The organism is Streptomyces sp. NPDC085866, assembly GCF_044541035.1.
In the GTDB taxonomy this organism is placed as follows: Bacteria; Actinomycetota; Actinomycetes; order Streptomycetales; family Streptomycetaceae; genus Streptomyces.
Window position 1 is genome coordinate 1 of record NZ_JBITSQ010000016.1, and the last position, 56,791, is coordinate 56,791.

General features: G+C 71.4%; 50 protein-coding genes and 1 pseudogene (1 of these 51 cut by a window edge). 29 read left to right on the forward strand and 22 right to left on the reverse strand.

What is annotated here, in order from left to right:
* Window positions 1-298 precede the first annotated feature (298 nt).
* Window positions 299-2,827, forward strand: coding sequence for an ABC transporter permease (locus tag ACIF83_RS34235; protein WP_399732751.1), 2,529 nt, complete (start codon window positions 299-301; stop codon window positions 2,825-2,827).
* A gap of 42 nt (window positions 2,828-2,869) precedes the next feature.
* Here the strand turns inward: ACIF83_RS34235 and ACIF83_RS34240 are convergent, their stop codons facing one another.
* The 8 genes from ACIF83_RS34240 to ACIF83_RS34275 all read right to left on the reverse strand — a co-directional run bounded on the left by ACIF83_RS34240 (window position 2,870) and on the right by ACIF83_RS34275 (window position 9,183).
* Complete coding sequence (locus ACIF83_RS34240) at window positions 2,870-3,283, reverse strand: rhodanese-like domain-containing protein (protein ID WP_399732754.1); 414 nt, start codon at window positions 3,281-3,283, stop codon at window positions 2,870-2,872.
* The gene (locus tag ACIF83_RS34245; RefSeq protein ID WP_399732756.1) at window positions 3,280-3,825 is read right to left on the reverse strand and encodes a cysteine dioxygenase; all 546 of its coding nucleotides are present in this window, start codon (window positions 3,823-3,825) and stop codon (window positions 3,280-3,282) included. Before ACIF83_RS34245 ends, ACIF83_RS34240 begins: the two co-directional genes overlap by 4 nt.
* A 72-nt stretch (window positions 3,826-3,897) precedes the next feature.
* On the reverse strand, window positions 3,898-4,059 hold the full coding sequence (locus tag ACIF83_RS34250; protein ID WP_399732759.1) for a putative leader peptide: 162 nt from the start codon (window positions 4,057-4,059) through the stop codon (window positions 3,898-3,900).
* A gap of 2 nt (window positions 4,060-4,061) precedes the next feature.
* Window positions 4,062-5,675, reverse strand: a complete 1,614-nt coding sequence (locus ACIF83_RS34255; protein ID WP_399732762.1) for an FAD-dependent monooxygenase — start codon at window positions 5,673-5,675, stop codon at window positions 4,062-4,064.
* Between the two features lie 177 nt (window positions 5,676-5,852).
* A complete protein-coding gene (locus tag ACIF83_RS34260; protein WP_393480870.1) occupies window positions 5,853-6,746 on the reverse strand; it encodes an amino acid ABC transporter permease in 894 nt (297 codons plus the stop codon).
* On the reverse strand, window positions 6,743-7,408 hold the full coding sequence (locus ACIF83_RS34265; RefSeq protein ID WP_393480872.1) for an amino acid ABC transporter permease: 666 nt from the start codon (window positions 7,406-7,408) through the stop codon (window positions 6,743-6,745). The genes ACIF83_RS34260 and ACIF83_RS34265 overlap by 4 nt, the downstream gene beginning before the upstream one ends.
* 75 nt (window positions 7,409-7,483) lie before the next feature.
* Complete coding sequence (locus tag ACIF83_RS34270) at window positions 7,484-8,320, reverse strand: glutamate ABC transporter substrate-binding protein (RefSeq protein ID WP_393480874.1); 837 nt, start codon at window positions 8,318-8,320, stop codon at window positions 7,484-7,486.
* A gap of 86 nt (window positions 8,321-8,406) precedes the next feature.
* Entirely contained in the window at window positions 8,407-9,183 is a 777-nt protein-coding gene (locus tag ACIF83_RS34275) for an amino acid ABC transporter ATP-binding protein (RefSeq protein WP_393480876.1), read from the reverse strand.
* A gap of 295 nt (window positions 9,184-9,478) precedes the next feature.
* On the opposite strand from ACIF83_RS34275, the gene ACIF83_RS34280 reads away from it, so the two are divergent.
* Window positions 9,479-10,165, forward strand: a complete 687-nt coding sequence (locus ACIF83_RS34280) for a response regulator transcription factor (RefSeq protein ID WP_393481221.1) — start codon at window positions 9,479-9,481, stop codon at window positions 10,163-10,165.
* A 9-nt stretch (window positions 10,166-10,174) separates the two neighbouring features.
* A complete protein-coding gene (locus tag ACIF83_RS34285; protein WP_393480879.1) occupies window positions 10,175-11,581 on the forward strand; it encodes an ATP-binding protein in 1,407 nt (468 codons plus the stop codon).
* 40 nt (window positions 11,582-11,621) lie between these two features.
* Here ACIF83_RS34285 and ACIF83_RS34290 read toward each other — a convergent pair whose 3' ends face one another.
* Window positions 11,622-12,620, reverse strand: coding sequence for a TAXI family TRAP transporter solute-binding subunit (locus tag ACIF83_RS34290; protein ID WP_393480881.1), 999 nt, complete (start codon window positions 12,618-12,620; stop codon window positions 11,622-11,624).
* Window positions 12,621-12,727: 107 nt separating this feature from the next.
* Between ACIF83_RS34290 and ACIF83_RS34295 the strand changes: the two genes are divergently transcribed.
* Complete coding sequence (locus tag ACIF83_RS34295) at window positions 12,728-13,135, forward strand: MazG nucleotide pyrophosphohydrolase domain-containing protein (RefSeq protein ID WP_393480884.1); 408 nt, start codon at window positions 12,728-12,730, stop codon at window positions 13,133-13,135.
* A gap of 213 nt (window positions 13,136-13,348) precedes the next feature.
* Here ACIF83_RS34295 and ACIF83_RS34300 read toward each other — a convergent pair whose 3' ends face one another.
* From ACIF83_RS34300 to ACIF83_RS34310, 3 genes are all read right to left on the reverse strand, one after another.
* Window positions 13,349-14,779: a hypothetical protein gene (locus tag ACIF83_RS34300; RefSeq protein ID WP_399732769.1), complete on the reverse strand. Its 1,431-nt coding sequence runs from the start codon at window positions 14,777-14,779 to the stop codon at window positions 13,349-13,351.
* Window positions 14,780-15,020: 241 nt separating this feature from the next.
* The gene (locus tag ACIF83_RS34305; protein ID WP_393480889.1) at window positions 15,021-15,461 is read right to left on the reverse strand and encodes a MarR family winged helix-turn-helix transcriptional regulator; all 441 of its coding nucleotides are present in this window, start codon (window positions 15,459-15,461) and stop codon (window positions 15,021-15,023) included.
* 61 nt (window positions 15,462-15,522) lie between these two features.
* The gene (locus ACIF83_RS34310; RefSeq protein ID WP_393480891.1) at window positions 15,523-15,882 is read right to left on the reverse strand and encodes a DUF6204 family protein; all 360 of its coding nucleotides are present in this window, start codon (window positions 15,880-15,882) and stop codon (window positions 15,523-15,525) included.
* 86 nt (window positions 15,883-15,968) lie between these two features.
* On the opposite strand from ACIF83_RS34310, the gene ACIF83_RS34315 reads away from it, so the two are divergent.
* Window positions 15,969-16,718, forward strand: a complete 750-nt coding sequence (locus tag ACIF83_RS34315) for a PP2C family protein-serine/threonine phosphatase (RefSeq protein WP_398141312.1) — start codon at window positions 15,969-15,971, stop codon at window positions 16,716-16,718.
* Here ACIF83_RS34315 and ACIF83_RS34320 read toward each other — a convergent pair.
* A pseudogene (locus ACIF83_RS34320) lies at window positions 16,684-17,599 on the reverse strand (CHAT domain-containing protein); the annotation flags it as partial. The gene ACIF83_RS34315 and the pseudogene ACIF83_RS34320 overlap by 35 nt on opposite strands.
* Before the next feature lie 268 nt (window positions 17,600-17,867).
* On the opposite strand from ACIF83_RS34320, the gene ACIF83_RS34325 reads away from it, so the two are divergent.
* The 5 genes from ACIF83_RS34325 to ACIF83_RS34345 all read left to right on the forward strand — a co-directional run bounded on the left by ACIF83_RS34325 (window position 17,868) and on the right by ACIF83_RS34345 (window position 24,605).
* Complete coding sequence (locus ACIF83_RS34325) at window positions 17,868-18,410, forward strand: hypothetical protein (RefSeq protein ID WP_399732774.1); 543 nt, start codon at window positions 17,868-17,870, stop codon at window positions 18,408-18,410.
* A gap of 100 nt (window positions 18,411-18,510) precedes the next feature.
* The gene (locus ACIF83_RS34330) at window positions 18,511-22,032 is read left to right on the forward strand and encodes a CHAT domain-containing protein (RefSeq protein WP_399732777.1); all 3,522 of its coding nucleotides are present in this window, start codon (window positions 18,511-18,513) and stop codon (window positions 22,030-22,032) included.
* Complete coding sequence (locus ACIF83_RS34335) at window positions 22,029-22,730, forward strand: hypothetical protein (protein WP_399732780.1); 702 nt, start codon at window positions 22,029-22,031, stop codon at window positions 22,728-22,730. Before ACIF83_RS34330 ends, ACIF83_RS34335 begins: the two co-directional genes overlap by 4 nt.
* The gene (locus tag ACIF83_RS34340) at window positions 22,730-23,401 is read left to right on the forward strand and encodes an RES family NAD+ phosphorylase (RefSeq protein WP_393480907.1); all 672 of its coding nucleotides are present in this window, start codon (window positions 22,730-22,732) and stop codon (window positions 23,399-23,401) included. The genes ACIF83_RS34335 and ACIF83_RS34340 overlap by 1 nt, the downstream gene beginning before the upstream one ends.
* A gap of 58 nt (window positions 23,402-23,459) precedes the next feature.
* Complete coding sequence (locus ACIF83_RS34345; protein WP_399732783.1) at window positions 23,460-24,605, forward strand: hypothetical protein; 1,146 nt, start codon at window positions 23,460-23,462, stop codon at window positions 24,603-24,605.
* A gap of 163 nt (window positions 24,606-24,768) precedes the next feature.
* On the opposite strand, the gene ACIF83_RS34350 is transcribed toward ACIF83_RS34345, so the two are convergent.
* Both ACIF83_RS34350 and ACIF83_RS34355 read right to left on the reverse strand, forming a co-directional pair.
* On the reverse strand, window positions 24,769-25,188 hold the full coding sequence (locus tag ACIF83_RS34350) for a hypothetical protein (RefSeq protein ID WP_398141307.1): 420 nt from the start codon (window positions 25,186-25,188) through the stop codon (window positions 24,769-24,771).
* Between the two features lie 207 nt (window positions 25,189-25,395).
* Window positions 25,396-26,025 carry a protein-L-isoaspartate O-methyltransferase gene (locus ACIF83_RS34355; protein ID WP_399732787.1) on the reverse strand — a complete coding sequence of 210 codons (630 nt, stop codon included), beginning with the start codon at window positions 26,023-26,025 and terminating at the stop codon, window positions 25,396-25,398.
* Between the two features lie 122 nt (window positions 26,026-26,147).
* Between ACIF83_RS34355 and miaB the strand changes: the two genes are divergently transcribed.
* From miaB to ACIF83_RS34370, 3 genes are all read left to right on the forward strand, one after another.
* Entirely contained in the window at window positions 26,148-27,674 is a 1,527-nt protein-coding gene (gene miaB, locus ACIF83_RS34360; RefSeq protein WP_399732790.1) for a tRNA (N6-isopentenyl adenosine(37)-C2)-methylthiotransferase MiaB, read from the forward strand.
* Between the two features lie 32 nt (window positions 27,675-27,706).
* The gene (locus ACIF83_RS34365; protein WP_399732792.1) at window positions 27,707-27,868 is read left to right on the forward strand and encodes a hypothetical protein; all 162 of its coding nucleotides are present in this window, start codon (window positions 27,707-27,709) and stop codon (window positions 27,866-27,868) included.
* 140 nt (window positions 27,869-28,008) lie between these two features.
* Window positions 28,009-28,722 carry a class III extradiol dioxygenase subunit B-like domain-containing protein gene (locus tag ACIF83_RS34370; protein ID WP_399732795.1) on the forward strand — a complete coding sequence of 238 codons (714 nt, stop codon included), beginning with the start codon at window positions 28,009-28,011 and terminating at the stop codon, window positions 28,720-28,722.
* A 165-nt stretch (window positions 28,723-28,887) separates the two neighbouring features.
* Here the strand turns inward: ACIF83_RS34370 and ACIF83_RS34375 are convergent, their stop codons facing one another.
* A complete protein-coding gene (locus ACIF83_RS34375) occupies window positions 28,888-29,160 on the reverse strand; it encodes an antitoxin (protein ID WP_393480923.1) in 273 nt (90 codons plus the stop codon).
* Between the two features lie 25 nt (window positions 29,161-29,185).
* Complete coding sequence (locus ACIF83_RS34380; protein ID WP_393480925.1) at window positions 29,186-29,476, reverse strand: hypothetical protein; 291 nt, start codon at window positions 29,474-29,476, stop codon at window positions 29,186-29,188.
* Between the two features lie 175 nt (window positions 29,477-29,651).
* Here ACIF83_RS34380 and miaA point away from each other — a divergent pair, with 175 nt between their 5' ends.
* The 6 genes from miaA (at window position 29,652) to hflX (ending at window position 38,045) form a co-directional block, all read left to right on the forward strand.
* The gene (miaA, locus tag ACIF83_RS34385) at window positions 29,652-30,590 is read left to right on the forward strand and encodes a tRNA (adenosine(37)-N6)-dimethylallyltransferase MiaA (RefSeq protein WP_399732800.1); all 939 of its coding nucleotides are present in this window, start codon (window positions 29,652-29,654) and stop codon (window positions 30,588-30,590) included.
* 108 nt (window positions 30,591-30,698) lie between these two features.
* Window positions 30,699-31,220 (forward strand): hypothetical protein, encoded by a 522-nt coding sequence (locus ACIF83_RS34390; RefSeq protein ID WP_398141332.1) that lies wholly within the window; start codon window positions 30,699-30,701, stop codon window positions 31,218-31,220.
* Between the two features lie 157 nt (window positions 31,221-31,377).
* Entirely contained in the window at window positions 31,378-32,253 is an 876-nt protein-coding gene (dapF, locus tag ACIF83_RS34395) for a diaminopimelate epimerase (protein WP_398141303.1), read from the forward strand.
* Window positions 32,254-32,535: 282 nt separating this feature from the next.
* A complete protein-coding gene (locus ACIF83_RS34400) occupies window positions 32,536-34,764 on the forward strand; it encodes a RelA/SpoT family protein (protein WP_399732803.1) in 2,229 nt (742 codons plus the stop codon).
* A 128-nt stretch (window positions 34,765-34,892) separates the two neighbouring features.
* A complete protein-coding gene (locus ACIF83_RS34405; RefSeq protein ID WP_399732806.1) occupies window positions 34,893-36,422 on the forward strand; it encodes a M1 family metallopeptidase in 1,530 nt (509 codons plus the stop codon).
* Between the two features lie 132 nt (window positions 36,423-36,554).
* The gene (gene hflX, locus ACIF83_RS34410; RefSeq protein WP_393480938.1) at window positions 36,555-38,045 is read left to right on the forward strand and encodes a GTPase HflX; all 1,491 of its coding nucleotides are present in this window, start codon (window positions 36,555-36,557) and stop codon (window positions 38,043-38,045) included.
* 67 nt (window positions 38,046-38,112) lie between these two features.
* Here hflX and ACIF83_RS34415 read toward each other — a convergent pair whose 3' ends face one another.
* Complete coding sequence (locus ACIF83_RS34415) at window positions 38,113-39,312, reverse strand: trypsin-like serine peptidase (RefSeq protein WP_399732810.1); 1,200 nt, start codon at window positions 39,310-39,312, stop codon at window positions 38,113-38,115.
* A 135-nt stretch (window positions 39,313-39,447) separates the two neighbouring features.
* Window positions 39,448-40,680 carry a trypsin-like serine peptidase gene (locus ACIF83_RS34420; protein WP_398141299.1) on the reverse strand — a complete coding sequence of 411 codons (1,233 nt, stop codon included), beginning with the start codon at window positions 40,678-40,680 and terminating at the stop codon, window positions 39,448-39,450.
* A 290-nt stretch (window positions 40,681-40,970) separates the two neighbouring features.
* On the opposite strand from ACIF83_RS34420, the gene ACIF83_RS34425 reads away from it, so the two are divergent.
* The 4 genes from ACIF83_RS34425 to ACIF83_RS34440 all read left to right on the forward strand — a co-directional run bounded on the left by ACIF83_RS34425 (window position 40,971) and on the right by ACIF83_RS34440 (window position 47,618).
* Window positions 40,971-42,443, forward strand: coding sequence for a diaminobutyrate--2-oxoglutarate transaminase family protein (locus ACIF83_RS34425; RefSeq protein ID WP_399732814.1), 1,473 nt, complete (start codon window positions 40,971-40,973; stop codon window positions 42,441-42,443).
* 166 nt (window positions 42,444-42,609) lie between these two features.
* Entirely contained in the window at window positions 42,610-44,556 is a 1,947-nt protein-coding gene (locus ACIF83_RS34430; RefSeq protein ID WP_393480949.1) for an IucA/IucC family protein, read from the forward strand.
* Window positions 44,557-44,624: 68 nt separating this feature from the next.
* Window positions 44,625-45,419 carry a GNAT family N-acetyltransferase gene (locus tag ACIF83_RS34435; protein WP_399732817.1) on the forward strand — a complete coding sequence of 265 codons (795 nt, stop codon included), beginning with the start codon at window positions 44,625-44,627 and terminating at the stop codon, window positions 45,417-45,419.
* A 222-nt stretch (window positions 45,420-45,641) separates the two neighbouring features.
* Window positions 45,642-47,618 (forward strand): ATP-dependent DNA helicase, encoded by a 1,977-nt coding sequence (locus tag ACIF83_RS34440; RefSeq protein ID WP_398141296.1) that lies wholly within the window; start codon window positions 45,642-45,644, stop codon window positions 47,616-47,618.
* A 141-nt stretch (window positions 47,619-47,759) separates the two neighbouring features.
* Here the strand turns inward: ACIF83_RS34440 and lexA are convergent, their stop codons facing one another.
* Window positions 47,760-48,539: a transcriptional repressor LexA gene (gene lexA, locus ACIF83_RS34445; RefSeq protein ID WP_094216449.1), complete on the reverse strand. Its 780-nt coding sequence runs from the start codon at window positions 48,537-48,539 to the stop codon at window positions 47,760-47,762.
* A gap of 564 nt (window positions 48,540-49,103) precedes the next feature.
* On the opposite strand from lexA, the gene nrdR reads away from it, so the two are divergent.
* The 3 genes from nrdR (at window position 49,104) to ACIF83_RS34460 (ending at window position 53,610) form a co-directional block, all read left to right on the forward strand.
* Window positions 49,104-49,655: a transcriptional regulator NrdR gene (gene nrdR, locus ACIF83_RS34450; protein ID WP_393480957.1), complete on the forward strand. Its 552-nt coding sequence runs from the start codon at window positions 49,104-49,106 to the stop codon at window positions 49,653-49,655.
* A gap of 162 nt (window positions 49,656-49,817) precedes the next feature.
* Window positions 49,818-52,718 carry a vitamin B12-dependent ribonucleotide reductase gene (locus ACIF83_RS34455; RefSeq protein WP_393480960.1) on the forward strand — a complete coding sequence of 967 codons (2,901 nt, stop codon included), beginning with the start codon at window positions 49,818-49,820 and terminating at the stop codon, window positions 52,716-52,718.
* A gap of 103 nt (window positions 52,719-52,821) precedes the next feature.
* Window positions 52,822-53,610 carry a DUF2785 domain-containing protein gene (locus ACIF83_RS34460; protein WP_399732822.1) on the forward strand — a complete coding sequence of 263 codons (789 nt, stop codon included), beginning with the start codon at window positions 52,822-52,824 and terminating at the stop codon, window positions 53,608-53,610.
* A 3-nt stretch (window positions 53,611-53,613) separates the two neighbouring features.
* Here ACIF83_RS34460 and ACIF83_RS34465 read toward each other — a convergent pair whose 3' ends face one another.
* Window positions 53,614-54,186: a TerD family protein gene (locus ACIF83_RS34465; protein WP_399732825.1), complete on the reverse strand. Its 573-nt coding sequence runs from the start codon at window positions 54,184-54,186 to the stop codon at window positions 53,614-53,616.
* 114 nt (window positions 54,187-54,300) lie between these two features.
* Here ACIF83_RS34465 and ACIF83_RS34470 point away from each other — a divergent pair, with 114 nt between their 5' ends.
* The 3 genes from ACIF83_RS34470 to ACIF83_RS34480 all read left to right on the forward strand — a co-directional run bounded on the left by ACIF83_RS34470 (window position 54,301) and on the right by ACIF83_RS34480 (window position 56,612).
* On the forward strand, window positions 54,301-54,906 hold the full coding sequence (locus tag ACIF83_RS34470; protein ID WP_393480968.1) for a YdbC family protein: 606 nt from the start codon (window positions 54,301-54,303) through the stop codon (window positions 54,904-54,906).
* Window positions 54,907-55,034: 128 nt separating this feature from the next.
* Entirely contained in the window at window positions 55,035-55,694 is a 660-nt protein-coding gene (locus tag ACIF83_RS34475) for a histidine phosphatase family protein (protein WP_399732828.1), read from the forward strand.
* A 12-nt stretch (window positions 55,695-55,706) separates the two neighbouring features.
* Window positions 55,707-56,612, forward strand: a complete 906-nt coding sequence (locus ACIF83_RS34480) for an ADP-ribosylglycohydrolase family protein (RefSeq protein WP_399732831.1) — start codon at window positions 55,707-55,709, stop codon at window positions 56,610-56,612.
* Window positions 56,613-56,782: 170 nt separating this feature from the next.
* Here ACIF83_RS34480 and ACIF83_RS34485 read toward each other — a convergent pair whose 3' ends face one another.
* On the reverse strand, window positions 56,783-56,791 hold the end of the coding sequence (locus ACIF83_RS34485; protein ID WP_399732834.1) for an MFS transporter. 1,539 nt of this gene lie beyond the right edge of the window; only the last 9 of its 1,548 coding nucleotides appear in the window; its start codon lies beyond the right edge, outside the window; its stop codon occupies window positions 56,783-56,785.

Below are 56,791 nucleotides of genomic sequence, written 5' to 3' on the forward strand. Positions count from 1 at the left end.
CGGTGCAGTCCTAGACAGCTCCACCACACCGGAGGTCTTCGCCATGATCAAGCCCGGCAAGCGTCAACAACGCTCGTGATCAATACAGCTAGGGCCTGTCAGACACGCCCTGAGGCCTTCTGACAGCCGGGCGCCCGGCGTGGCGGTGGGGTTAACCCCCGCCCAAGACGCCGGGTCACCGCAGTGCTTCCGGACCCGTGCACGCGCGAGTGTGTATCCATGCCCCGGACCACGGCTCATGCCGAGGCCGGCCGGCGCACGGACCCCCGAGACGCGCAACAGAAGAGAGCCCGCCCCGATGATGCTGCGTTACGCCCTCCAGACCGTCCGCGCCCGAAAGGCGGGCTTTCTCGGCGCCTTCCTCGCCCTGATGTGCGCGGCCGCTCTGATCACCGCCTGCGGCACCCTCCTCGACACCGGCCTGCGCGGCACGATCCGCACCGAGCGCTATGCCGCCGCTCCCGTCGTGGTCTCCGCCGACCAGTACGTCCACCAGACCACCGTGAAGCACAAGAAGGGCAAGACCAAGGTCAAGCACAAGGCGAAACCCGTCGCCGAACGCGCCTGGCTCTCAGCGGACCTGCGCGAGACCCTCGCCCGCACCCCCGGCGTCGCCCGTGTCGTCCCCGAGCTGACCTTCCTCGCCCAGCCGTTGACCCCGGCCGGCACCGGCGGCCGTACCGCCTACGGGCATGCCTGGGACTCCGCTGCGCTGACGCCGTACCGGCTGACCACGGGCAGCGCGCCCAAGGCCGCCGGCGACCTCGTCATCGACGACGACCTCGCGGCACGCGCACACCTCCGCCCCGGCGACCGCCTCACCGTGCAGTCGACGCAGTCCCCGCGCAGCTACCGGATCACCGGTATCGCCACACCGGCCACCGCCGTTCGCCACCAGACGTCGCTGTTCTTCGCCACGGCGGAGGCCGAGCGACTGGCCGCGCACCCCGGACAGGTCACCGCGTTCGGCGTGCTTCCGGCCCGGGGCGCCGACCCGGAGGCGGTGCGGCAGGCCGTGGTGCGGTCACTGCACGGCACCACCGCGCAGGTCAGCGCCGGCGACGCCCGCGGGCCCGTCGAGTTCCTGGACGCGGCCGCCGCCCGCACCCGGCTGGTGAGCATGGGCGGCGCGATGGGCGGCACCTCGCTGCTGGTGGCGGTACTCGTGGTCGTCGGCACCTTCGCGCTCTCCGTCCAGCAACGCCATCGCGAACTCGCCCTGCTCCGCGCCATCGCCGCCACGCCCGGACAGATCCGCACACTGCTGGGCCGGGAGGCATTGATCGTCGGCGCGGCGGCGGGCAGCGTGGGCGCCCTGCTCGGGCTGCCGCTGGGCGGCTGGCTGCACTCCAGGTTCGTCGCCCTGGGCGCCGTACCCGTCACGCTCCAGCACACCGTCAGCATCTTCCCGCCGCTCGCCGCCCTCGCCGCCACCCTGCTCGGCGCCTGGGCAGCGGCCCGGATCGCTTCCCGCAGGATCGCCGGGATCCGCCCGGCGGAAGCCCTGGCGGAGGCCAGGACCGAGCGCACCCGCCCGGCCTGGGGGCGTATCGCCGCCGGTCTGCTGCTCCTCGCCGGCGGAGTCGTCCTCGTCGCCGTCCTCGCCTCCCTGCGCACCGAGCCCGCCTCGACTCCCGTGACCTTCCTCGCCGTCGTCGTCCTGTCCACCTCCGTGGCCCTGCTCGGCCCGCTGCTCGTCAAGGCGGCCGCGCTGCTGCTGGCCGGCCCCTTGCGGCTCACCGGTCACGGCGGCCGCCTCGCCACCGCCAACCTGCGCGGCAACGCCACCCGGATGGCCTCCGTCGTCACCCCCCTCACCCTGCTCGTCGGCATGACCTGCACCGTCCTGTTCGTCCAGTCGACCCTCGGTGACGCCGCCCGGAGTCAGGCGCGCGAGGGTGTCACCGCCGACTGGGTCGTCGCCGCCCAGGGGCCCGGCGTCCCGGGCGAGGCCGCACGGCGGCTGCGCGCACAGCACGACACCGTCACCGAGGTGGTCCGCACGACCGTCCGTATCGGCCTCGACAAATACCCGGCCCAGGGCGTGACGCCGACCGGTCTGACCCGCACCTGGGACCCGAAGGTCACCGCCGGCTCCCTCCGCGATCTCGCCCCCGGCACCGTCGCGGTCAGTGAACTGGCCGCGGACCAGCACCACTTGAAGCCCGGGAGCGCTCTGAAGCTCACGCTCGGCGACGGCACTCCCGCCACGCTCACCGTCGCCGCCGTCTACGACCGGGGTCTCGGCTTCGGCGACCTCACTCTTGCCCACGACCTCGTGGCCCGGCACATCGACAACCCGCTCGCCTCCTCCGTCCTCGTCAGCACGACCCGTACACAGACACAACTCGCGACTACGCTGCGTGAGTTCCCGGGTCTGCGGATTCTTTCGTCGGCCGCCGCGGATTCCCTCCAGGCCGACCGACAGCAGGCGAACGCCGAGGTCAACTACCTGGCCATGGGGCTCGTGCTGGCCTTCACCGCCATCGCCGTCGTCAACACCCTCGCCATGTCGGTCGCCGAGCGTGTCCGGGAGTTCGCCCTGCTCCGCCTCGCCGGAGCGACCCGACGCCAGGTCCTGCGCGTGCTGCGCACCGAGGTACTGTCCGTGCTGTTCCTCGCCACCGCGCTCGGCAGCGGCATCGCGCTCGCCGTACTCACCGCGTTCAGCGTCGGTATGACCGGCCGGGCGGCCCCCACGGTCACACCTCTGCTCTACGTCGGCGTGATCGCGGTCGCCGCCCTGCTCGCACTCGTCTCCAGCGCTCTTCCGGGACGCGCGGCGCTGCGCGTCCCGGCGGTGACGGTGGCCACGGCGAAGGAGTGAGGAGGAGGGACAAGCCCTGGCCACGGCCCCGCTGAGCCCGGGTCAGCCGGTCACCGGCTCCACCGGCAGCCCCTGCGCCCGCCATGCCTGGAAGCCGCCCACCAGGTCCGTCGCCCGGTGCAGGCCCAGCTGGTGGAGGGAGGCGGCTGCCAGACTGGAGGCGTAGCCCTCGTTGCAGATGACGACGACGCGCAGGTCGTGGCCGGTGGCCTCGGGGACCCGGTGGCTGCCCCGGGGGTCGAGGCGCCACTCCAGTTCGTTGCGCTCGATGACGAGCGCGCCGGGGATCACGCCGTCCCGCTCGCGCAGGGCCGCGTACCGGATGTCGACCAGCAGGGCCTCACGGCGGCCTGCCGCCTCGTGCGCCTCCCGTGCCTCGATGCGCCGATAGCCCGCACGGACCCGCTCCAGCAGGTCGTCGATGCCGACCGGCCGTGTCTCCGTACCGCCGCTCACTGCCAGTCCTCCGGGCGCTCGACCTGCTCCAGGCGCAGCACCTGACCCGTGCGACTGTAGCGACGGATCCGCGGCAGCGGCGGGTAGTAGGCGTGGACGGAGACCGCATGCCGGTCCGGGGACTCGTTCAGCACCTCGTGCACGTGGTGGTGGCCGAAGGAGCGGCCCTGTCCGGCGGGCAGTCGGCGCTCGCGATCGACGTCCTCGGTGAGTTCCAGGGTCTTCCAGCCGTCGGTGGGCAGCCGCGCGGCCAGCGAGTACTCCTTGAGTTCACCGGCCGCGGTGACGAAGGCGCCGACCGAGTCGGCGTGGTCGTGCCAGCCGGTGCCGCTGCCGGGCGGCCAGCCGATCAGCCAGGCCTCGCTGCCGCCGGGGCCCTCGAGGCGCACCCAGGTGCGGCCCTCCGGGTCGAGCGGCAGCGAGGCGATCAGCTCGGTGTCGGCGGCCGTGCGCCGCGCGAAGTCGAGGAGGTCCGCCTGAGTCGGCGCCGGGTCGGCGGTGCCGCCGGTGGCAGCGGGGGAGACGGAGGGGGATACGGACACGTGCACCGTCCTGAAGAGGGTTCGCCGAACGGGCGCACACCGGCGCCCGGAGGAAGAAGAGGGAGAGCGAATTCAGCAGGACGGGCGACACACGCAGCCCGCATAGCGGACGAGGTCCATATGGACCCTCCGCCACAGGCGCACACAGGTGTCGGTCACGATCCGGAGTACAGCACGCTGCTGCACTCCGGTCAACTCACCGTCACCATGTGGACAGAGGGTGACCAGGCGCACGTTCAGCGCGCGCCGGAGCCGGCTTCCGCCTCCTCCTTCTCCTCCTGCACGGCGCCGCCGAGCGTCGCCTCGGCCGCCGCGTACAGGTCGGCCGGACGCACCCCGTTCAGCGCGGTGACCAGGTGGCCGTCGGGGCGCACGAGCAGCACGCTGTGCGCCGGCGCACCCGGGTAGTCCTCGGCGACCAGCAGCTCGGCCGGGTGCGGAAGCGCCGTCACCGCGGCGGCGAGGCGGGGCATGACCCCGGCGGACACCCAGTGCTTGCGGTCCCACACTCCCGTGCCCGGGGCGATCAGCACGACGAGCAGCGCGCCACGGCCCAGCCGGTCGCGCAGCTGTACGAAGGAACCGTCCTCCGCCGTGACCCGCACATCGGCGACCGGTGAGCCGAACGGGGTGTCGACCGGGATCTCCGCCTCCAGGTGCCGGGGCGCCAGCGGCGAGTCGGCGTACCCTCCCGGCGCACCCACCGGGCCGCGCCCCAGATGACCGTCCGTGAGCAGCGCGTCGTGGCCCCGGGCCGCGCCGGGGACGTAGTGCCGCAGCCCGCCACCGCCGCGGAGCACCGGCAGCAGCTGGTCGGCGGCGCGCAGCCGGGCGGCGACCACCGCGCGCCGCTCGGTCTGGTAACTGTCGAGCAGTGCCTCGTGGTGCCCGTGGTGCCAGGCCGGGGCCAGCTTCCAGGCCAGGTTGTCGGCGTCCCGGAGACCCTCGTCGAGCCCCTGGGTGCCGAGCGCGCCGAGCAGGTGGGCCGCGTCACCGGCGAGGAAGACCCGGCCGGCGCGCCAGCGCCGGGCCAGCCGGTGGTGCACCGTGTGGACGCCGGTGTCGAGGAGGTCGTACGCCGGTGTGGTGCCGTCCGTCCAGCCCGCGAGGGTCTCGCGGATCCGGGCCACCAGGATGTCGGGCGTGACCAGGTCCTTGCCCGGCGGCAGCAGCCAGTCCAGACGCCACACGCCGTCCGGGAGGGGGCGGGCGGTCACCTCCCCGGCCGAGGGCCCGGACGACCGCCACGGCGGCATCCGATGGAGCAACGCCTGGCCCTCCCACGGAAGTTCCACGCGCAGGGCCGCGACCGCGTGCCGTTCCACCGCCGTACGGCCCGGGAAGCGGATGTCCTGCAGCTTGCGCACGGTCGAGCGGGGCCCGTCGCAGCCGACCAGGTAACTGCCGCGCCACCAGGTTCCCTTGGGGCCGCGGGTGTGGGCGGAGACGCCGGAACGCTCCTGCTCGATCGAGTCGAGCCGGCTGTCCGCGGCGACCTCGACCAGCGGCTCGTGCGCTACGGCCGCACGCAGGGCACCCGTCAGGACGTGCTGGGCGAGGTGCAGCGGGGCCGCGGGATCGCCCTCGTCGAAGGTGATCTCGTTCAGCACCTGCCGGCGCCTGACCGACCGCCATCCGGTCCATCTCACGCCGTGGCCGCCGAAGCCGACTCCGGTCAGCCGCTCCAGCAGGGCGGCCGTGTCCTCACGCAGCACGACGGTGCGCGCCGGGCGCGGTTCGTCCTTGCCGGGGCCCTCGTCCAGGACGACGGAGGGCACCTCCTGACGGGCCAGCGCCAGGGCGAGCGTGAGCCCGACGGGCCCCGCTCCGACGATGATCACCGGGTCCACGGTGCGGCGCCCCCTGTCCGCAGCGGTGCCCTGGCGGACATGGGGGAACAGGAAGGTGAAGCGGGGTGCACGATCACAGAACGTATGCAACCCATTGGCAGAGTTTGCGTCAAGTGACCAGAGGCAGTGGCGATCATGCCACTGCCTCCGGGTGACGCATTCGGGTTCGACCTGACGTCAGGCCGCGGTTCCCGTTCCCGCGGCGCCCGCGATGTTGACGGTGTCGTCGACGCCGAGCACCGCGCCGGTCGACTTCTTGCGCCGCCGCAGCCGCCCCTCCAGCCAGCTCGCGAACGAGGTCAGGGAGAAGTTGATGATCACGTAGATGGCGGACACGATGGTGAGGGACGCGATGATGTTGGCGCCGTAGTAGCCGCTCATCGTGTTGGCCGAGGCGAGCAGTTCGGGGAAGGTGAGGACCGCGCCGCCGAGCGCTGTGTCCTTCACGATCACGACGAGCTGGCTGACGATCGCCGGAAGCATCGTGGTGACCGACTGCGGCAGCAGGATGAGCCGCATCACCTGGTTCTTGCGCAGCCCGATCGCCATGGCCGCCTCGGACTGGCCCTTCGGCAGGGCGAGGATGCCCGCGCGGACGATCTCCGCCAGCACCGACGCGTTGTACAGCACCAGACCGGTCACGACTGCGTAGAACGGACGGTCGTCGGAGGGGACGTTGGTGTACTGGGCGAACAGGGCGAGCCCGAAGATCATCAGGACCAGCACCGGGATCGCGCGGAAGAACTCCACGACCATCGCGACCGGGACACGAATCCACGCGTGGTCCGAGAGGCGGGCGATGCCGAGCACGGCGCCGAGCGGGAGCGCGATGACCATCGACAGGGCCGCGGCCTTCAGGGTGTTCTGCAGACCCGGCCAGATGTACGTCGAGTAGGCCTCGGTGCCGCTGAAGAACGGCTTCCAGAGCGCCCACTCCAACTGGCCCTTGTCGTCGAGCCCCTTGTACACCCACCACAGGACGGCCGCGAGGACGACGAGGAAGCCCGCCGTGTAGAGGATGTTGCGCCGCTTGGCCCGGGGGCCCTGGGCGTCGTAGAGGACCGAACTCATCGCTTCACCGCCACCTTCTTGCCCACCCAGCCGAGGATCAGACCGGTCGGCAGGGTCAGGCAGCAGAATCCGAAGGCGATGAACGCGGAGATCAGCAGCAGCTGTGCTTCGTTCTCCACCATCTCCTTCATCAGGAGTGCCGCTTCCGCCACGCCGATCGCGGCCGCCACGGTCGTGTTCTTCGTCAACGCGATCAACACGTTGGTCAGCGGTCCGACGGCCGCGCGGAACGCCTGCGGCAGCACGATCAGGCCGAGAACCTGCGTGAAGCTCAGGCCGATGGCCCGGGCCGCCTCCGCCTGGCCGACCGGAACCGTGTTGATGCCGGCGCGGATCGCCTCGCAGACGAAGGCCGACGTGTAGACGGTCAGCCCGAGCACCGCCAGCCGGAAGCTGCTCGTGTCGACCTGGTCCGACCCCAGGGTGATGTTCAGCGTGTCCTTCAGGCCGAGCGAGGCGAACAGGATGATCACCGTGAGCGGGATGTTCCGCACGATGTTCACGTACGCGGTGCCGAAACCGCGCATCAGCGGCACCGGGCCCACCCGCATGCCGGCCAGCAGGGTGCCCCAGATCAGGGAGCCCACGGCCGACAGCAGCGTGAGCTGCACTGTCGTCCAGAAGGCGCCCAGCACGTCGTACTTGTCAAGAAAGTCGAACACGATCTCCCGCGCTTCCGCGTGTAGGGATGCCCGGGTGCGCCGCCGTCAGGAGCGGCGCACCCGTCGGGCGTTGCCTCAGCTCTTGATGTCGCCGATCTTCGGAGCGGGCTCGTTCTTGTAGCCGGCCGGGCCGAAGTTCTTGTCCACGGCCTTCTGCCAGGAACCGTCGGAGACCATCTCCTCCAGGGCCTTGTTGATCTTGGCCTTGAGGTCGCTGCCCTTCTTGACGCCGATGCCGTAGTTCTCGTTGGTCATCTTGAAGCCGCCGAGCTTGAACTTGCCCTTGAACTGGGACTGGGCGGCGTAACCGGCGAGGATCGAGTCGTCCGTGGTCAGCGCGTCGATCGCCTTGCTCTGCAGGCCGGTCAGGCAGGCCGAGTACGTCGGGTACTGCTGAAGCTGCGCCTTGGGGGCCAGCCTGTCCTTGACGTTCTGCGCCGACGTGGAACCGGTCACCGAGCACAGCTTCTTCTTGTTCAGGTCCGCCGGCGACTTGATGGTGTTGTCGTCCGCGCGGATCAGCACGTCCTGGTGGGCCAGCAGGTACGGGCCGGCGAAGTCGACCTTCTGCTGACGCTCCGGGGTGATCGAGTAGGAGGCCGCGATGAAGTCGACGTCACCGCGCTGCAGCATGGTCTCGCGGTCGGCGCTCTTCGATTCCTTCCACTCGATCTGGTCGGGCTTGTAGCCGAGCTTGCCGGCCACGTAGGTCGCCACGTCGACGTCGAAGCCCGCGTAACCCTGCGGGGTCTTCTGGCCGATGCCGGGCTGGTCGAACTTGATGCCGACGGTGATCTTCTTGCCGCCGCCGGAGGAGCCGTTGTCGTCCTTCTTGTCGCCGCCGCACGCGGTGGCGGACAGGGTGAGGGCGAGTACGACGGCGGAGGCGGCGGTGACCTTGCGGAGCTTCATCGTGAACATCCTTTGAGTGGTGAGGAACGCGGTCCGTGAGGGACGGGTGGCCCCGGGGTCGTCCGGGGCGCGCGGGCTCGGTGCCGTCAGTGGTGCAGGATCTTCGACAGGAAGTCCTTGGCCCGGTCACTGCGCGGATTGCTGAAGAACTGGTCGGGCGCAGCCTCTTCGACGATGCGACCGTCCGCCATGAAGACCACCCGGTTTGCAGCCGATCGTGCGAAACCCATCTCATGGGTGACGACGATCATGGTCATGCCCTCCCGGGCGAGCTGTTGCATGACCTCGAGGACCTCGTTGATCATCTCGGGGTCGAGGGCCGAGGTCGGCTCGTCGAAGAGCATGACCTTCGGGTCCATCGCCAGCGCCCGGGCGATGGCGACGCGCTGCTGCTGGCCGCCGGACAGCTGGGCCGGGTACTTGTCGGCCTGGGCGCCGACACCGACCCGGTCGAGCAGGGCACGGGCCTTCTCCTCGGCCTGCTTCTTGTCCGCCTTGCGGACCTTGACCTGCCCGAGCATCACGTTCTCGAGCACGGTCTTGTGCGCGAAGAGGTTGAAGGACTGGAAGACCATCCCGACGTCGGCGCGCAGCCGGGCCAGCTCCCTGCCCTCGTCGGGCAGCGGCTTTCCGTCGATCGTGATGGTGCCGGAGTCGATCGTCTCCAGGCGGTTGATGGTGCGGCACAGGGTCGACTTTCCGGACCCGGAGGGCCCGATGACCACGACGACCTCACCGCGGGCGATCGTCAGGTCGATGTCCTGGAGAACGTGCAACGCGCCGAAGTGCTTGTTGACGCTCTTCAGGACGACCAGTTCGCCGGACGCGGCCACGTCTTCCTTGGCCACCGATACTTTGGTCATCGCTCTCAGGCTCCGTCCTCCTCGGTTTCGGTGGACAGTAGTGATGGCCGGTGACCAGCGTCATCACATCTGAGGGGAATCTGAGCATCACGATCCGATAGCAATCGGACACGTGTCGTAGCACTTGAGGTCCGTGCTCATATCGGGGGGATAACGGAAGGGGCAGGCAACCGGAACCCTCTTGACGCCGTCCTTGTCCATCGGCGTGACTTCCATGGTGCACTCGCGCGTGCGCGCGATCTACAAGCCGAACGAGAACCATGACCGTATGACCGCTGAACCGGAGGGGGCCGGGATGAGACTGCTGCTGGTCGAGGACGACAACCATGTCGCGGCCGCACTGTCCGCGGTCCTCGCACGGCACGGATTCGACGTCACCCACGCGCGCAGCGGCGAGGAGGCCCTCCAGGCACTCGTCCCCGAGGGCGCCGGGTTCGGCGTGGTCCTGCTCGACCTGGGCCTGCCCGACCAGGACGGCTACGAGGTCTGCGGCAAGATCCGCAAGCGCACCAGCACCCCGGTGATCATGGTCACCGCGCGCTCCGACGTCCGCTCCCGCATCCACGGGCTCAACCTGGGTGCCGACGACTACGTGGTGAAGCCGTACGACACCGGGGAACTGCTCGCCCGGATCCACGCCGTCAGCCGGCGGACCGCGCACGAGGACGCGGTACCGGGCGTCGAGACCTCGCTCCGTCTGGGACCCGTGCTCATCGAGCTGCCCAACCGCCGGGTCAGCGTCGACGGTTCGGTGATCCAACTGACCCGCAAGGAGTTCGACCTGCTCGCGCTGCTCGCCCAGCGGCCGGGAGTCGTCTTCCGGCGGGAGCAGATCATCAGCGAGGTCTGGCGCACCAGCTGGGAGGGCACGGGCCGCACCCTGGAGGTGCACGTCGCCTCACTGCGCGCCAAGCTGCGCATGCCCGCGCTGATCGAGACCGTACGCGGCGTCGGCTACCGGCTCGTCGCGCCGGCCGCCTAGCGGGGCCGGGTGCGCACACGGCTCCTGCCGCTGCTCATCGTCCTGATGGCGGCCGTACTCCTCGCCCTCGGCCTCCCGCTCGCCGTCAGCGTGGCCGCAGCCCAGCAGCAGAAGGTGGTCGTCGACCGGATCGACGACACCGCACGCTTCGCCGCGCTCGCGCAGTTCGTCACCGACGCGCCGAGCGGATCCCGCCGTACCGTCCCGGACGAGCGCCAGGCGACGCTCCGCCGCGAACTGGACAGCTACTACGGCGTCTACGGCATCCGGGTGGGCGTCTTCTACGGCAACGGTTCGGTCATGGCCAACGCCCCGGACGACTGGGTCGTGCCGCAGACGGGGGAGGTCCGGGAGGCTTTCGGCGAGGCGCTGCTGAGCCGCCGCAGCCACGACCCCCGGCAGGTGTGGCCCTGGCAGCGCAGCCGGCTGATCGTCGCCTCGCCGGTGATCCGGGACGGGGACGTCGTGGCGGTCGTCGTCACCGACTCGCCCACCGGGCAGATGCGTTCGCGGATCCTGAGCGGCTGGCTGTTCATCGGGGCCGGCGAGATCGCCGCGATGCTGCTCGCCGTGGGCGCCGCGCTGCGGCTGACCGGCTGGGTGCTCCGGCCGGTACGGATCCTGGACGCCACCACCCACGACATCGCCACCGGACGCCTCAAGTCCCGGGTGGCGGTCGCGGGCGGGCCGCCGGAACTCAGACGGCTGGCCCGGTCGTTCAACGAGATGGCGGACAACGTCGAGGACGTGCTGGAGCAGCAGCGCGCCTTCGTCGCGGACGCCTCGCACCAGCTGCGCAATCCGCTCTCGGCGCTGCTGCTGCGCATCGAGCTGCTCGCCCTGGAACTCCCGCAGGGCAATGAGGAGATCGCCTCGGTCCGCACCGAGGGCAAGCGCCTCGCGCAGGTCCTGGACGACCTGCTCGACCTGGCGCTGGCCGAGCACGCCGCGGCCGACCTCATGCTGACCGACGTCGGAGCCATGGCCGAGGAGCGGGTGGCCGCCTGGTCACCGGCCGCCGCCGCCAAGGGTGTCCGGCTGGTCGGCGACTGCCCGCCCACCACCGCCTGGGCCGACCCGATCGCCCTGTCCAGCGCGCTGGACGCAGTGATCGACAACGCCGTGAAGTTCACCCCCGAGGACGGCACGGTCGAGATCGTCGTCACCTCCAACGGCGACACCTCGACGGTCGTGGTCACCGACACCGGCCCCGGCCTCACCGACGAGGAACTCGTACGGGTGGGTGACCGCTTCTGGCGCAGCGGCCGCCACCAGAACGTCAAGGGCTCGGGTCTGGGCCTGTCCATCACCCGCGCCCTGCTCGCGGCGGGCGGCGGCTCGATCACCTACGCGCACCACGAGCCGCGGGGACTCCAGGTGACCGTGGCGGTGCCGAGGAACCCGGACGGCCTCTGAGGCCTCACCGAACAGGACCTCACGAATAGGTCCGAACCGACTAGGGCTTCACCGATCGGTAGTACCGCCGGGCGCCCTCCTGCAGAGGCAGCGGGTCGGTGTAGATCGCCGTACGAAGGTCGACCAGCTGGGCCGAGTGGACATGGGCACCGATGCCGTCGCGGCTCTTGATCACCGTGCGGGTCAGCCACTCGGTCAGCCGGGGATCCATGTCCTTGCGGGTCATCAGCAGGTTGGACACGGCGATCGTCGGCACCGCGGTGCCGTGCTGCACGGACTGGTACGCCGTCTCGGGCATGTTGGTGGCCCGGTAGTAGCGCGCCGCGTCCCCGCCGGCGTGCAGCTTGGTGACGAGGTCGCCGTCGATCGGTACGAACCTGAAGGAGAACTTCCTTGCCAGCTCGACCAGCCCCTTGGTGGGCAGCCCGCCCGACCAGAAGAAGGCGTCGATCTTGCCGTGCCGCAACCGGTCCGGCCCGGTGTCTATGCCCTCCGACATCGGCGTGATGTCCTTGTGCGGGTCGATGCCCGCGGCCCTGAGCACCCGGTTCGCGATCAGCCGGACCCCGGAGTCGGGCAGCCCGGTGGCCACCCGCTTGTGCCGGAGGTCCGCGACGCTGTCCACCTTCGAGTCGCGCGGCACGATCAGCTGGACGTAGTCGTCGTAGAGCCGGGCCACACCGCGCAGCCGGTCCGCGCCGCTGCGGTGCTGCAGTTCGTACGTCTCCACCGCGTCGGCCGCCGCGATCGTGAAGTCGGCCTTCCCGGTCGCCACCCGCTCGACGTTCTCCTGTGAGCCGGCGCTGTTCAGCAGCTTCACCTGCAACCCGGGCATGTCCCTGGCCAGCTCGGTGCGCAGCCGCTCGCCGTACTCCTGGTAGACCCCGCGGGGCGTGCCGGTACTGAAGACGATCGTCCCGCTCGGCGGGGTCTCGCCCAGTGGCAGCAGCCACCACAGCAGCAGCCCGAGGGCCACGACGCCGACGGTCGCGCCCTGGAGGGCCCGGCGCCTGCTGATACGGGGGAACACCTTGGACATGCGGGCGATCCTGCCAGGCCGTGCGCGGGGCTGACCAGGGCCGGGGTCACTCAGGGGCCCTCGGGGAGCACGACGGGGGTGTCGGTGGCGGCCGTTAGAGTCGCCGTATGAGCTCTTCGCCCGCCCGTCTCGTCCATGAGTTCCACCGCGCCTTCGGCCTCGACGCCCGCACCACGCCGACGGAGGTGGGACCCGAACTGGCCGCGCACCGCGGGGAACTGCTCGCCGAGGAGGCAGCGGAGGTGGCCGAGGTGTCGGTCGAGGGCCCGCTGGACCAGCTCGCGCACGAGCTGGCGGACGTGGTGTACGTGGCGTACGGCACCGCACTGGTGCACGGGATCGATCTCGACGAGGTGATCGCCGAGATCCACCGCGCCAACATGAGCAAGCTGGGCCCGGACGGCCAGGTCGCCCGCCGCTCCGACGGCAAGGTTCTCAAGGGCGAGCACTACCGGGCGCCGGACGTGTCGGCCGTGCTGCGCCGCCAGGGCTGGACACCCGGCGGCGCAGCCTGACGCCGAGGGCCTGGCGCGAAAGTCCCGTCGTCCGCCCGAAGGGCGGGCCCGGCGGCGTCAGGTGCGTGCTCTCGGCGTGCCGGGCGCAGGCCCTCGTACCGGACGTACTCGGGTCTGTGCCCGGTGCGGCGAGTGGGCGCGCTTCCCACGCCCTTGAGGCAGTGGGGGAGCGTGCCGGGCGTCGCCGGGCAGTCGGGACTTTCGCAGCAGGCCCTAGGACGACAGCGAGCCGCCCGCCAGCTTCCACTCGCGGTGCAGGGAGCCCAGCGGAACGCTTCGCTGCAGCACCGGCGTGCCGAAGATGGAGAGCTGGATCCGCAGGGTGCCCGAGAGGTCTACGCCGCCGTACACACCCCAGGTGCCCTCGGCCTTCACCTCGGGCGTGTCGGAGGAGGCGGTGACGGTCCCGGAGGCCTCGCCGCGCAGGTACGGCGCCAGGTCGGCGGTGACGCCGACGGTGCCGTAGAGGCCGACGGTCGCCTCGGCGCCGAGGGCCGTCTTCACGCTCCCCGCAGTGGTCAGGGAGGCCCGGACGGGCGTGCTCGTCATGTCCGACGAGCTGACCGGCGTCCACCCCTTGCCCACCCCGAAGGTGCCGCCCGCCTTGAAGTCGCCCTTGAGGCTCTGCTCGACGTCGACGGTCACGTGTCCGTCGGCGCTGATCTGGAAGTAGCAGGTCAGGTCGAGGTTGACGACGACGGGGACCGGGCCGACCTGCAGGACGGGGTCGGCGTGCAGCTTGGCGAACGGGATCCGCAGCGGGGTGCCGGTGGTCGCGGCGGCCCGGCCCTTCACGGCCCACCCGGAGGTCCAGTCGCCGGAGACGCCGAGGTAGGCCGAGCCGGGCGCCGCGTCGGTCCCGGTGCCGCCGTAGCTGAAGTCGACCTGTGGGGCCACCTGGACGAACCCGGACACCGAGGCACCGGCCGAGACCGGGGCGCCCTCGGCCGTCTGCACCTTGGCGCCGACGTCGAGCCGGAGGCTGCCGAGCGGCACGGTCGCACCCTTGGGCCCGACATGCACGTCACCGGCCTTGGACCAGGAGACCTTGACGTCGGGCAGCAGCTTGTCGACGGCGAAGGAGGACGGGTCGACCGGCACGGTGCCCTTGGCCGTGTCGTCGCCCAGCAGCGCGTTGAGCGCCGCCGGTTCGGTCTGCACCTCGGTGCCCCGGTCGCTCTCGCCGATCACCTTGGTGACCTTGGCGAGCAGGCCGTGCGGGGCCCCGGGTGCCGGGGCGCTGGCGATGACGTCACCCACGGCGGCCTTCTGCGGCGCCGCCGACGAGGTGGGCGAGGGGGTTGCCGGGGACTGCGAAGTCCCGCTCCTCGCCGGCGCCTTGGAGATGACGGCGCGGCGGGTCCGGCTGTCGTACGAGCTGACGGTGAGCGTGCTCTTGTGCGCCCGCCGGCCCGTGCCGGAGGGGCCGGCCGTGGCGGTCGCGGTGGCGGCCGGGGCCGCCGCGACGGCGAGCGAGTGGCCGGTGTCGCCGGTGGGGCCGTCGGTGGCCCGGACGTCCTGGCCCTGGCCTGCCGCCGGTGGTGCGGCGTGCGGCGAGGGCGAGGAGCAGCCGGCGGCGAGGAAGAGGGCGGTCACGGCGAAGGCGGGCAGGAGGGCACTACGGTGCCTCGTGCGTCTGCGCAAGGTCGGTCCTGGGGTGAAGTGGGGGGTGGTGAAGAAGGGCAGCACCGACGGCTGGCTACCTATGGGTAGAACCGGCCGGTAACTCGATGGTGAGCCATGAGCATGCCATGCTGCGCGCACAGACCCCGCACAATACGGTCACATCCCAACGTGACCTGGCACACGGTGAGTTCAGGCCGTGCGGTGGCCGGATCCCGGTCAGGGTGCGGGCCCGCCGACCCACCTCCCGACCGGGCGGAGGTCAGCCCGTGAGCCCCGTGCCGCCGAGCCGGGTCAGCAGGCCGGAGAGCAGGGCGATGTCCTTCTCGCTCCACGCGGGACCGGAGAAGATCTCGGCGGCCGTCTCCTCGGCCGTGGCCAGCATGTCCTTCAGTCGCTCCCGGCCGGTCCCGGTCAGCGACGCGTAGGCCACGCGCGCGTCACGTGCGTCCGACTCGCGGGTCACCAGCCCGATCCGCTCCAGGGGAGCCAGCCCGCGGGTCACCCCGGAGGCGGTCAGCCCCAGCGCCTCGGCCAGGTCGACCCGGCGCATCCGGCCGCCGGGTGCCTGCCCCAGCCGCAGCAGCATCGTGAAGTCGGCCAGGCTCACCCCGTGCAGCCCGCCGAGCCGGGCGTCGAAGCGCCGCACGAGCGCCGTCTGCGCCCGCACCAGCCGCAGCGAGGCGTCCAGGGCGTCACTCATCACTCACCGGCATTCCGCTCGCCGCCCTCCTGTTGATTGCCATCTCCTTGACCACTCAAGTTTATGCGCTGCTGGAACGCGCGGCACGCCGCTGCCGCTTCCCCAAGGGCGCCTGGGAGAGGTCCTCCGCGCCGGACCGGAGGTTCTTGAAGCCGTAGCCGCGCTCCGTCAGCCACGCCTTCGCCGCCTCCTCGGCCCGCTCGGTCGCCTCCAGGATGTCCTCCTCTTCCTCCCCGGTGTCCGAGAAGCGGAAGACGAAGGCGGGCCGGGCGGCGATGTCGTAACTGAGGTGCCCCTCGGGCGTGTAGGCGGCGTGCAGCACGTCGTGCCGGGCGGCGTCGGCGAGCAGTTCGGCCCGCTGGGCCTCGCTGAGCCCGTCGAAGGCGCCGCGGACGGTGATACGGAAGGTTCGGGTACTCATTGCGCGACCTTAGGCACAGCTGGCGGTACGCCTCCACCGGGTTTCCGGCACGAAACTAGACTTTGAAGGGAAGGCGGTGGCGTTCCATGCCGTACGTGACTGTGACCGCGCTGAGCCATCCCGGGCTGCTCCGCGAGCGGAACGAGGACAGTCTGGTGGTAGGCCCGTGGACCCTGTGCGCCACTGTGACCGAGAGTCCGCAGACCCTGTTCTTCCCGCTTGGGACGCCCCTGGTCGTCGCCGTCGCGGACGGACTCGGCGGGCATCCCGGCGGTGACGTGGCCAGCGCGCTGGTCGTCCGCCGGATCGCGTCGATCGGCTCCGCCCTGAGCAGCGAGGACGCCGTCCGCGACGCCCTGAGCGCCTGCAACCGCGCGGTGTACCTGGCCGCCGGCGGCGACGAGGCGAGCGAGCTGGCCGCCATGGGGACGACGGTCGCCGGCATCGTCGTGCAACCCGGCTCGCTCATGGTGTTCAACGTGGGCGACAGCCGGGTCCTCGCCGCCTCCGACGACGGGCTGCGCCAGCTGAGCGTCGACGACAGTCCACCCCTCGAACCCGGGCAGCGCACCACCTCCCTCGTCACCCAGTGCCTCGGCGGCAGCCCCGGCTACCGCCCCATCCGCCCCCACGTGGCGGCCACGCCCCTGACGCTCGGCGACCGCTACCTCGTCTGCACCGACGGTCTGACCGATCCGGTGCCGCCGGAGGTCCTGGACGACGTCATGCGGGAGCGCGAGGACAACCGGGCGGCCTTCGAACTGTGGAAGACCGCCATCGCGGCGGGCGGCCCCGACAACATCACGTTGGCGGTCGCGCGCGTCGTGGACGAGTAGCCCAGTCCCGGCCCGGGCCGGGATGACCCGGGTGGATGAAGGCGGCCCAGGCCGCCGGGTGGTCCAGCCTCGGTCCCTTCGCCAGCTCGTCGCGAAGGCTGCCGCGGAGCGACCCCGGGGCGCGGCGGTCGGGGTCGAGCCCCCAGTTCTGTGCGCACCAGAGGGCGCCGACGGGGCCGTGGCCCTCGACGGACAGGTAATGGTGGAAGACGGCCATCATCAGGGCCGAGGCGGAGTCCTCGGTGGCCCACCGCGACCCCACCAAGGCGGTCGTCAGCGTGAGCGCCTCGTCGTGGTCCCGGTTGCTCAGGTCCGTCTCGCAGGCACTCAGCACGACCAACGGCCCCTCGGCGGCGTCCTGTTCGACCGACTGGCGGTCGAGCAGACGGGCCAGGTCAGCCTTCCGGGATCCGGCCGCCCGGGCCGGTCCGGCGGCGGGCCCGCCGGGTCGACGGGGCGCGCCAACTGCAGCGCGGACTCCGTCGGACTGGTGCCGGCCGAGCCGTGGCAGGCCACGCGGAGCAGGGACGGGCTGCCGGAGAGCGCGTCGAGAAGGTCGTCCGGCGTGCCGGGTGCTGCCGGTTCGACGGGCGGCTCGTACAGGTCGCCGTACAGCCGCGTCTGCGGGTAGAAGGGCCGGTGGAGCGCCGTCACCTCCAGCTCCGCGTGCGTCAGGGTCATCGTGGGGTCCGCCACCAGAACCGGGTCGGAGGCCGGGCGCGCCGGGCACGCCGCACCGCGTCCAGGAACTGGCGGCCGGACGCCGCGTAGCTGATCACCATGATCTGGCAGACGTGGTCGCGGGGCGCACCGGCCGGCAGACGGGCCGCGTGCCAGGGGACGATGCCGAGGCGGCCGCACGGCACCAGCACGATCCGGGGCGGTCCGGGACGGTCCCTGCGCCGGTTCTCGTTGGCCTGGAGCCGTCGGCGACGCCGGTCATGAGAGGGGCGGTCACCGCTGGCGGCTATCGCACCGCCGTCTTCGCCGCAACTCCCTTGCGCCAACCGAGATTTGACCGGCAGTCGCCCGGATCGATCACGTGGTCGGCGGCCGGGCGAACACCGGGCGACGTCCGGGCCGGGTGTTCACCGCGCCCGGGTTCCACTGCTTCGCTGGGGTCGGGGCGGAACGACGGACGGAGGAGGCGTGGACGTCGGGGGAGCGACCGCGCTCGTGGTCGCGGTCGTCGGGGTCGTCGGGACGCTGCTGTCCGCGCTGCTGACCCAGCGCGCGGCCGACCGCAGCCGCCGACGCGAGCAGGAGCACGCCGAGGAACTGCAGGAGCGGCGCAGGCAGGCCCAGGAGCTGCGGTCGTGCTACGTGGCGCTGAACACCTCCGCCCGGCACTATCTGGCAGCGCTCACCGACCAGTTGCACGCGCTGGGACGCACCGAGGACATGAGGGTCGTACGACAGCGGCTGACCGAGGCCCGTGACCAGTACCGGGACGTGTACGCCGAGGCGCAGCTGCGGGTGCCGGAGCGTGTGCTCGACCTCGCGGGCGACTTCAGCCGTGATCTGGGCATCGTCTACGGCATGGTCCGGCGCCTGGACGAGGGCGCCCCGCGTGCCGGGGACTCGCCGGCGGCAGTGCAGCAGGGCATCGACGCGCTGTGGGGCGGGCTGCGGCGGATTCGGCGGGCGATGAGGGTCGAACTGGGCGCCTCCTGGGTGGATTTCGGGCGATGAGCACCCGAAGCGCGGGATCTTGTCGCCACCGGTCCGGCGGATCGGCATAGTGGCGTTCAGGCCAAGGGCTGTCGAGGACCCGGAAAGGCAGGACGCACCGGTGAGCGACGAGGAGAGCGGCGGCGTACGGGGGCTGCGCGCGTGGGCCGCGGACGCCGCGGAGCGGGTCAAACGGCTGGTCCCCGCCATGGGGGCCGGTACGGTGGCGCCGCGTGACTTCGACGCGTCGGTCACCGAACTCGACCAGCTGGAAAGGCTGCTGGACCACGACCCGGCCCTGTGCAGCACGGTGAGCGTGTGGCTGGCGGGCGCGCTGACCCAGCGGCACCTCGCCGGGGGCGGTGTGTCCGCGGACCGGGAACGCGCGGAGAGGCTGCTGAGCGACGTACGGGACCCAGGTACGGAGCTGGGGGCGACGGCGACCGAGGAGGACCGGCGCTGGGCCGCGCTGTTCCTGCTGCCGCTCGTCACGCCGTTACGGCCGCAGCAGGGCGGGTTCGGTGCGGCGCCCGACTTCTCCGCCCTCGTCGAATGGGTCGACCGGGTAGGACCTGCCGGGATGGCGAGGGCCGTGGCGGAGATCCAGGCGCTGACCGCGGAGGTGGTGAAGCTGCCCCTGCCGCCGGAGTTCCTGGAGCAGCTGCGGCAGATGCAGGGGCTGTCCACGACGCCCCCGGAGCCGGGGTACTCCGACCCGATCACGAGCATGATGCCGCCTACAGCAGCCGGCGCGCCCGCGGCTCCTCGGCCGTCTGCGGCTTCCGATGCGTCCGTGGATCGCCAGCCGTCTGTGGCTTCGGACGTGCCCGCGCCCCCGGCTCCCCAGCCATCCGTGAATTCCGACGCGCCCACGCAAGCCCAGCCGTCCGCAGAAGTCCAGCCGTCCCCGGATTCCGACTCACCCGCGGCTCCCCAGCCACATACGGACTCCGCCCCACCTGCGGACTCCACCCCGCCCCCGGCTTCTGCCGCGTCCGCTGCCTCCACCCCGCCTCCGGGCGCCAAGCCCCCACCCACCCTCGACGACATCCGTCGGCTCGCCGTCGCCGTGGACGCTGTCGGGGCCACCGCCTATGGTCTCGAAGACGTGCGGAAGAGTGATGATCCCGCCCGTATGCTCAACGAACTCCTCCGACGGCTGCGCTCGGCGCAGGATCTGCCGCTCCCCGAGCCCGACCAGAGCGCCGCGCTGGAGAGCCTGAGGGCGCTCCTGCTCGGCGTCGGATTCGACGTCGGCGGCACGCGTCAGGACTGGTCGGTCGCGCGTGCCCACAGGCAGAAGGTCGTCGACCTCTTCGAGCGGATCGCGGGATCAATGCCTCCGGAAGTGGGGGATCCCGTCGTCCTGGCCCGTGCGTTCGATCTGTGCGGCCGGGTCGTCGATGCCGGGGAGTCGGAGGACGTCGGGGCGCTCCGCGACCTGGTGGACGAGGCCGAAGCGCTGGAGAAGTCCGTACCGGCAGGTCATCCGTTCCGTTTCGCCGCCTTCATGGCCCTGGCCGTGGCCTACGGCAGGCTCGGCATCGTCACCCAGGACAGGGAGATGATCCTGCGTGCCGTGCCGTACTACGAGAAGGGGACGAGCGGCGTCAGGACGAGCGGTCTCCCCTTCGCCGACCAGGTGTATGTGCCGTACCTCCCCGACTTCGATCTGGTCCGCGCCGCCCTGAACGACGACACGGCGGCGCTGAAGGATCACGTCCGCCCCTCTCGGGGCGCCACGACGGCCGAGCGGCACACCTCCGCGCTCTCCCTGCGCACGCATTACGCCCTCACCCGCGACCCCGCGGTCCTCGACACGCTGATCGACGAGCTGGAGCAGGTCCGTGACGGCGTCCGGGAGGGGAGGGCGCCGCGGGTCGCCGCCGAATCGCTCTGGTTTCTGGCCGAGGCCTATCGAGAGCGCGGTGTCCGCAACGATGACGTGCAGGACATCGCCGCCCTGGAGGCGGCCAAGGAGGCGCTGACCGCGCTCGCCGCCGACGTCCTCCTCCAGGACGGTGCGGAACACGGACTGCTGGCGGCCCGCGCCGGAGCGAGCAGGGGTGTGCGGGCGGCCCTGTGGGCGGCCTCGCAGGGCCGGCTGCACGACGCGGTGGCCGCGCTGGAACTGGGCCGGGCCCTGGTGCTGCACGCGGCGTCGACCTCGTCGGCCGTGCCCGAACTCCTGGACGCCGGCGGGCACCACGCACTGGCCGAGGCGTGGCGGGCGGCCGACCCGGCCGAGGGCCCCGATGCCGACGACGGCGTCCCCGACGAACTGCCGAGCACGCTGCGCCGCCAGGCCCTCGAAGCCCTCGGCTACCGGCGGGAGGGCGGCCTGCTCAGCACGCCGACGCTGAGCGAACTCGCGGACGGGATCGAGGAGAGCGGCGCCGACGCGCTCGTCTATCTGGTCCCCGGCGAGGGCGAGAACCCCGGCGTGGTGATCGCGGTGAGTCCGCGGCTCGGTGCCGCGGTGGGGGTACGGCAGCTGCTGTCCGGCGCCGAGAGCGGCCCGTTGGAGCGCTACCTCGACGCCACCGCCGTACGCGACGCCGGCCGGAACGATCCGTCCGCCGAGCAGGCCTGGGAAGAAGCCCTCACGGCCCTCTGCGACTGGGCCTTCGAGGTGCTCCGCCCCCTCCTCGCCGACGTGGAGGAGCAGCTTGCCGGCGAGGGCGACAGGGGTGACCGGCCGCTCAGGCTGGTCCTGGTGCCCTGCGGGCGACTCGGCATCGTCCCCTGGCACGCCGCGCGCCGCCCGGAGGAGGCGACCCACACCTACCTCTGCCAGACCACCGTGATCAGCTACGCGGCGTCCGGCGGCCAGTTCCTGCGGACACTGAGGCGCGCACCGCGCGAACCGGCGGCCGCCCCGGTCCTGCTGGCCGACCCGAACCTGGACCTGACGCATGCCGAGGTCGAGGTCATGGCCCTGCGGGACGCCTTCTACGGGCGGGCCCGGATGTGCGGCGGGATCTTCGAACTGGCCGACGACGAGCTGACCCCCGGCACGCCCGACGACGTCCTCGCCTTCCTCGCCGACGGGACCTCGCTGCTCCACGTGGCCTCGCACGGATCGGCGGGCACGCGTCCCACGGTCTCGGCCCTGCATCTCGCCGTGCCCGAGGACACCGGGGAGACGCCGGCGGAAGAAGCGGGCCCGAGCCGGCTGACGGTGACCCGGCTCCTCGACCGTCCGGACCAACAGGCCGCCCAGGAGGGGCCGTTGGTCGTCCTCAGTGCCTGCCGGACCGATCTGAGCACCCGCGACCACGACGAGGCGCTGACCCTCACCACGGCGTTCGTCGCGGGCGGCGCACGGGATGTCGTCGGATCACGGTGGACGACCCAGGACAGTGCGTCGGCGCTGCTGATGGCGGTGTTCCATCACCATCTGACCGCCGAGGGGCTCAGCCCCGTCGACGCGCTCAGGGCCGCACAGCTGTGGATGCTCGACCCGCACCGCACGAACCCGGGCTCGCTCGGCGGCGAACTGCTGCGGCAGCTGGAACGCCCCGACCTCGACCGGATCGCGCTCTGGGCCGCCTTCATCCACCAGGGGCATCCGGGACCGGGAGCGGCGAGACCCGGAAGCCGTGGAGAAACAGAAGCAGGTACCGAAGGGGGGAACGCATGAACGACGGCGGTACGAGCGACGGCCCCGGCGGCTCGACGGAGCGGCTGCTCGTCCTGATCGGCGAGCACCGGGACACCATCCGCGAGGCGCTCGACGACGAGCAGTACGCCCTGCTGCTGGCCCGGCTGGAGGCCCTCGCGGCCACGGACGCTGCCGACGACAGGGCGGTGCGCAGGGCGGCCCAGGGGGTTCGTCTGGCCCTGCTGCCCCTGCCGCTGGACCATCATGTGCGCAGGGCGCTGGACTCCGTACGGCTGGTCGCGGTGCCCCCCGGGCCGAAGGCCGTGGTGGGGGCGCGTGAGCTGATGGCCCTGCTGACAGCAGTGTCTCCGGCCCCCGAACCGGCGTACGGCACCGCGTCCGAGGAGGACCGGATGCTGCTCGGGGCGCCGGCCCTCTCGGCGGACGAGGCGCGGGTCCGCTGCGGCGGCGCGCCACCTCCCGAGCTGATCAGACTGACGGATCCCCGGGACGGCGACCGCTATCCGGAGTTCCAGTTCGGCGAGGGCGGCGGCACCCCGCGCGAGGTCGTCCTCCGGGTCAACCGGCTGCTCCTCGCCGACATCGACCCCTGGGGCGCCGCGGCCTGGTGGCTCAACGGCAACACCTGGCTGGGCGGGACGCCCGCGTCGCTGCTCGGCCGGCTGCCGGACCATCGGCTGGTCGGAGCCGCCACCGCACTGGTGGAGGGGGACTGATGAGCGACTTCTTCCCCATGATCGAGTTGGAGCTGCGCCCCAACCGTCTGGTGATCCCGGCCGGCACCGAGCTGTGGCGGGTGCACCAGTCCAAGTACGCGCCGGACCAGTTCAGCCCGAAGCTCGCGGACATCCACTTCGGCGGGGGCCGCTTCGAGGGCACGGTGCTGGATCCGTACCACAGCCTGTACCTGGCGGACACCCCGCTCACCGCCCTCGCGGAGAGCGTGCTGCGCTCCCGGCCCTTCGAACTGCCGGCCGGTACGCGGCGGATCCCCTACAGCGCCGTCCGGCGGCGGTCGCTGAGCGGCCTGCGCACCCGGTGCGAGCTGATCCTGGTCTCCCTGGTCGACGGGCAGGATCTGGCCGCCGTCTGCCAGGACTCCACGCTCCTGGAGGACGAGAGCAACTACGCGGTCGCGCGGCGCTGGTCGAGCGAGATCCGGGCGCAGGCACCCGATGCGATGGGGCTGATCTGGGAGTCCCGGCGCAACCGGGCCCAGCGCGCCCTGGTGCTCTTCCACGACCGCTTCGAGCACTGCGACGGCAGGCCGCTGGAGGTGCTGCAGGACGGCGGGATCCCGGACCTCGGCTCCCAGGAGGGCATGAAGAAGGCCAACGAGATCCTCGAACCGCTCCGGGCTGTCGTCTCGGAGCCGGTGTGGCAGTGATGTGGGGACCGCCCCGTCCCGCTTGTCGGTGGCCGAGACGTGATGCCATCGTGGGCGCATGGCATCGTCCCTCCCTGACCATGCGTCACTTCTCCGTGAACTCAAGGAGGTCAGGCGCGCCGGACTGGTGAGGCTGCGCGGGCGCGCGCTGCCCGGCTTGGAGGCGGCGGCGCAGGCGGTGCCCGCGACCGGCGCCCGGACTCCCGGCGCGGCCGTCGAGACGATGCTGCGGCTCGCCGTGTCGCGTCTGGACGCCGGGACCCTGCGCACCGCCGCCGAGTACACGCTGGGGCTGGCCCAGGGCACCCGGGACTGGCCCGCGTCCTCCCGCCGGGCCCGGGCGGCCTCGGTGTACGGGGTGAGCGTCGAGCGGTTCCGCAAGGACCACGAGGTGATGGTCCTGGGGCAGGTCGCCGAGCATGTGCTGCGGCTGGCGGCGGAGACGGCCGCGGCGCCCGGAGCCGCCGCCGTGGCCGAGGAGGGAGTCGGCACGCACCGGACCGTGCGGGTCAGGGTCGACGAGCGGCCGGTGACGCTCACCCTCCATGTGCACCCGGTGGACCTGCTGCGCGACGTGGACGTGGTCGTCTCCCCGTCCAACGTCCACTTCGCGCTGCCCGAGCGGTACAAGTCGTCGGTGGCCGCCTCGCTGCGCCGGGCGGCCTCGGTGCGGGGCGTCACCGGTGACGTCCTGGACGACCCGGTCCACGACGAGTTGAACAAGTGGGCGTGCCGGAACGGCACTTCGGGGCGCGCCGTGCTGCCCGGCACCGTGGCCGCCACCGGTACGGGGGCCCTGGCCGCGCAGGGCGTACGACGGATCTACCACGCGGCCGTCGCCGTTCCCCGGGCCGGGACCAACGACTACGACGTGCTGCCGTCCGACATCACCCGGGCTGCCACCCGCGCGCTCGCGCTCCTGGCGGAGGAACACGACCGGTTCGACCCGCCGCTGCGCTCGGTGTGCTTCCCGCTGCTCGGCTCGGGCCGCGGCGGACTGGCGTACGACGTCAGCCTGGCCGCCGTATGGGCCGCGGTAGAGGCGGAGTTGGCCCGTGGTGCCGGGTGGGACGTCCACTTCCTGGTGCGTACGCCCGAGGCGGCGGCGCTCGTGGAGCGCATACCCGCCGGGATCCGACCACCGTACGACCGACGGCCGCCCGGCCGCCCCGATGGAATGGGAGAAGACCCCCGCTCCGCATGAGGGGCGCGCGGGTCGGGCGAGCGGGCGCGAGGGGGGAACCCGCTCGCCCTGAGCTTTTGTGCCGCCTGCGAGGCTGAGTGCGGACCCTGCTTCGACTACCTGCGGCGCCGCGGCAGTGCCGCGTGCCCGCCGCCTCGCCGGGCTGTTCGGCGGCGGGGCGGGCTCACCGCGCCAGGGTGTCGGCGACCTCGAGGTCCGGCAGGTCGAGCGAACAGATCCGCTCGGCCTCGTCGGCGGGGATGCCGAACTGGCGCAGCAGGCCACGGACGACCAGGTCCGCGGACGTCGCGTCGTCGCGGTCGGGCTGCGCGTGCAGCAGCGCGCCCAGTGCCAGTGCGGCGCCCGCCGTCACCGCCAGGGCGAGGTCCAGGTCCTCCACCTCGAAGCGGCCCGCGTCCACCGCGGCACGGATGTCGTGGAACGCGCGGGGCGCCGGCCCGCGGTCGGACTGGGCCAGTTCGAGTCCGTGGTGCAGCAGGATCCGGCTCAGCTCCGGATGCCGGCGGTGCAGCCGGCCGGTCATCCGGAAGCTCTGGGCGAACGCGACCGCGGGGTCGTCGACGTCCGCGGTGAGGCGGTCCATCACCGAGCCCCACCACTCCAGCGCCTCTTCGACCGCGACCCGGAAGAGGCCCTCCTTGCTGTCGAAGTAGTTGTTGATTCCGAACGGCGCGAGCCGCAGGCGAGGGGGTGGCGATCCGGGACCCGGGTCGCCACACCTCGACGCGGGCGAGGTCTCGCGCGTCTCGTTCCTCGACTCCCTCGACTCCCTCCGACTCCCTCGACTTCCTCAGCGAAATTCCGCATCGTCCAGCGCGAAGCCGTACCGTCCCTGCAGCCGGACGAAGCGCGCCGAGGTCACCATCCGCGGCTGCTCAAGCCCCGACGCGGTGCGCTCGAAGCACACCACCTCCTCGCGCCCGCCCGGCCCGATCGGCTGTACCAGGCGGCCTCCCTCGCGCACCTGCGCGACCAGCGGCGCGGGCACCTCCGGGAACGCGGCCGACACGAGGACCGCGTCGTACGGAGCCAGGTCCGGCACGCCCCCGCTGCCGTCGCCGACCCGCAGCTCCACGTTGCGTACGCCATGCCGGGCGAGATTCGCGCGCGCCTGCCGGGCGATGCCCGGCCGTACCTCGACGCTGACCACGTCGGCGGCCAGCCGGGCCAGCAGCGCGGTCTGGAACCCCAGGCCCGTACCGACCTCGAGGACATGCTCGTTCCCGGCCAGACCGAGGCTCTCGATCATCATGGCGGACAGCGACGGCTGCGTGGTGACCTGGCCCTGCCCGATCGAGACAGGTGCGTCCCGGTAGGCGGCGGCCACCTCAACGGCCGGGACGAATCCTGCCCGGGGCGTCGTGCGCACGGCATCGAGCAGTCGCTCGTCCCCGATCCCGGCGGCTCTGAGGGCTCGCACGAGATCTTCGGGCCCCCTCGGACCGGACACGGAACTCACGGGCGGATCACCACCACCAGGCTAGGCGCCCGCTGCGGGAAACAGCGGGCAAGTGGTTCCCGGGAAGCGCCTACCCTTGACCCATGACCAGCAGCAGCGACCGGAGCCCGGCAGTGGACGTTCCAGCACCCAAGAGCTACGAGATCCGCACCTACGGGTGCCAGATGAACGTCCACGATTCCGAGCGATTGTCCGGACTGCTCGAAGACGCCGGGTACGTGCGCGCCCCCGAGGGGTCGGACGGCGACGCCGACGTCGTCGTCTTCAACACGTGCGCGGTGCGGGAGAACGCCGACAACCGGCTCTACGGCAACCTCGGCCGCCTCGCGTCCAAGAAGGCGGGCCACCCCGGTATGCAGATCGCGGTCGGCGGCTGCCTCGCGCAGAAGGACCGCGACACCATCGTGAAGAAGGCGCCCTGGGTGGACGTCGTCTTCGGCACGCACAACATCGGCAAGCTGCCCGTCCTGCTGGAGCGGGCCCGCGTCCAGGAAGAGGCGCAGGTCGAGATCGCCGAGTCCCTGGAGGCGTTCCCCTCCACGCTGCCGACCCGGCGCGAGAGCGCCTACGCGGCCTGGGTCTCGATCTCCGTCGGGTGCAACAACACCTGCACCTTCTGCATCGTTCCGGCCCTGCGCGGCAAGGAGAAGGACCGTCGCCCCGGCGACATCCTCGCCGAGGTCGAGGCACTGGTCGCCGAGGGCGTCTCCGAGATCACGCTGCTCGGGCAGAACGTCAACGCCTACGGCTCCGACATCGGCGACCGCGAGGCCTTCAGCAAGCTGCTGCGCGCCTGCGGCAAGATCGAGGGCCTGGAGCGGATCCGCTTCACCTCCCCGCACCCGCGCGACTTCACCGACGACGTCATCGCCGCGATGGCCGAGACGCCGAACGTCATGCCGCAGCTGCACATGCCGCTCCAGTCCGGCTCGGACACCGTCCTGAAGGCGATGCGCCGCTCCTACCGGCAGGACCGTTACCTCGGGATCATCGAGAAGGTGCGGGCCGCCATCCCGCACGCCGCGATCACCACCGACATCATCGTGGGCTTCCCGGGGGAGACGGAGGAGGACTTCGAGCAGACCCTCCACGTCGTCCGCGAGGCGCGCTTCACGCAGGCGTTCACCTTCCAGTACTCCAAGCGGCCCGGCACCCCCGCCGCCACCATGGACGACCAGATCCCCAAGGAGGTCGTCCAGGCGCGCTACGAGCGGCTCGTCGAACTCCAGGAGGAGATCTCCTGGGAGGAGAACAAGAAGCAGGTCGGCCGCACCCTGGAGCTGATGGTCGCCGAGGGCGAGGGCCGCAAGGACGGTGCCACCCACCGCCTGTCCGGCCGCGCCCCCGACAACCGCCTGGTCCACTTCACCAAGCCGGAGCAGGACGTCCGCCCCGGCGACGTGGTCACCGTCGAGATCACGTACGCCGCCCCGCACCACCTCCTCGCCGAGGGCTCCGTCCTCGCCGTGCGCCGCACGCGCGCGGGCGACGCGTGGGAGAAGCGCAACGCCGCGGCGGCCGCCAAGCCGGCGGGCGTGATGCTGGGGCTGCCGACGGTCGGGGTGCCGGCGCCGCTGCCGGTCGCCACGAGCGGCTGCGCGCTGGACTGAGCACCCGGCACCGAGGGACAGGGGGGCGGAACATGGCGCACTGGGTGGTTCTCGCGCAGTTCGGTCACGGGGACCAGTACCGCAGCGAGGAGGCGGCGCGCTTCGAGTGCACCCCGGACGAGGCCCGCGCCCGCCTCTACGAGCTCGCCTGTACCCATCGCCCCCGCCACGGGCTGCGCCAGAAGCGACCGTGACGTCTACCGGATCGGGGACGGGGACGCCTACTACACGAACATCGAGGGTCTGGTCTCCACGTTCCGCGTGATCTACCGGCTTGCCGAGCTGGTGTGGAGCTCCGACCCGGTGCCACCCCCCTGGCAGTAGGCTCCCGATCATGCTTGTCGCCGCAGCCGTCTGCCCCTGCCCGCCGCTGCTCCTGCCCGAGGTCGCCGCGGGTGCCGCGCCCGAAATGGACATCGCGCGCGCGGCGTGCACCGATGCGCTCGGCGTGCTCGCCGCCGCCCGCCCCGACCTGCTGGTGGTCGTCGGGCCCGCCGAGCAGAGCGGGCGCGGCCGGCACCCGCAGGGCACCCCGGGCTCCTTCCGGGGCTTCGGCGTCGACGTGGACGTACGCCTCGGCGCGGCCACGGACGTCGCGGCTGAGCGTGAGCTGCCCACGTCGCTGGCCGTCGGCGCCTGGCTGCTGGAGCGCACCGGCTGGGCGGACGCCCCGATCGAGGGGCTCGGCGTCGGGGAACCGCTCGCGCCCGAGCGGTGCGTCGAGGTCGGACGGGACATCGCCGCCCGGGCCGGGCGGGTGGCGCTGCTGGTGCTGGGCGACGCCAGCGCGTGCCGCACGCTCAAGGCACCGGGATACCTGGACGAGCGGGCGGCGCCCTTCGACGCCGAGGTCGCGCGTGCGCTGGGGGCGGCGGACGTGGCAGCCGTCGAGGCGCTGGACGCCGAGCTGGCGTACGAGCTGAAGGCCTCCGGCCGCGCGCCCTGGCAGGTCCTCGCCGGAGCGGCCGAGGGCGCGGGCCTGAGCGGGTCACTGCTCTACGACGACGCGCCGTACGGCGTCGGGTACCTGGTCGCCACCTGGTCCTAGGGGCCGCCCGGCGGTGCAGAAGCCCGGGGCGTCGCCCGATGGCCGAGAAGTCCTGGGCGTTGCCCGGCGGTGGAGAAGTCCTGGGCGTCGCCGCGGGGCGAAGCCGAAACGGCGGACGGCCGGGAGCGCTGGCGCTCCACGGCCGTCCGCCGATCCGCGTGTCGTTCAGGAAGCCGGTGGAGGGCCCTCCGGCCGGGTCGGGGTCGCGGCGTCGCCGGTCTCCGGACCCTCCTTGTGCGCCAGGCGGTCCATCGCCCCCTTCGCCTTGTCCGTGCCGGCGTGGATCTTGTCGCTGTACTTGCCCTTGGTCCGCTCGTCCACGGCCTTGGCGGCCTTGTCGATGCTGTGCTGGACCTTGCCCCCGTGCTTCTGGGCGAGGTCCGACACCTTGTCCCTGGCCGGGGCGAGCTTGGCCTTCACGTTGTCCATCAGACTCATGGTCCACCTTCCCTCACGGGGACAGTCATGTGCGGGCGCCCTCACCGGCCTCGCTGTCGGCGGCCTCGTCCGCGGACTGCTGCTTGGGGATCTCGGCGCTCTCGGCGCTCTCGGCCGCGCCGGACTCGGCGGCCTTCGCCTCCGCCGCCTCGCCCTCGCGCCCCCGCCCGTCCTCGGCCGGCCCCTTCGCCTCCGCTGCCCGATTCGCTTCCGCCACCGCCTCGGCCGCTCCCGACTCGGTGCCGGTCTGCACCTCGTCGGTCGCCGCCTCCTGCGTCGCCTTCGACCTGCCGAGAAGTCGTGCAAAAACGCCCATATCCACTCCTTACGTTACTCGTGCGGGCGAAATCCCGCGTCACGCGGTGCGTCCGTTTGCACCGCCCGGGTCACCGTGTCCAGTGACCGGCGGGCACCTCGGTGCAACGACGCGGAATGCGTACCGTCACGTAACTCGTTCGAGGCGTGGTCGTGAGGTTTGCGAGACTGGTGCGGTGAGCAGTGCATCTCCCGCCCCCCGCGTCATCGCCGTCGTCGGCCCCACAGCGGCCGGAAAGTCCGATCTGGGCGTTTTCCTGGCCCAACGACTCGGCGGCGAGGTCGTCAACGCCGACTCCATGCAGCTCTACCGAGGGATGGACATCGGCACCGCCAAGCTGACGCCCGAGGAGCGCGGCGGCATCCCACACCACCTGCTGGACATCTGGGACGTGACGGTCACCGCCTCCGTCGCCGAGTACCAGAAGCTGGCCCGCGCCCGGATCGACGCCCTGCTCGCCGAGGGCCGCTGGCCGATCCTGGTCGGCGGCTCCGGCCTCTACGTCCGCGGAGCCGTCGACAACCTGGAGTTCCCCGGCACCGACCCCGTGGTCAGGGCCCGCTTGGAGGAGGAGCTGGCTCTGCGCGGCTCCGGGGCGCTGCACGCCCGCCTGGCCGCCGCCGACCCCGAGGCCGCCCGTGCGATCCTGCCCAGCAACGGCCGCCGTATCGTCCGCGCCCTGGAAGTGATCGAGATCACCGGGCAGCCCTTCACGGCCAACCTCCCCGGCCACGACTCCGTCTACGACACCGTCCAGATCGGCGTCGACGTCGCCCGCCCCGAACTCGACGAGCGCATCGCGCGCCGTGTCGACCGGATGTGGGAGGCGGGCCTCGTCGACGAGGTGCGCGCCCTGGAGGCGCAGGGGCTGCGCGAGGGCATCACGGCCTCGCGCGCGCTGGGCTACCAGCAGGTACTCGCTGCGCTCGCCGGGGAGTGCACCGAAGCGGAAGCACGGGCCGAGACCGTACGCGCCACCAAGCGCTTCGCGCGCCGTCAGGATTCATGGTTCAGGCGCGATCCGCGGGTGCACTGGTTGAGTGGGGCCGCGGCGGACCGCGGGGAACTTCCGCGGCAGGCCCTGGCGTTGGTCGAACGACCGGTCACAGCCTGATCACGTCATGGCATCGGGATGCGCCGCCGGTCAACGGGGCGTGCGGCGCCGTGCCATCATCGTGCTTCGATCGACCAAGTGGAGTCCTAGTTGGGAGGGCGCGTGGCGATGGAGGCCGGCCCTCGCGACACCGCACAAAGTGCCGAGCACGTCACCACAGACGGTGACGAGCCGGATCGGCGCGAGGACTCTCTGACCGACCTGACGGACCTGACCGACGACGGGCCCGACGAGACCCCGGGCGGCGTCACCGCCGACGGGCCGGCGCCCGAGGAGATGTACGCGAGCGGTCCCGAGGTCGAGGTGGAGCTGCGCCCGCAGCGGCGACTGCGCATCTGGCAGCTCGCGCCCATCGTGGCCCTGGCCGCGGGCGGCTCCCTGATGTTCGCCTTCCCGCTCGCCTTCGACTTCGGCGACAGCGGTGCGGTGATCGCCATGCTGGGCCTGCTGATCTGCTCCTGCGCGGCGGGCTGGGGCATGATGGCCGCCCGCCGAGTGGGCTACACCTGGCCTGGCCTCCCGGCCCGCGGCTCGGGCCGTCGCCCGGACTGGCGGGTGGTGCTCGGGTACGTGCTGCTGGTGGCCGTGGTCGTGATTCTGGCCGTCTGGCGTGTGGCAAGGCTCCGCTGAAGCGTGCTCCTGAGGGGCGCGGGTCCGTATCGATGTGCGGCTCCGCCCCGTGGGCGCGATCAACCCCCACCGACCCGCCCCGTCGCACCGGCCTGCCCCGCCCCGTCGGTCCCCACCGACCCGCAGCTCGACGACGCCCTTCCCTTACGATCGAGGAATGAGCACGCGCACGCGGATCCCCTTCCTCAAGGGCCACGGCACCGAGAACGACTTCGTGATCGTCCCGGACCCCGAGAACACCCTCGACCTCACGCCGGAGGCCGTCGCCGCCCTGTGCGACCGCCGCGCCGGCGTCGGCGGCGACGGGGTGCTGCACGTCGTACGGTCCGCCGCGCACCCGGAGGCCCGGGAGATGGCCGCCGAGGCGGAGTGGTTCATGGACTACCGCAACGGCGACGGCTCGATCGCGGAGATGTGCGGCAACGGCACCCGGGTGTTCGCCCGCTACCTCCAGCACGCCGGACTCGTGGGCGAGGGTGACCTCGCGATCGCCACGCGCGCGGGCGTGAAGAGCGTGCACATCGCGAAGGACGGTGACGTCACCATCGGCATGGGCAGGGCCCGCCTGCCCGAGGGCGAGGTCTCCGTGAGCGTCGGCGAGCGCAGCTGGCCCGCGCGCAACGTGAACATGGGCAACCCGCACGCCGTCGCCTTCGTCGAGGACCTCGCGCACGCCGGCGATCTGTACGCCCCGCCGCCGGTCAGCCCGGCCGCCGCCTACCCGGACGGGGTCAACGTCGAGTTCGTCGTCGACCGCGGACCCCGTCACGTCGCGATGCGCGTGCACGAGCGCGGCTCCGGCGAGACGCGTTCCTGCGGCACGGGCGCGTGCGCGGTCGCCGTGGCCACCGCCCGGCGCGACGGCGCCGACCCGGCCGTCACCGGCACGCCGGCGACGTACACCGTGGACGTGCCCGGCGGGCGCCTCGTCATCACCGAACGGCCCGACGGCGAGATCGAGATGACCGGCCCCGCCGTGATCGTCGCCGAGGGCGAGATCGACTCCGAGTGGCTGGAAAACGCGCTCCGCTGACCAGGGCAAACCGTGCAACGAACGGCTCCGGACGCCGGGTTCGGTGTTTTCAGGCGGCCGGGACCGTTCGAAACCGCGGCCGAGTGCAGGGCAGGTGGCGCAAACTCTAAACCTCCTCGTCGTCGCTCGAATGGGTGATCCGTTTCACGCTCGGCGAGAGGCGGTCAGTCGCACGTGATGGGCTCGGTAGCATCAAGCACCGGCACGGACGGGGGAACGTCGCCATCCCTGAGCCGCGCATGCCCTGGGCTCCGTCCGCCGGTCGACGAGCCGGAGGTGCCCATGAGTGCGGAGGCCACGAACCCTGCGACCCCTGGCCCGGTAGCGCCCACGGCGCCCACAGTGGCCCGCAGGAAGTCCCGGGCCCGGATCGACCTGCGCAGGCTCGGCCGGGCCGCGCTGCTCGGCCCCGCCGTTCGCGGCAGACTGCCCGACGCGATCAGCCACGTCGTGGAGGCGCACCGCGCCCACCACCCCGACGCGGACCTCGAACCCCTGCGCCGCGCCTACGTCCTGGCCGAGTCCTCGCACCGCGGCCAGATGCGCAAGAGCGGCGAGCCGTACATCACGCACCCGCTGGCCGTGACCCTGATCCTCGCCGAACTCGGCGCCGAGACCACCACCTTGACGGCCTCTCTGCTCCACGACACCGTCGAGGACACCGATGTGACGCTGGACCAGGTGCGGGAGCAGTTCGGCGAGGAGGTGCGTTACCTGGTCGACGGCGTCACGAAGCTGGAGAAGGTCGACTACGGAGCGGCCGCCGAGCCCGAGACCTTCCGCAAGATGCTCGTCGCCACGGGCAGCGACGTGCGTGTGATGTCGATCAAACTCGCCGACCGCCTGCACAACATGCGCACCCTCGGCGTGATGCGCCCCGAGAAACAGGCGCGGATCGCCAAGGTCACCCGCGACGTCCTCATCCCGCTCGCCGAACGCCTCGGCGTGCAGGCTCTGAAGACCGAACTGGAAGACCTCGTCTTCGCCATCCTCCACCCCGAGGAGTACGAACACACCCGGGAGCTGATCGCCGCGAACGCGGCACGCTCCGACGACCCCCTCGCGGAGATCGCCGACGAGGTCCGCGGAGTGCTGCGCGAGGCCGACATCCCGGCCGAAGTCCTCATCCGCCCGCGCCACTTCGTCTCCGTCCACCGCGTGGCCCGCAAACGCGGAGAACTGCGCGGCGCCGACTTCGGCCGCCTCCTGGTGCTCGTGAACGAGGACGCGGACTGTTACGGCGTCCTCGGCGAACTGCACACGTGCATGACGCCGGTCGTCTCGGAGTTCAAGGACTTCATCGCCGTACCGAAGTTCAACCTGTACCAGTCCCTGCACACCGCGGTCGCCCGCGCGGACGGCCAGGTCGCCGAAGTCCTCATCCGCACCCACCAGATGCACAGGGTCGCCGAGGCCGGCGTGGTCGCCCTCGGCAACCCGTACGCACCCGGCTCCGACGACCCGGCCGACGGCGAGCGTGCCGACCCCACCCGTCCCGGCTGGCTCTCCCGCCTCCTCGACTGGCAGCAGGCCGCACCCGACCCGGACACCTTCTGGTCCACCCTGCGCGAGGACCTCGCCCAGGACCGCGAGATCACCGTCTTCCGGCCCGACGGCGGCACCCTGGGCCTGCCCGAGGGCGCCACCTGCGTGGACGCCGCCTACGCGCAGTACGGCGAGGACGCCCACGCCTGCATCGGCGCCCGCGTCAACGGCCGCCTGGCGACCCTCAGCACGGTCCTGAGGGACGGCGACACGGTCCAGCTCCTCATGGGCCAGGACCCGGCCTCCGAGCCGTCCCGCGAGTGGCTGGAGCACGCCCACACCCCGGCGGCCCGCATCGCCATCCAGCGGTGGCTGGCCACGCACCCGGCCGGAGACGCGGAGGGCGGGACCGCGGGGGCGGGCGGGACCATCGCGGCCGCGGCGAGCGGTGCGGAGGGCGAGTCCGCAAGAGCCGGCGGGAGCACCGCCGGCGCGGGAGGCGGCGCGGCCGCGGCGAGCGGTACGGCCGCCCGGTCAGCCGGGACCGACGGCGCCCCCGCGGGCCGCCCGCGCGGCGCCGACGTCCTGGCGGACCGCCCCGGGGCCGCCGTACGCCTCGCCGGGTGCTGTACGCCCGTACCGCCCGACGAGATCACCGGCTTCGCCGTGCGCGGGGGAGTGGTGACCGTGCACCGCGTGGGATGCGCGGCGGTGGCACACATGAAGAGCCGGGGGCGCGCGGAGATCGGAGTGCGCTGGGGAGATACCACCGCGTGCCGGGTCACCCTGGTCGCTGAATCGTTCGGCCGCCCCCATCTGCTCGCCGACCTCACCGAGGCGATCGCCCTGCAGGGCGCCGAGATCGTCTCCGCGACCGTGGAGCCGCCGAGCCAGCAGCGGGTGCGCCACACCTACACCCTGGAGCTGTCCGACGCGGCCCACCTCCCGGCCCTCATGCGCGCGATGCGCGACGTGGCCGGGGTGTACGACGTGAGCAGGGCCCAGCACCAGGCGCCGGCTTCCTGAAGCGACACCGGGCGTCCTGGGAGAGGAAACGCCGGGCTTCCTGAGAAAGGCGCTCCGGACCAACCCGTTCGAGTGGGCCGAGCGCGCGTCGCCGCCGTGGCGCACGCGCGCGCTGGTAGCGGTGTTGCATGCCGCTCACCCCCCGCCCGTGCGCGAACCACCGGCCCCTGCGCCGCCGGACGGCGGCCCTGCTCGCCTCCGCCGTGTCCGTCTGCCTCCTCGCCGCCGCCGCACCCGCCCAGCCCCTGGGCGTCGGCGACCGCCTCTACCCGTACCTGGGCAACCCCGGATACGACGTGGCGTCGTACGACCTGTCCTTCACCTATCCCGGCTCCAACGACAAGCCGCTCCAGGCCGTCACCACGATCGACGCCTGGACGACCACCACCCTGGACCGCGTCAACCTCGACTTCGCGCACGGCAAGGTCGAGTCCGTCGAGGTCGACGGCCGTCGCGCCGGCTTCACCGGCGCCGGCGAGGACCTGGTCGTCACACCGGACCGCCCCCTGCACAAGGGGCACTGGACCCGGATCGTCGTGAAGCACACCAGCGATCCCGTCGCCGGCAAGGGCGAGGACGGCGGCTGGGTGCGCACCTCCGACGGCCTCGCCATGGCCAACCAGGCCGACGCCGCCCACCTGGTCTTCCCATGCAACGACCACCCGTCCGACAAGGCGATGTTCACCATTCACGTCACCGCCCCGAACGGTTACATCGTCGTCGCCAACGGCGTACCCGCCGGAGCGAACCGGGTCGGCACCACCACCACCTGGACCTACCGCACCGAGCACCCCATGGCCACCGAACTCGCCCAGGTGTCCATCGGCCGCTCCGCCGTCCTGCACCGCGAGGGGCCGCACGGGCTCCCGGTCCGGGACGTCGTGCCCAGCGCCGACCGCAAGGAACTCGAACCCTGGCTCGCGAAGACGCCCGACCAGATCGCCTGGATGGAGAGCAAGGTCGGCAAGTTCCCGTTCGAGACGTACGGCGTGCTCATGGCACAGGCCTCCACCGGATTCGAACTGGAGACGCAGACCCTCTCGCTCTTCGAGAAGCAGCTGTTCACCGAGCCCGACTACCCCAAGTGGTACATCGAGTCGATCATGGTGCACGAGCTGTCCCACCAGTGGTTCGGCGACAGCGTCAGCCCCCGCTCCTGGTCCGACGTCTGGCTGAACGAGGGCCACGCCACCTGGTACGAGTCCCTCTACGTGGAGGAGAAGGCGCACAAGCCCATGAAGGACCGGATGAAGGCCGCCTACAGCGCCTCCGACAGCTGGCGCGCCTCCGGCGGCCCGCCCGCCCGGCCCAAGCCGCCCGCGCCCGGCCAGAAGATCGGCATCTTCCGTCCCAACATCTACGACGGCGCCGCGCTGGCCCTGTACGCCCTGCGCCAGGAGATCGGCGTACGGGCCTTCGAGCGTCTGGAGAAGCTCTGGGTCAAGCAGCACCGGGACTCCACCGCCACCACCGCCGACTTCGTCCGCCTCGCCTCGGCCGTCGCCGGCCGCGACCTGAGCGGATTCCTCAAGGGCTGGCTGTACGGCGAGAAGACCCCGCCGATGCCCGGCCACCCGGACTGGAAGAGCATGGAGCCGGCCAAGGGCGCCAAGAACACCGAAGACACCAGGCACGCCAAGGGCCCGGCCCGGAAATAAGGCGGTGACGAGACGGGCCGTACCGTGCGACCATCTTCAGGTCGGCGCGGCACGGACACGGGAATCTCCCGGGGTGCCCAAGCGTTCTGACTAAGACCGCCGAATCGGCATTCGCATCGACGTAAGGATCCAATGACCTCCTCTTCTTCCCCTTCCCAGGACACCAAGCGCCTCGCGCACGACTATCCCGAAGGTCTTCGGGCCGATGCCCTGATGGAAGAGGACGTCGCCTGGAGCCACGAGATCGACGGCGAGCGGGACGGCGACCAGTTCGACCGCTCCGAACGCGCGGCACTGCGCCGTGTGGCGGGCCTCTCCACCGAGCTCGAGGACGTCACCGAGGTCGAGTACCGACAGCTTCGCCTGGAGCGGGTCGTGCTCGTCGGTGTGTGGACCACGGGAACGGCGCAGGACGCGGACAACTCCCTCGCGGAGCTGGCCGCCCTCGCCGAGACCGCGGGCGCGCTCGTGCTCGACGGCGTGATCCAGCGCCGCGACAAGCCCGACGCGGCCACCTACATCGGCTCCGGCAAGGCGTTGGAGCTGCGTGACATCGTCCTCGAAACGGGCGCCGACACCGTCATCTGCGACGGTGAGCTGAGCCCGGGCCAGCTGATCCAGCTCGAGGACGTCGTCAAGGTCAAGGTCATCGACCGTACGGCCCTGATCCTCGACATCTTCGCCCAGCACGCCAAGTCCCGAGAGGGCAAGGCGCAGGTCGCGCTCGCGCAGATGCAGTACATGCTGCCGAGGCTCCGAGGCTGGGGTCAGTCGCTGTCGCGCCAGATGGGTGGCGGTCGCGGCGGCCTCGCCACCCGTGGCCCCGGTGAGACCAAGATCGAGACGGACCGACGACGGATCCGCGAGAAGATGGCGAAGATGCGCCGGGAGATCGCGGAGATGAAGACCGGCCGCGAGATCAAGCGCCAGGAGCGCCGACGCCACAAGGTGCCGTCCGTCGCCATCGCGGGCTACACCAACGCCGGCAAGTCGTCCCTGCTCAACCGTCTCACCGGCGCGGGCGTCCTGGTCGAGAACGCCCTGTTCGCGACCCTGGACCCGACCGTCCGCCGCGCGGAGACCCCGAGCGGCCGCCTGTACACCCTGGCCGACACCGTCGGCTTCGTCCGGCACCTGCCGCACCACCTGGTCGAGGCGTTCCGCTCCACCATGGAGGAGGTCGGCGACTCCGACCTGATCCTGCACGTGGTGGACGGCTCGCACCCGGCCCCGGAGGAGCAGCTCGCCGCCGTGCGCGAGGTGATCCGGGACGTCGGCGCCACCGACGTACCCGAGATCGTCGTGATCAACAAGGCGGACGCGGCCGACCCGCTGGTGCTCCAGCGGCTGCTGCGGATCGAGAAGCGTTCCATCGCGGTCTCGGCCCGCACCGGCCAGGGCCTCGAGGAGCTGCTCGCGCTGATCGACAGCGACCTGCCGCGGCCGTCGGTCGAGATCGAGGCGATCGTGCCGTACACGCACGGCAAGCTCGTCGCCCGCGCCCACACCGAGGGCGAGGTGATCTCCGAGGAGCACACCGCGGAGGGCACCCTGCTCAAGGTCCGGGTGCACGAGGAACTCGCGGCCGACCTCGCGCCGTACGTTCCGGCGCAGCTCGCCTGAGCCTCTCAGCACAGCCGGAAGGCCCGCTCCCTCGCACGAGGGAGCGGGCCTTCCGGCTGTGTGCGGGTCACCGACCGCCGTACGTCTTGCTCATGTTCTCGTAGAGGCCCTGCGCCTCCTGGCCCAGCTGCGGGCCGGCGAGCCAGGTGTTGTTCGTCGGGCCGATCGACGTGTTCGAGACCAGCTCCGTCTTGCCGTTCACCACACGGAACCAGCCGCCGCCGGAGGAGCCGCCGGTCATGGTGCAGCCGATCCGGTACATCGTCGGCAGCGACGAGCTCAGCGACAGCCGGCCGGGCCGGTCGAGGCACTTGAACATCTTCAGCCCGTTGAACGGCGGCGCCGCCGGGTAGCCCCAGGCACCCATGGTCGCCACCTCGGTCGCGGACGGCGCCGAGAAGTCGACGTCGAGGGCCGCCCCGACCGTCTCCTCCAGCGACTTCGCCCCGGACTCGGGCTTCACGTGCAGCACCGCGTAGTCGTACGCCGCACCTGCGCCGCCCGTCTCCGAGCCGCCCTGGATCCACTCGTTCGAGGTCGAGGCCCAGTCCGCCCACCAGGTGCCGTACGGGGCGACCTCCGAGGCCGTCGCGTTCGCCAGCTCCGACTCCGGCTTGCCGAGGTCGTTGTACGACGGCACGAAGGCGATGTTGCGGTACCAGCCGCCCTCCTTGCCCGCGTGCACGCAGTGGCCCGCCGTCCACACCAGGTTGGACTTGCCCGGATGGTTGACGTCCTTGATCACCGTGCCGGAGCAGACCATCGCACCCTCGGGCGAGTCGAAGAAGACCTTGCCCACGGGGGCAGCGTTCCGGTGGTACGGCGTCTTCTCCGCCACGGCCTTGACCGGCTGCGGCTCCGGATCGCTGACGCCCTGGTCGGCGGCGGCGTCCTTGGTGGACAGCGTCTTGTTGGCCTCCTTGGCGGACTTCATCCGCTCCGGCTTCCACAGCCCCTGGATCACCGGGTTGACGAAGTCCTTGGCCTCACTGAGCCACTTGTCCTTGTCCCAGTTCTTCCAGCCGCCGTTCTGCCACTTGTCGACATCGATGCCGTGCTTCTTGAGCCTGTTCGCGATGTCGGCCGGGATGTGGGCCTTGCCGCCGTCGTCTGCGGCCTGGGAAGCGCCGGCGTCGGCCTGGCCGCCCGCCTTGGCGTCGTCGGAGCCGTTGCAGGCCGTGGCGGTGAGCGCCAGGGCGGCGACCAGGCCGGTCGCGGCTAGGACGGTACGGCGACGGCCCGTCGAGGACCTACGTGCGGAACGCATTGGTGCGATAACCCCCGTTGAAGCTTTTGATGACATCCCACTATGCCCGTGGGATTGGGGACGGACGGCGGCGAGACGGTGAAGGTTCCTGTGAGACGCCTCGCCGCCGCCCATGAACGGGCTGTGCCCGCGGGCCTACCGCCCGGCGAACTTCTTGCTGACCGAGTCGTACACGCCCTTGGCCACCTCACCGAGACGGGGACCCGCCAGCCAGCCCGAAGTCACCGGGCCGATGGACGTGTTGGACACGAGCGCCGGCTTGCCGTCCGCGCCCGTCTCCACCCAGCCGCCGCCGGAGGAGCCACCGGTCATCGTGCAGCCGATGCGGTACATCGTCGGGTCCGACTTGTTGATCGACAGCCGGCCCGGCTTGTCCTGGCACTGGTACGCCAGCTGACCGTCGTACGGAGCCGCCGCCGGGTAGCCGGTCGCCGTGATGCTCCGCACCTTCGGCACGGCGGGGGCGTTGAAGTTCACCGGAAGCGCGCCACCGACCGTCTCCTCCAGCGACTTGCCGGCGTTGCCCTGCTCCGGCGTCACATGGATCACGGAGAAGTCGTAGGAAGCGCCGTTGCCGCCGGTCTCACCACCCTGGTCGATCCACTGCTGCGAGGTCTTCGCCCCGTCGGCCCACCAGACGCCGTACGGCGCGACCTCTTCCCTGCTGGCGTTCTGCAGCTGGTCGGCCGACTTGGCCGCGTTGTTGTACGACGGCACGAAGGCGATGTTGCGGTACCAGCCGCCGTTCTTGCCGGCGTGCACGCAGTGCCCCGCCGTCCAGATGAGGTTGGACTTGCCCGGGTGCGCCGGGTCCTGCACGACCGTCGCCGAGCAGACCATGGTGCCCTCGGGGGAGTCGAAGAACACCTTGCCCGACGTGGCCGCGCTGGTGTGGTACGGCGGCCGGACCGCCTGGGCCTTCACCGGCGCCGGGGTCGGGTCGGTCACGCCCTGGTCACCGGAGATGTCGTTGTCGTCGACACCCTTGTCCTTGTCCGGGTCGTTGGCGCCCCGCATCCGGTCCGGGTCCCACAGGCCCTTGATGATCGGGTTGATGAAGTCGTTGGCCTCGCGCAGCCAGTCGTCCTTGTTCCAGTTCTTCCAGGCGCCGTTCTTCCACTTGTCGATGTCGATCCCGTGCTCTTTGAGCTTGTCCTTGATGTCGTCCGGGATCTGGATCTTTCCGTCGCCGGTCCCGTTCGCCGTCGCGCTGGCGGTCGGCTTGCCGTCGGCGTGGTCGTCGCCGTTGCAGGCGGTGGCGGTCAGCGCCAGCGCCGAAGCGAGGGCGACCGTCGCCAGCACGGGGGAGGTTCTGCGGGACGCGCCCCTCCCGCGGCGAACGGTGAACGACGGCCGTATGGATCGCATGCTCTTGACTCCCCCTGGTGTAAAGGAACTCGGCGCTTCGGCCACGGCACCGGCCATGAACTCATGGGGAGTTCATGCCGGTCTCACGGCCTTCTGGGAACGGAACCACACACTATGCGCTCGCTGTGGGGGACTTCCGACGGAAGCGCAACAGTTCCGTCACGGCAAGGATCTTGAGGCAACCCGTAACCCGCAGGCCCGTGAGCTGTTGGTAGCGGTGGGGGTCCTGCTGCCTGTGCCCGGTCCCCGTGGATCAACACGCCTCTGGACAGCGGGGAGGACAGCGAGCCGTGGCCGTGACCGAGTCGGTGGCTGAAGGGGCGCACGGGGGAGCGCGTGCCGTGCACGAGGGGATCCTCAGGCGCCAGTCGGCGCGCGAGTCCGCGGCGCGCACCTACGCACGGGCCCTGCCCATCGTGCCCGTGCGGGCCCGGGGGCTGACCATCGAGGGCGCCGACGGCCGCCGCTACCTGGACTGCCTCTCCGGCGCCGGAACCCTCGCCCTCGGCCACAACCACCCGGTCGTGCTGGAAGCCATCCGCCGCGTCCTCGAATCCGGCGCCCCGCTCTCCGTCCTCGACCTGGCGACCCCCGTCAAGGACGCCTTCATCACTGAGCTGTTCCGCACCCTGCCTGCCGGACTCGCCGACCGCGCCCGCGTCCAGTTCTGCGGACCCGCCGGCACCGACGCGGTCGAGGCAGCCTTCAAACTGGTCCGGGCCGCGACCGGGCGCACCGGCATGCTCGCCTTCACCGGCGCCTACCACGGCATGACCTCCGGAGCCCTGGCCGCCTCCGGCGGCGCGGGCGACGTACGGGTCGCCCGCCTGCCCTACCCGCAGGACTACCGCTGTCCCTTCGGTGTCGGCGGCCCGTACGGCGCCGAACTCGGCGCCCGCTGGATCGAGTCCCTCCTCGACGACCCCAAGTCGGGCGTGCCGCTGCCCGCGGGGATGATCCTCGAACCCGTCCAGGGCGAGGGCGGGGTGATCCCGGCGCCGGACGACTGGCTGCGCCGCATGCGGCAGATCACGGCCGACCGGTCCGTCCCACTGATCGCCGACGAGATCCAGACCGGCGTCGGCCGCACCGGCGCCTTCTGGGGCGTCGGGCACAGCGGTGTCACGCCCGACGTCATGGTCCTTTCCAAGGCCATCGGCGGCAGCCTCCCGCTGGCCGTGGTCGTCTACCGCGACGACCTCGACGTCTGGCAGCCCGGTGCCCACGCGGGCACCTTCCGCGGCAACCAGCTCGCCATGGCCGCGGGCACCGCCACCCTGGCCCACGTCCGTGAGAACGGCCTCGCCGAGCGGGCCGCCGTCCTCGGCTCGCGGATGCTCTCCCAACTGCGCGGGCTCCAGACGGAGTTCCCCTGTGTGGGGGACGTCCGGGGCCGCGGCCTGATGATCGGCGTCGAACTGGTGGACCCGGAGGACGAGGGGACCGGGCCGGGTGAACCCCCCTCTGCCGGCGACGACCACGCCACGACGAGCGGGCTGGAACCCACCCGCACGCCTCGCCCCGCCGACCCCGAACTCGCCACGGTCGTCCAGCGGGAGTGCCTCGACCGCGGCCTCATCGTGGAGCTGGGCGGCCGCCACGACAGTGTCGTACGGCTCCTTCCGCCGCTGACCATCAGCGACGAGCAGGCCGCAGCCGTGCTGGACCGCCTCGCCGACGCGGTGGCCGCCGCGGCCCGCCACCAGCAGGACCGCGGCCGCCGTCAGAGCCGGCCGGACGGCCCTGCCCAGGGCACCGGCTAGAAACCGCACACCGGCGCCCGCACCGACGAAGCCGGAGAGCCCGACACGGCCATCGCCACACCGCCTCGCCACCAGGACGCCCCACCGCCCACGGCACGACGACCGAGCGGGCCCGACCGAACGAGAACATTCCCGCCCCACCCCAGACCACCCCCGAGGAGCCGTCTTGAACGCCACCCCCACACCCGACGGCAGGTCCGGCAGCCCGGACGACCAGGGGGACTCCGGCTCCCAGCCCTCTCCGGTACCGCTCGCCGAGTCGGTTCCCCCACAGAAGAGGCGAACCCCGGACGGCACACGTGCGGGAGAACTCGGCGCCGATCCGCTGGACGACCCCGACCCCCGCACCGCAGCCCAGGCCGCCGCCGTGGAGAACCTTCTGCGCTGCTGGGTACGGGAGACGAACCTCGCCGCCCCCGCGACCAACACCCTGCGCGTTCCACTGCCCAACAGCGGCACTGCCCTGATCGCACCGATCCGCCACTGGTCCCCGACGGGCTGGCACCGCTTCGGGCCCCCCCGTCTCGCCGGCCTCCCCGAAACGGCCGCCCCGGTCGACGCGGTCACCCTCGCAGCGCTGCTCGCCAGGGAGACACCCGGGGACGGGGAAGGCAGAAGCACCTCAAGGCCCACGGCCCCCGACGACGGCGCCGACCTGGTCGCCAGGGTGGCCGACTCCCTGCGCCGCACCGCGATCTTCATCCGGGACCGCCGGGCACACCCGGCGGACGGGCCCGACCTGTTCCTCAGCGCCGAGCAGGCCCTTCTCCTCGGACACCCCCTGCACCCGACCCCGAAGAGCCGGGAGGGCCTGACCGAGGCCGAGGCCCTGCTGTACTCGCCCGAGCTGCGCGGCTCCTTCCCCCTGCACTGGATGGCTGTCGCCCCCTCTCTGCTCGCCACCGACTCGGCCTGGACCGAGCGAGGACGTCCCGTCCCCGCCGACCACCTCACACAGAGACTGGCCGGGACCGCCCTGCCGCTGCCCGACGGTTACTGCGCCCTGCCCCTGCACCCCTGGCAGGCGCGCGAGATCCGGCACCGTGAGCCGGTTGCCGCCCTGCTCGGCTCCGGCGCCCTCCGCGACCTCGGCCCTCTCGGCTCCGACTGGCACCCCACCTCCTCCGTACGTACCGTCCACCAGTCCGGCGCCCCGGCGATGCTCAAGCTGTCGCTGGGCCTGCGCATCACCAACTCCCGCCGTGACAACCTGCGCAAAGAGCTCCATCGCGGAGTCGAGGTGCACCGACTCCTGCGCAGCGGCCTGTTCAAGCAGTGGCAGGCCGTGCACCCCGGGTTCGACGTCGTCCGCGACCCGGCCTGGCTCGCCGTCGACGACCCGGACGGCCACCCCGTGCCCGGCCTCGACGTCGTGATCAGGCACAACCCGTTCGCCCCGGCCGACGACGCCGGCTGCGTCGCCGGTCTCGTCTCGCCCCGGCCCCTCGCCGAACCCGGCACCAACGCCGCACCGATGCACGGTCCCTGGCCCCACCGGTCCCGACTGGCCCAGCTCGTCGCACGGCTGTCCGCCCGCACCAGCCGTCCCGTCGGAGCCGTCGCCGCGGAGTGGTTCCTGCGCTACCTCGAACAGGTCGTCCGGCCCGTGCTGTGGCTGGACAGCGAGGCCGGCATCGCCCTCGAGGCCCACCAGCAGAACACGCTGCTCCTGCTCGACCGCGAAGGCTGGCCCGCCGGCGGCCGCTACCGCGACAACCAGGGCTACTACTTCCGTGAGTCCCGGCGAGCCGACCTCGATGCCCGGCTGCCCGGAATCGGCGAGCGCAGTGACACGTTCGTCTCGGACGAGGTCACCGACGAACGCTTCGCGTACTACCTCGCCATCAACAACGTGCTCGGCCTGATCGGCGCGTTCGGCTCCCAGCGCCTCGCCGACGAGCGACTGCTCCTCGCGGCGTTCCGCCGCTTCCTCACCGACGTCGCCTCGGGCCCCGTCGCCCCGCGCTCCCCGCTGCCCGGCCTCCTGCTCGACTCACCCGTCCTGCGCTGCAAGGCCAACCTGCTGACCAGGCTGCACGGCCTCGACGAACTCGTCGGCCCGGTCGACACCCAGTCCGTCTACGTCACCATCGCCAACCCCCTTCACTCCTGAACGAACCGCACCGCCTTCCACCATCTCCGAGGGCCATGCCCCCCTTCGTCTCCTGAGAGGAGCGCTCCGTGCCTCCCACCGACGCGAGCGCCGGCCCCGGCCCCGGCTCCGTCCCCCTCCACCCGGGCGACGCCGTCCCCTGGGACATCCAGGACACCGGGGACGAGGTCGCCTGGGACAAGGGCGCCGGGGACACCGCGTCCTTCGGGGACGGCGAGGACACGCTGGACCTGCGCCTGCCCGACGAGTTCGTCACCCAGTTCGTCGCGCCGCGCCTCGCCGACGGCCTGGACGACCTGCTCGACCACGTCCCCACCTGGGGGCCGACCCCCACACCCGTGGGCGTGTTCCAGCTGGTGCCGGTGCGTCTCGAACATGACCTGCCGCTCGTCCGACGCTGGATGAACGACCCCGCCGTCGCCCCGTTCTGGGAGCTGGCCGGGGCCCACAACCAGACGGAGAGCCACCTGCGCGCCCAGATCGACGGCGACGGACGCAGCACTCCCTGTCTGGGCGTGCTGGACGGCACCCCCATGAGCTACTGGGAGATCTACCGGGCGGACCTGGATCCGCTGGCCCGCCACTACCCGGCCCGTCCGCACGACACCGGGATCCACCTCCTCATCGGTGGCGCCGCCGACCGAGGGCGCGGACTGGGATCCGCCCTGCTCAGAGCCATGGCCGATCTGGTCCTCGACCGTCGTCCCGCCTGCGCTCGTGTCGTCGCGGAGCCCGATCTGAGCAACACCCCCTCCGTGGCCGCCTTCCTGAGCGCAGGCTTTCGGTTCGCGGCCGAGGTCGACCTGCCCGGCAAGCGGGCCGCCCTCATGATCCGGGACCGAGTCCTGCGCGGTCTGATGTAACGCCGCGTGACTGCGCGTTCACATGTTGTACGTCCGGCGGGCCGCTGTGGTTCCCGCTCGCCCGGAACGAATTTCGGAGCCCCGCCGAACGAGCCGGACGCGCCGCCCGCCCCCGCCCCCGATCCCGTCCCGTCCCGTCCCAGGAGCCCCGGCCGTGATCCCACCCCTCGTACCAGCCTTGATCGCCCGTTTGTCAGTGCCGGGCCGTAGGGTGGTCGGGCTATGACGAAGCCCTCACTCCCCGAACTCCTGCATGCCGCTGTCGCAGCCGTCGGCGGCACGGAGCGCCCCGGCCAGGTGGCCATGGCCGAATCGGTCGCCGAGGCGATCGACGACGGATCCCATCTGCTGGTCCAGGCCGGCACCGGCACCGGAAAGTCGCTGGGCTATCTCGTGCCCGCGCTCGCGCACGGGGAGCGTGTGGTCGTCGCCACGGCCACGCTCGCGCTGCAACGCCAGCTCGTGGAACGGGACCTGCCCCGCACCGTCGACGCCCTGCACCCGCTGCTGCGCCGCCGCCCGGAGTTCGCCATGCTCAAGGGCAGGTCGAACTACCTGTGCCTGCACCGCCTGCACGAGGGCGTGCCGCAGGACGAGGAGGACGGACTCTTCGACCAGTTCGAGGCCGCCGCGCCCAGCAGCAAGCTGGGCCAGGACCTGCTGCGCCTGCGGGACTGGGCCGACGAGACCGAGACCGGCGACCGGGACGACCTCACGCCGGGCGTCTCCGACCGTGCCTGGTCCCAGGTGTCGGTGTCGTCGCGGGAGTGCCTGGGCGCGTCGAAGTGTGCCTACGGCGCCGAGTGCTTCGCGGAGATGGCCCGCGAGCGTGCCAAGCTCGCCGAGGTCGTCGTCACCAACCACGCGCTCCTGGCCATCGACGCCATCGAGGGCGCGCCGGTACTCCCGCAGCACGAGGTGCTGATCGTCGACGAGGCTCACGAGCTGGTCTCCCGCGTCACCGGCGTCGCGACCGGCGAACTCACGCCCGGCCAGGTCAACCGTGCCGTGCGCCGAGCAGCCAAGCTCGTCAACGAGAAGGCCGCCGACCAGCTCCAGACCGCCGCCGAGGGCTTCGAGCGGGTGATGGAGCTGGCCCTGCCGGGCCGTCTGGAGGAGATCCCGGAAGACCTCGGCTATGCCCTGATGGCGCTGCGGGACGCGGCCCGCACGGTCATCTCCGCGATCGGCGCGACCCGCGACAAGTCCGTCCAGGACGAGGACGCGGTCCGTAAGCAGGCGCTGGCCTCGGTGGAGACGGTCCACGACGTGGCGGAGCGGGTCGTGAACGGCTCCGAGTGGGACGTCGTCTGGTACGAGCGCCACGACCGGTTCGGTGCCTCCCTGTGTGTCGCCCCCATGTCGGTTTCCGGGCTGCTCAGGGAGAAGCTCTTCGCGGACCGCAGCGTCGTCCTCGCCTCGGCGACCCTCAAGCTGGGCGGCGACTTCAACGGCGTGGGTGCCTCCCTGGGGCTGGGTCCCGAGGGTGTGGAGGGCGAGGATCTCCCGGCCTGGAAGGGCATCGACGTCGGTTCGCCCTTCGACTACCGCAAGCAGGGCATCCTCTACGTCGCCAAGCACCTCGCCCGCCCCGCACGGGACGGCGAGCGCACCGACATGCTCGACGAGCTGACCGAGCTGATCCAGGCGGCCGGCGGCCGCACCCTCGGACTGTTCTCGTCGATGCGGGCCGCCCAGCTCGCCGCCGAGGAGCTGCGCTCCCGTATCCCCGAGTTCCCGATCCTGCTCCAGGGCGAGGAGACCCTCGGCGAGCTGATCAAGAACTTCGCGGCCGACCCCAGGACCTGTCTCTTCGGCACGCTGTCGCTGTGGCAGGGCGTCGACGTCCCGGGCCCCAGCTGCCAGCTGGTCGTCATGGACAAGATCCCGTTCCCGCGCCCTGACGACCCGCTGATGAGCGCCCGCCAGAAGGCGGTGGAGGAGGCGGGCGGCAACGGCTTCATGGCGGTGGCCGCGACGCATGCCGCCCTGCTCATGGCCCAGGGCGCCGGCCGCCTCGTGCGGGCGTCCGGGGACCGCGGTGTGGTCGCCGTACTCGACCAGCGGCTCGCCACCGCGCGGTACGGCGGCTACCTCAAGACGTCACTGCCCGACTTCTGGTACACCACGGACCGCAACCAGGTGCGCAGGTCGCTCGCGGCGATCGACGCGGCCGCGCAGCAGGCAGAAGCCCAGTGAACGTCTCCCACCTGGGCCGTTGAGCCCAGGTGGGCTGTACGGCGGCTCTGGGCTGAGCCGAACGCACAGGGCCCCGGAACCGGCGCAGGGGTTCCGGGGCCCGGTCAGGGAGCGGGCCGCCCGGCCCGTCCGCCGCAGCGGTCACACGCGCCGCAGCACGGCGACGACCTTGCCGAGGATGGTCGCGTCGTCGCCGGGAATCGGCTCGTAGGCCGAGTTGTGCGGGAGGAGCCAGACATGGCCGTCCTCGCGCTTGAAGCGCTTGACGGTGGCTTCGCCCTCGAGCATGGCCGCCACGATGTCGCCGTTCTCGGCGACGGGCTGGCGGCGGACGGTGACCCAGTCGCCGTCACAGATAGCGGCCTCGATCATGGAGTCGCCGACGACCTTGAGGACGAACAGTTCGCCGTCACCGACGAGCTGCCGGGGGAGGGGGAACACATCCTCCACCGACTCCTCCGCGAGGATCGGGCCACCGGCGGCGATACGGCCGACCAGCGGGACGTACGACGCCGCGGGCTTGCCGGCGGTGTCCGTGGGCTGCACGGTCACGGCCTGGTCGGAGCCGCGCACCTCGTAGGCGCGCGGGCGGTGCGGGTCGCGGCGAAGGAAGCCCTTGCGCTCCAGCGCCATCAGCTGGTGCGCGACCGAGGACGTGCTGGAGAGCCCGACGGCCTGGCCGATCTCGCGCATCGACGGCGGGTAACCGCGCCGCTGCACGGAGTCCCTGATGACCTCGATCACCCGGCGCTGCCGGTCGGTGAGTCCGGAGCTGTCCGCCCGGATGCCTGGAGGTCGGCCAGGCAGGGAGCGCTTGTGCCCCTCGGGATTCGTGGCTTCGTTCATCGCATGTACCGGCTCGACTCGGCCCTGGGAGCGGTCCTGGGCAGTGATGGTGGCACTGTCTGCGGTGGTGGTCACGTCGGCCCCTCTCGATGGTCTCCCTGCTGGACAACGGTAGTTGCTTTCGAAAGGTTGCGCCAAACACACGTTCGAGTGAAAAAGTGCGATTCGCCTGACGCGATCATGTGTCCGGGTGTATGGCTAACGCGACCTCTGGCAGACAAAAGCGCCCATTGTTGTACGCTTCACCGCCGGGGTGGATCACCTCGTGGGTTGCTTCCCCAGTCTGCCACCCGGAGCCCCGTCAACCGGGATCCGGGTCCGTTCTGTGCCGGAGTCCTACGCGTCCTCCGTGCGGCGCCCACGCTATCTCCGCAAGTGTCCTTGCGGTACGTCCGTGCGCGCGTGTTTTCACAGGTGGCGGGGCGACTGGGCCGTACGGGTGTGCACGTCCGCGACACGCGCGAGCTGTCGATGTATCAGCCAAGCCCCACATCTAGTGGTTGGATTGCTACAGCAGCCCACAAGTTGTGGTCCCCCGGGTCTGAGAGGCCTCCGCGATCGCCTATGCTTGGGGCTGCTTCGAGAGGCCCCTGAGGCCTCTGGGGGCTGTTTAGTCTGCTGTGAGGAGGGTTGGAGATCATGCACTGCCCCTTCTGCAGGCACCCCGACAGCCGCGTGGTCGACAGTCGTACGACCGACGACGGCACGTCGATCCGCAGGCGCCGCCAGTGCCCGGACTGCTCCCGTCGTTTCACGACCGTGGAGACGTGTTCGCTCATGGTGGTCAAGCGGTCCGGAGTCACCGAGCCATTCAGCCGTACCAAGGTCATCAACGGCGTGCGCAAGGCGTGCCAGGGACGGCCTGTCACCGAGGACGCACTCGCCCAGCTGGGTCAGCGGGTCGAGGAGGCGGTGCGAGCCACCGGGAGTGCCGAGCTGACCACCCACGACGTGGGCCTGGCCATACTCGGCCCGTTGCAGGAACTCGACCTCGTCGCTTATCTGCGATTCGCCTCCGTCTACCGGGCGTTCGACTCGCTCGAGGACTTCGAGGCCGCCATCGCGGAGCTGAGGGAAGCGACGCGAGGCCCCGCCGCGGACGACGAAGACGCGGCAGCGGGGAGCCAGGAAGACGATCGCGGGCCCGGAGGGACCACCCAGGTCCCCGTGCCCGCCCACGCCGCCGACTGACCGGCGGGCCGGAACCGGACGGAGACCCGGGTTCCGGCCGGGAGGCGGCGATCCAAGACCTGTTGCGGGTGGAACTGAGGGTGCCCGCAACACAAGACAGAACACCGTGTCACGGGAACATCGTGGCACTTCAGGGCGTTTTAGCCCGTAGAGGGAGGCGGCATGACAGAGACGGCGAGCGGTCCGGCACGAGGTTCCCGAGCGAAGGGCGCCAAGGCCACCAAGGGGCTGCGTATCGAGCGCATCCACACCACCCCCGGAGTACACCCGTACGACGAGGTCGAGTGGGCGCGCCGTGACGTCGTCATGACCAACTGGCGCGACGGCTCGGTCAACTTCGAGCAGCGTGGCGTCGAGTTCCCCGACTTCTGGTCGGTGAACGCGGTCAACATCGTCACCAGCAAGTACTTCCGCGGTGCCGTCGGCACCCCGCAGCGCGAGGTCAGCCTCAAGCAGCTGATCGACCGCATCGTGAAGACGTACCGGAAGGCCGGTGAGGACCACAAGTACTTCGCCTCGCCCGCCGACGCCGAGATCTTCGAGCACGAGCTGGCGTACGCCCTCCTGCACCAGATCTTCAGCTTCAACAGCCCCGTCTGGTTCAACGTCGGAACCCCGCAGCCCCAGCAGGTCTCCGCCTGCTTCATCCTGTCCGTCGACGACTCCATGGAGTCGATCCTCGACTGGTACAAGGAAGAGGGCATGATCTTCAAGGGCGGCTCCGGCGCCGGCCTGAACCTCTCCCGCATCCGCTCCTCCAAGGAGCTGCTGTCCTCCGGCGGCAACGCCTCCGGCCCGGTCTCCTTCATGCGTGGCGCCGACGCCTCCGCCGGCACCATCAAGTCCGGTGGCGCCACCCGTCGGGCCGCCAAGATGGTCATCCTGGACGTCGACCACCCCGACGTCGAGGACTTCATCGAGACCAAGGTCAAGGAAGAGGAGAAGATCCGCGCCCTGCGTGACGCGGGCTTCGACATGGACCTCGGTGGCGACGACATCACCTCCGTCCAGTACCAGAACGCCAACAACTCGGTCCGTGTGAACGACGAGTTCATGAAGGCGGTCGAGCAGGGCGGCAAGTTCGGTCTGCGTGGGCGCATGACCGGCGAGGTCATCGAGGAGATCGACGCCAAGTCCCTGTTCCGGAAGATGGCCGAGGCCGCCTGGGCCTGCGCCGACCCGGGCATCCAGTACGACGACACCATCAACCACTGGCACACCTGCCCGGAGTCCGGCCGGATCAACGGCTCGAACCCCTGCAGCGAGTACATGCACCTGGACAACACGTCCTGCAACCTGGCCTCGCTGAACCTGATGAAGTTCCTCAAGGACGACGGCAAGGGCAGCCAGTCCTTCGACACCGAGCGCTTCCAGAAGGTCGTCGAGCTGGTCATCACCGCGATGGACATCTCGATCTGCTTCGCGGACTTCCCGACCCAGAAGATCGGCGAGAACACCCGCGCCTTCCGCCAGCTCGGCATCGGCTACGCCAACCTCGGCGCCCTGCTGATGGCGACCGGCCACGCGTACGACTCGGACGGCGGTCGCGCCCTGGCCGGCGCCATCACCTCCCTGATGACGGGTACGGCCTACCGCCGCTCCTCCGAGCTGGCCGCGGTCGTCGGCCCGTACGACGGCTACGCCCGCAACGCCGACGCCCACAAGCGCGTCATGAAGCAGCACGCCGACGCCAACGGTGTGGCCGTCCGCATGGACGACCTGGACACTCCGGTGTGGGCCGCCGCCACGGAGGCCTGGCAGGACGTGCTGCGCCTCGGCGAGCAGAACGGTTTCCGTAACTCCCAGGCGTCCGTCCTCGCCCCGACCGGCACCATCGGTCTGGCGATGTCCTGCGACACCACCGGTGTCGAGCCCGACCTCGCGCTGGTGAAGTTCAAGAAGCTCGTCGGCGGCGGCTCGATGCAGATCGTCAACGGCACCGTCCCGCAGGCCCTGCGCCGCCTGGGTTACCAGGAGGAGCAGATCGAGGCGATCGTCGCCCACATCGCCGAGCACGGCAACGTGATCGACGCCCCCGGCCTCAAGCACGAGCACTACGAGGTCTTCGACTGCGCCATGGGCGAGCGCGCCATCTCCCCGATGGGCCACGTCCGCATGATGGCCGCGATCCAGCCCTGGATCTCCGGCGCCATCTCCAAGACGGTCAACATGCCGGAGACGGCGACCGTCGAGGAGGTCGAGGAGATCTACTACGAGGCCTGGAAGCTCGGCGTCAAGGCGCTCGCGATCTACCGCGACAACTGCAAGGTCGGCCAGCCGCTCTCCGCCAAGAAGAAGGAGGACGAGAAGGCCGAGATCACCGAGAAGGCCGAGGAGACCATCCGTACCGCGGTCGAGAAGGTGGTCGAGTACCGCCCGGTCCGCAAGCGTCTCCCCAAGGGTCGCCCGGGCATCACCACGTCCTTCACGGTCGGTGGCGCCGAGGGCTACATGACCGCCAACTCCTACCCGGACGACGGTCTCGGCGAGGTCTTCCTGAAGATGTCCAAGCAGGGCTCGACTCTCGCGGGCATGATGGACGCCTTCTCCATCGCGGTCTCCGTCGGCCTCCAGTACGGCGTGCCGCTGGAGACGTACGTCTCGAAGTTCACGAACATGCGCTTCGAGCCGGCCGGTATGACGGACGACCCGGACGTGCGGATGGCGCAGTCGATCGTCGACTACATCTTCCGCCGCCTGGCGCTGGACTTCCTGCCCTTCGAGACGCGCTCCGCGCTCGGTATCCACTCCGCCGAGGAGCGTCAGCGTCACCTGGAGACCGGCTCATACGAGCAGTCCATCGACGATGACGAGGTCGACGTCGAGGGCCTGGCCCAGTCGGCGCCGCGCGCCCAGGAGCTGAAGGCCGTCGCCACCCCGAAGGCCGAGGTCGAGGTGGCCAAGCCCGCCCCGAAGCAGGCGCACACCAGCGCCGAGCTGGTGGAGATGCAGCTGGGCATCCAGGCCGACGCCCCGCTGTGCTTCTCCTGCGGCACGAGGATGCAGCGCGCCGGCTCCTGCTACATCTGCGAGGGCTGCGGCTCGACCAGCGGCTGCAGCTGATGACACGCGGTTCCTGAGGTAAGGGGGCGCCGGCCACGGGTCGGCGCCCCCTTACTTTTGCGGTTGTCTCTCCGGGGTGCGCGGGGCGCCGTAGCCTCCGATCATGACCACACCCGAGCGGTACGACGCCGACATCAGCGACCTCTCCGAGGCGGACCGGGCCATGGCCCTCGACGCCCTGGCCGAGGGCCTTCGTTCACCCGATCCCGTGGTGCGCGACGACGGCGCCTACCTCGCGGCCGTCCGCTGGATACCCGCGCTCCGCTCCGGGGAGCGCGGCCGGCTCGGCGACCGTATGACCCTTCATCTGAAGGACCGGGCCGTGCAGGCACGCAGCTTCGCGCCGCTCGTGCTGGCCCGGATCGTGGAGGCCGGCGACTGGCGGCCGCAGTGGTGGGACGCCTTCGCGGACTGGTACCCCACGGAGACGGATCTGCGCGGTCATGACCCGGACCTGGGCTGGGTGCACGCCGTCGCCCACGGAGCGGACCTCCTGGCGGTTCTCGCCCGGCACCCCGGCCAGCCACCCCAGCCGCTCGCCGAGTTGGCCACGGCCCGATTGCTGACGCCCACGGATCACCTCTTCGACGCGCAGGAGGACGACCGCCTCGCCTACGCGCTCGCGCAGATCCTCGGCCACCCCGCCCTCACCGAGGCCGACTCGGTGCGCTGGCTGGCCCCGGTCGCGGCGGCCTTCCGGACCGGCGAGCCCGGCCCGGTGCCGGCCTGGGCCTCCAACGCCATGCGCACCCTGCGGATGCTCTACGTTCTGGCCGACCGGGGGCTGAGCAGGCGCAACACGGACGAGCCGCCGCGCTCGCCCACCCACCGCGAGGCCGTCCTGGAGGAACTGGCCCGGACCCTCGCGATCGTGGCCCCCTACACGGCCTGAGCGTCAGGGCCGGTTCGCCCTGCCCATGACCCGGGTGAAGGTGGCCGGATCCTCGTCGAAGCCGTGGACTCCGGCGCGGAAGTTCCACCCGCCGGACTCGTCCCGCACGAACTCGGCGATCGTGGCCGCCGTGGCCCCGAGGACCGAGCCGAAGTCGTCCTCGGCGAGCACGGTGTAGCCCTCGCGGACGCGCATGGCCGGATTGAGCACGTTGACGAACGTCCTGGGCCCGGACTGCTGTTGGATGACGACACCGATCACCACGCGCGTGTACCGGCTGTCGAGCCGGTCCAGTTCGAGCGTCATGACCTCGTCCCAGCCGAATCCCTTGCCGTCCGTGCTGTCCCGGTTGAGGAAGATCGTGCCGTCCGGCGAGCGGCTGTCGTAGTGCACCAGATAGGCCGGAGTTCCGTACGGGTCACCGGACACGAAGGTCGCGGCGACGACGTCGAGGTCTGTGGGCGGCTGACCCGCAGGACTGGGGTCCCACTTGAGGGCGACCTCGATCTTGCGGTTTCCCTTGCTGAAGCCGGTCACCGGGCTTCCCCTTCCCCCCTGAAGATCCTTCTTCCCCAACTCCCGTGGAGCCGGGGTTCCTTGTTCATCGTCCCACGCGCGCGGGGGCGTATGCGCGGGCGATCTCCGCCGGAGCGTGACCGACGCCACGCCCGGTGGCCTTACGATGGCGCGGTGCTGGTCAAGTGGATTCGCTGCACCGTGGTGGACCGCCGCGGCTTCGAGCGGGGGCAGCGGAAATGGGCGGGGCTTCTGGGGGAGCCGGGGTTTCGGGGGCAAGGTGGCGGCTGGAGCCGGCAGCGGCCGGGAGTGGCGCACATCTTCGCCTTCTGGGAGAGCCGCGCCTTCTACGACTCCTTCATGGCCCGCTCCCACGACCGCCTGGCGGCCGCCCAGTCCGGCACGTTCAAGGACGCCCAGGTCAAGCTGTTCGAGTACCGCTTCGACGTGAAGACCGGCTTCGAGCCCCGGTTCACCGACTCGGATCTGATCCGTGTGGCCCTCTGCCGGGTGCACGAGGAGCGCGTCGAACACTTCACGCTCATGCAGGAGAAGGTCTGGAACCCCGCGATGGCCGGCTCGCCCGGCATGATCCGGGGCATGTTCGCCGAGGCCCCTGAGCACGAGTTCATGGTCCTGTCCATGTGGCGGTCGGCGGCCGAGCACGGCAAGTACCGCACCGAGCGGGTGGAGCGCCTCGCCCTGCGCGCCCAGACGGAGGCGGACATCGCGGCTCTCTCCGGTGACATCGTGGAGCTGGAACCGTCCTGGACGGTCTGAGTCGGTTGGAAAATCCAACGCATGAATCGCGTGCCGGGAGCGGTTCCATACGCAGGATTCGTGTGACCTACGCCGTATGGGGCCCGTTCGAGTGCTCGACCGTCCCCGGCACGATCTAGGGTTTTGGCATGGCACGACCACGGCGCATCGTCCTTGTCCGGCACGGCGAGTCAACGGGCAATGTTGATGACTCCGTCTACGAGCGGGAGCCCGACCACGCTCTCGCGCTGACCGAACGCGGCTGGCGGCAGGCCGAGGAGACCGGCAAGACGCTCCGGGAACTGTTCGGCCGGGAACGCGTGAGTGTGTACGTCTCCCCGTACCGCCGTACGCTCGAGACCCTGCGCGCCTTCCACCTCGACCCCGACCTCATACGGGTGCGGGAGGAACCCAGGCTGCGCGAGCAGGACTGGGGCAACTGGCAGGACCGCGACGACGTACGCCTGCAGAAGGCGTACCGGGACGCGTACGGCCACTTCTTCTTCCGTTTCCCGCAGGGGGAGTCCGGCGCCGACGTGTACGACCGGGTCGGCGGCTTCCTGGAGAGCCTGTTCCGCAGCTTCGAGGCCCCCGACCATCCGCCGAACGTGCTCCTGGTGACCCACGGACTCGCGATGCGGCTGTTCTGCATGCGCTGGTTCCACTGGACGGTCGCGGAATTCGAGTCGCTGTCCAACCCCGGGAACGCCGAGATGCGGATGCTCGTTCTCGGGGATGATGACAAGTACACCCTCGACCGGCCCTTCGAGCGCTGGCGGGACCCAGTGCCGTACTGGGTCACCGGATAGAGTGGCAGGGCGATGACCGCTGACTCCTCTTCTCTCCGGCGCCTGGAGCGCGCCCTGGCCAGCCTGCGCGGACTTGCGGTGGGGGACGCGCTGGGCTCGCAGTTCTTCGTTCCGGTGAACTACCCCCTGCTCAAGAGCCGTGAGACGCCCGTGGGCCGCTGGCAGTGGACCGACGACACGGAAATGGCCTGCTCGGTGGTGGCCGTCCTGGCCGCCCACCAGCGCCTCGACCAGGACGCACTGGCCCGATCCTTCGCCGAGCACCACGACTTCGACCGCGGCTACGGCCCTGCCGTCAACCGGCTGCTCCGCCTCGTCCGGGAGGGTCAGGACTGGCGTGAGCTGGCCGCGGGCCTCTTCAACGGACAGGGCTCCTGGGGCAACGGCGCCGCGATGCGTATCGCGCCCCTGGGCGCCTGGTACGCGGACGATCCGGAGCAGGCGACCCACCAGGCAGAGATCTCGGCCTATCCCACGCATCAGCACCGTGAGGCCGTGGTCGGCGCGATGGCTGTCGCGGCCGCCGCCTCGCTGGCTGCCTCGCCCGACGGCCCGCCCAGCCCCGAGGCACTCCTCGACGGCGTCATCGCCCTGGTGCCGAAGAGCGCAGTCGGCGCCGGGCTGCGCCGTGCCCGGGACATGCTCGACTACGGCGACGCGGGCACGGTCGCTGCCGTTCTGGGGTGCGGACGCCGTACGAGCGCCCATGACACCGTCCCCTTCGCGCTCTGGTCCGCGGCGCGGTCCCTCGCCGACTTCGAGACGGCGTTCTGGACGACCGCGCAGGTGGGCGGGGACGTGGACACCACCTGCGCGATCGTGGGTGGTGTGCTCGCCTCCGGCAAGGCGGGGGCGCCGCCCGCGGAGTGGGTGGAGCGGACCGAGGTGCTGCCGGACTGGGTGCCCGCAGGTCTCTGAGGCCCGTTCCGACCTCTGGGACTCTCCGTGTCTACCGGGAACTCTGCGTGACTGTCGTCCGTTGTCCCGGTATCCGCCGCCCGCATCGGGCCGGACGAGGGCTCGGCTCGGGCAGGCGGCGGACCATGGTGAGGAGGGTGTGGGCAGTGCCGGTCATCGTTGTGCTGGGGTCAGCCCAT

What these genes read in the sequence shown, in the direction of transcription:
- ACIF83_RS34460 (WP_399732822.1), top strand. Translation starts at nt 52,822, where the DNA reads ATGACCACACCCGAGCGGTACGACGCCGACATCAGCGACCTCTCCGAG.
- ACIF83_RS34405 (WP_399732806.1), top strand. Translation starts at nt 34,893, where the DNA reads ATGCCGCTCACCCCCCGCCCGTGCGCGAACCACCGGCCCCTGCGCCGC.
- ACIF83_RS34305 (WP_393480889.1), bottom strand. Translation starts at nt 15,461, where the DNA reads ATGAGTGACGCCCTGGACGCCTCGCTGCGGCTGGTGCGGGCGCAGACG.
- ACIF83_RS34380 (WP_393480925.1), bottom strand. Translation starts at nt 29,476, where the DNA reads ATGGGCGTTTTTGCACGACTTCTCGGCAGGTCGAAGGCGACGCAGGAG.
- ACIF83_RS34480 (WP_399732831.1), top strand. Translation starts at nt 55,707, where the DNA reads ATGACCGCTGACTCCTCTTCTCTCCGGCGCCTGGAGCGCGCCCTGGCC.
- dapF (WP_398141303.1), top strand. Translation starts at nt 31,378, where the DNA reads ATGAGCACGCGCACGCGGATCCCCTTCCTCAAGGGCCACGGCACCGAG.
- ACIF83_RS34275 (WP_393480876.1), bottom strand. Translation starts at nt 9,183, where the DNA reads ATGACCAAAGTATCGGTGGCCAAGGAAGACGTGGCCGCGTCCGGCGAA.
- ACIF83_RS34315 (WP_398141312.1), top strand. Translation starts at nt 15,969, where the DNA reads ATGCCGTACGTGACTGTGACCGCGCTGAGCCATCCCGGGCTGCTCCGC.
- ACIF83_RS34475 (WP_399732828.1), top strand. Translation starts at nt 55,035, where the DNA reads ATGGCACGACCACGGCGCATCGTCCTTGTCCGGCACGGCGAGTCAACG.
- ACIF83_RS34455 (WP_393480960.1), top strand. Translation starts at nt 49,818, where the DNA reads ATGACAGAGACGGCGAGCGGTCCGGCACGAGGTTCCCGAGCGAAGGGC.
- ACIF83_RS34365 (WP_399732792.1), top strand. Translation starts at nt 27,707, where the DNA reads ATGGCGCACTGGGTGGTTCTCGCGCAGTTCGGTCACGGGGACCAGTAC.
- ACIF83_RS34295 (WP_393480884.1), top strand. Translation starts at nt 12,728, where the DNA reads ATGAGCTCTTCGCCCGCCCGTCTCGTCCATGAGTTCCACCGCGCCTTC.
- ACIF83_RS34335 (WP_399732780.1), top strand. Translation starts at nt 22,029, where the DNA reads ATGAACGACGGCGGTACGAGCGACGGCCCCGGCGGCTCGACGGAGCGG.
- ACIF83_RS34440 (WP_398141296.1), top strand. Translation starts at nt 45,642, where the DNA reads ATGACGAAGCCCTCACTCCCCGAACTCCTGCATGCCGCTGTCGCAGCC.
- ACIF83_RS34345 (WP_399732783.1), top strand. Translation starts at nt 23,460, where the DNA reads ATGGCATCGTCCCTCCCTGACCATGCGTCACTTCTCCGTGAACTCAAG.
- miaB (WP_399732790.1), top strand. Translation starts at nt 26,148, where the DNA reads ATGACCAGCAGCAGCGACCGGAGCCCGGCAGTGGACGTTCCAGCACCC.
- ACIF83_RS34235 (WP_399732751.1), top strand. Translation starts at nt 299, where the DNA reads ATGATGCTGCGTTACGCCCTCCAGACCGTCCGCGCCCGAAAGGCGGGC.
- ACIF83_RS34370 (WP_399732795.1), top strand. Translation starts at nt 28,009, where the DNA reads ATGCTTGTCGCCGCAGCCGTCTGCCCCTGCCCGCCGCTGCTCCTGCCC.
- nrdR (WP_393480957.1), top strand. Translation starts at nt 49,104, where the DNA reads ATGCACTGCCCCTTCTGCAGGCACCCCGACAGCCGCGTGGTCGACAGT.
- ACIF83_RS34260 (WP_393480870.1), bottom strand. Translation starts at nt 6,746, where the DNA reads ATGAGTTCGGTCCTCTACGACGCCCAGGGCCCCCGGGCCAAGCGGCGC.
- ACIF83_RS34350 (WP_398141307.1), bottom strand. Translation starts at nt 25,188, where the DNA reads ATGGACCGCCTCACCGCGGACGTCGACGACCCCGCGGTCGCGTTCGCC.
- ACIF83_RS34415 (WP_399732810.1), bottom strand. Translation starts at nt 39,312, where the DNA reads ATGCGTTCCGCACGTAGGTCCTCGACGGGCCGTCGCCGTACCGTCCTA.
- ACIF83_RS34270 (WP_393480874.1), bottom strand. Translation starts at nt 8,320, where the DNA reads ATGAAGCTCCGCAAGGTCACCGCCGCCTCCGCCGTCGTACTCGCCCTC.
- ACIF83_RS34310 (WP_393480891.1), bottom strand. Translation starts at nt 15,882, where the DNA reads ATGAGTACCCGAACCTTCCGTATCACCGTCCGCGGCGCCTTCGACGGG.
- ACIF83_RS34420 (WP_398141299.1), bottom strand. Translation starts at nt 40,680, where the DNA reads ATGCGATCCATACGGCCGTCGTTCACCGTTCGCCGCGGGAGGGGCGCG.
- ACIF83_RS34390 (WP_398141332.1), top strand. Translation starts at nt 30,699, where the DNA reads ATGGAGGCCGGCCCTCGCGACACCGCACAAAGTGCCGAGCACGTCACC.
- ACIF83_RS34280 (WP_393481221.1), top strand. Translation starts at nt 9,479, where the DNA reads ATGAGACTGCTGCTGGTCGAGGACGACAACCATGTCGCGGCCGCACTG.
- ACIF83_RS34400 (WP_399732803.1), top strand. Translation starts at nt 32,536, where the DNA reads ATGAGTGCGGAGGCCACGAACCCTGCGACCCCTGGCCCGGTAGCGCCC.
- ACIF83_RS34375 (WP_393480923.1), bottom strand. Translation starts at nt 29,160, where the DNA reads ATGAGTCTGATGGACAACGTGAAGGCCAAGCTCGCCCCGGCCAGGGAC.
- ACIF83_RS34340 (WP_393480907.1), top strand. Translation starts at nt 22,730, where the DNA reads ATGAGCGACTTCTTCCCCATGATCGAGTTGGAGCTGCGCCCCAACCGT.
- hflX (WP_393480938.1), top strand. Translation starts at nt 36,555, where the DNA reads ATGACCTCCTCTTCTTCCCCTTCCCAGGACACCAAGCGCCTCGCGCAC.
- ACIF83_RS34290 (WP_393480881.1), bottom strand. Translation starts at nt 12,620, where the DNA reads ATGTCCAAGGTGTTCCCCCGTATCAGCAGGCGCCGGGCCCTCCAGGGC.